We start from the raw sequence: 57671 nt of genomic DNA on the forward strand, positions 1-57671 counted from the left end.
TGTAAGTACATTGCCTGCACCGTCTTTAACGCTTACAGTCTGAAGTGCGGAATTAGCTGTATCTTGAGCGCCTTTGATAGAATCATTAAGATCTTTTTGTATGCCAAATAATTGACCGCCTGTTACAGCGTCAGTAGAACCTTCAGCCACAGCACCTTCACCAACATTAGATACTTTTTTGCCGCCTGCATCAATACCGGCTAAAGTTACGGACGGACCGCCGGCAACAGTCAAACCGTCTGCTGCAACAACTGTGTTTCCAAGGGCAAAACCACCGGCAGTTAAAGCGGCAGTGCCAACCACAATGCCATTAGCTCCAACTTTAGTTTCACCGGCTACCAAACCTGATTTGTCCAGTTTAGTATTACCTACAGTAACAGCCCCATCAGCACTGAGGTCAACTTTTTTATTCAAATCAACACTAAAGGATTTGCTACCATCAGCATTTTCACTTTCAGCGATTTTGATATTATCGCTGCCTGCAGTAAGATTCGTAGACCCTGTTTTAATGCCTTTTACCAAATCATTCAGCTTTTGTTCCCCTGCTTCAGACAAATTGCTGAGATCACGGTTAGCCATATTTTTTAATTCTTCAAGTGCGGTTGAAGAATTTGAGCTGGAATCATTAATCTTTTTGAGTGTTGCAGCGTCCAAACCTATTTTTAAAACTTGGTATTTATTTTCAATCTGAGCAGCACCAGGCTGAGATTTAGTCGATACTTTTTTATCGCCACCACTCATATAGCTACCCATTTTAACTTCTACGCCACCGTCAGTAGCACCTTGAACCAAGAGTTTATATTGAACGCCATTACCGGAGTCCCAACCAACTGCCTTATAAGCTTGACCAGTCTTGGTAAAATCTATTTCCATCTGTTTTGCATCAGTGGTAATCAAGCTGGCATCAGCTGTACTGAAACCGCCCACTAACATGGCTGCCAATAACCCGGACAACACTACGCCCTTAACTCGTTTGGATGTACCGTTCTGATGACTCTTTGCCAATTCAGAAACTACTACGTACATACCTTTTGTTTTACTCCACACTACCTTAAACACCTTATTCATGCTATATGCTCCTTTACGTCCCCACACATAATTACCCTTAAGCAATTTTAATATTGTTAAACCCAAACAACTTAAACAAACATGACTAAGAATACCTTGCGTACCCTTTATTTAATATTTAATTAAGATTTAATTATATTGAAAACATTCCAGAAAATTAAACCTTAGTACATCGGTTATTAATTCTCACCCCGATTAAGACATTTAACACCTAAACTATCTGTAAACACTCAACTTTTAACTAACACTAATTTATATCTGTACCGCCCCACTTTTTAAAAAGTTTAAAACCAAGTCTATATTTATGATGAAATATTTTAATCACTCAATAACCTGAGGTAAACTTTATTACTTCATCAAGTTAATATCCTAGTTTTTATGTATAATTAATAATATTGTATATATACACCCGCTTTCTACATACTTTAAAGCATTTTATAACGATCAATCAGTCAAATATAGGTCAATTATCATCTTTTTTACATATAATTCTAAGTCTCTAAAGATAAATAAGAGCCTCTTATCAAATCTAACCAAATGTGTCATGCTTTTCATCTGTTCATGATATGTTCATATTAATTCATAATTCATTCTATCACCTTTCATGCATATGTGCAATAGTATTAGACTTCATTATTTGATATATGAGCGACTTTCAAATCGTGTATTTTCTCCTCTTCCTAGTATAAAGCCTATGTTTTATCCGTAAATTATTCAGTTCGTGAATTTTCAGTTGCCTGTTTTTATGGTTTATAACAATCAACTCGCTTATTTTTATGTCTACTGTAAAAATACATCGTTTAAATCGACGTTAATCAGGATGAATATTTTTAAATGGCATTTTAATCAATTCATTAATTGCTCATCTTCTGTAATTGTAAAAATTTTACACATTCTTGATAATTGTATTCGCAATATCTTTTATCATTAAACAAATTTCTAAAATAATCTCTTTCGAATATTCATTGGAGATAAATTTGATTATTCTATTTCTTCATCTTGTATTCTTAATACCGCATTTTATTTTTATGCGTTATTTTTGTATTTTTAATCTATTCAAAATACTGTGTCAAAAAACATCTTTATTTTTCTCATGTTTTAATACTATATCATTTTTATATATATATGATTTTTAAACAAACCCTTCTTTTAGAAACATGTTTTGTACGCAATAGAAATAATCTACAATATAAAAGTTACATTTCCTACTCTCTTACTCACAGATTATGATTTTTAATTACCTTATTAGGTTAAAAAAATTAAGCCCTATCATACAATAGGGCTTAATTCATTATAGAAAGATATAAAACGCTGCTCACATTACCTTATAGATACATATTAGCAAATGAATTACATCTGTATCCAGCTATTTTCTTTATGGCTGCGATTAGATAAACGGCTTTTAAGTCATATGGCCATGTATAAACAATTAACAACCACCTAAACTTAGGCAACAAAAAACGGGCTCAAGATCAAATCTTGAACCCGTTTACAAGGCATATATTACATACACGCCTTTATGTATTCATCTTACGCTTCTACAGGATAAACGCTAACTTTACGGTTATAACGTCCATCGCGTTCGAAAGCAACTTTGCCAGGAACTAATGCGAACAAAGTATCATCTTTGCCGATACCTACATTAGTGCCAGGGTGGAAATGAGTACCACGTTGACGAACGATGATGTTACCGCTTTTTACAACGGAACCATCATGGCATTTAACGCCAAGACGTTTGGATTCGCTATCGCGACCATTACGTGTACTGGATACACCTTTCTTATGTGCAAATAATTGCAAATCAAAAGTAAACATTCCGTTCACCTCCTATGTTTCACTAAGTGATACAAAATCATCATACTGTTTAGCAATCTCTTGGAAACCAAGAATCATAGTAGCCAATATAGCTTGCCCGCTCTCGGTAATATTACCACTAAGTGTGATATTACATGATCCAGAGCTGTTTTCATATGTGCCTTCCTGTTTAGCAATTGACTGCAAGCCCAAAATGGCGGTGCAAGACAACGCAGAAACTGCGGCACACACAATATCATACCCATGCTCGTCATAGCCGGCATGTCCGCTAATTCGGCATCCTACTATTTGCTGCGCCTCATTGCGGTTTACTTGAATCTTAATCATGACTTATGCCTGAATGGATTCAATGCGAACTTTTGTGAACGGCTGACGATGACCTTGACGGCGACGATAGTTGGATTTTGCTTTGTATTTGAAAACTAAAATCTTCTTCGCTTTACCATGTTCAAGTACTTTACCTGTTACTTTTGCACCGTCCACAAGTGGAGCGCCTACTTTAACGTCACTGTCGTTAACTACAGTTAATACTTCGTCAAACGTTACAGTTTCTTCAGCAGCTGCTTCCAATTTTTCGATAGTAATTACATCGCCTTCAGCAACGCGATATTGTTTACCACCAGTTTTAATAATTGCGTACATTGTGACACCTCCTTGTTTTCGAACTCGCTGAATTCGGTATTCTCTCACACCGGATGGAATGAGTGAAATTTGGGAACCTCTCCATGCGGCTGCAATAGTTGGGCGTACCCAAACTATGACTAATTTATTTTACATGATATTTCGATTCTTGTCAATTTAAAGATATAAGAAAACCGGCTATTTTTCGCACATAGCCGGTTATATATATTAATAGAGTTTTAGTTGTAAAATCAATCGGATAGACTGTATAACTCTTAACCTGTGTAGAGTTCAGCCGATTTACCTGTGAGCCCCTTAGCAATTAAAACAAGGATGCTGTTATAATTCCCAAATGCTGTAATAAAATCTTTAAACCGATAAGGATGAGGACTACACCGCCCACCATTTCGGCACGGCCGGAGAGAATTTTCCCCAACTGCTGACCTAAGAACACACCGATTAGCGATATGGCAAAGGTGATGATACCGATTGTAGAAGTGGCTACCCATACATTTACCGAGAAGAACGCCAAGGTAATCCCGATTGCCAATGCATCAATACTGGTAGCGAAAGCCAGTACAAACATTTCACGCCATGTTACAAGGTGACAAATAATTTCGCCTTCATCATCAGGTTTAAAACTGTTGCGAATCATGTTAACACCCAAATAGCCCAGTAAAATAAAAATAATCCAGTGATCATAATTGTTAATTTTATCTGACAATTGTGCCCCGATAACCCAGCCGATTAGCGGCATTATCATCTGAAACAGCCCAAATAAAAAAGGCATCCCCACACGCTTCAAAGGTTCCCGGTAACTGATACACGGACCTTTAGCGATGGCGACTGCAAATGCATCCATGGCCAAACTTATTGCTACTAAAGCGATTTCCCACATTGACATGGCGTCTCATCCTCTCCTTGATGACCTTACAACTATCTATTTAACTCTTTATTTATGCTATCTGCATATATTGCACTCGCAAAATATAACCTAACTATTATATCGATATTTCTAGTTTTTGGCAATAGGAATTTTTATTTTTATTTTTATTTTTATTTTTATTTTTATTTTTTTCTTATTACTTTATGGGGCTTAAAAAAGAAGACCTAAATAACACTTAGGAGCACTTTAAAGTACTTACAAATACTTAAGAATGCTAAAGAGAAGTTTCCAGGGGATAAAAAAATGAGATGTGTTATACATCTCATTTTAAATGATTTCTTCTACGTTCGCATCTATATTTTTTACACGTTCATAACGTTATTTATTCATCCGCAACTACGTCTACACATCTGCGTCTTCGCTTAAAGCCAATAGCGAATATGCTTCGCGACTCATAGCCTGCGTAGTTTCAATACGAACTGTTTTCTTTATTTGTTTGCTCAAGTCTGACACGACGGATTTTGTGAAATATGCCGCCACTTCCGGATGCACTTCAATGAGCACATCAGTGCTGAGACGCCCCATGCGATACAATTCCCGGATACGTCGTAAAATCTGCAAATACACGGTTTCCGCCGATAACAATACGCCCGTACCGCCACATGCGGAGCAATCGTCAAAGAGCAAGGATGACAACCCTTTACGCTCTCTCTTACGCGTTAATTCCACCAATCCCAGCGATGTCATGCCGCACACCACCGTTTTAACACGGTCAGCATTAGTGAGTCGTACCAATTCTTCCAGCAGGGCTTCACGCTGCGATTTCTTCGGCATATCAATAAAGTCACAGATAATAATGCCTCCAATGTCGCGCAAGCGCAGCTGTTTGGCTATTACCTGAGCCGCTTCCTGATTCACCTGTACCGCCACTTCGCTGGCCGTACCGCTCTTGCCGGTATAATGGGCTGAATTCACGTCAATAACAGTTAACGCTTCCGTTGTATCGATTTGCAAATAACCTCCGGACGGCAAATCCACCCGGTTGGTCATAAGCGCATCGAGCTGCTCTTCAATAGGCCACTCTTTAAAAATCGGTTTCTTATCTTCATACAGAGACAGCGAAATTCGATCAGCCAATTTCGTCAATTGTAACAATTCTTGAAGTCGTTCAAATGCCGCATTGTCGTCGACGATAATTTCACTTACGTCGGCAAATGCATAGTCTCGTAACACGCGGAACCAAAAGTCCGCATCACTGTAGAGCTTCGTGCCGCCCTTGGCAACTTTAAACCGATTCTGAAGCTGCGTCCATGTATTCCACAAATACTCCATATCGGCCTGCAAATCGGAGGCTGAAGCCGTAGCTGCTGCAGTTCGCAGTATAAATCCGCACCCTTTCGCCTGGTAGGGAGCCGCCAAATCGGTCAACGTTTGACGTAACTTGTCATCGGTGATTCGTTTGGAGATATGAAGCCCTTCCGAATAGGGCAGAAGCACCATGAAACGGCCGGCCAAACTCACATCGGCACTAACGCGGGCACCTTTGCCGAGCATTTCTTCTTTTACCACTTGTACGAGAATCTGCTGTCCTACAAAGAGTTTTCCCATAGCCTTCGTCTGTTTCCCTTGACGCAGGTTCAGATAGGCATTTTGCTTTTCCCCGATGTCCACAAATGCGGCGGACATACCGGGCAGCACATTGCGCACAGTGCCTTTATATATGTGGTTAATAATTTCTTCCCGACTTTGACGGTGAATGGCAATATCGATGAGCTCATTAGCATCATCCACTACAACCAATCGCGTCTCTTCGGGCATCACATTAGCCAATATGCGTTTCATAGGCTCCTCCTTTCTTCGAAAGTATTTCGTTTATTTCTTCAATAGCATAATTAGAGCTGCCATCAATTCGTAACATAATTAGAACAGCAATCAATTAATACCATAATCAGCGCAGCAATTAATTGTGCAATTACATAGGCAAATCATTGTAAGTATTACAGTAAGTATTACACATCAAACGGTGTTTTCAGCACGCCCTGATCTTCAATCATGATGTCATGACGATGAATAGAGTATTCGTCATTGACAGGCCATCCGTACTTCTCCATACCGAGTTTCCATACTTCGCCCGGCTTCATGGTGCCTTCCGGATAGATGCCGATAGCCATGCGCAAAGTAACGCGACCGTCGTGAATCTTAGCCGTAATCGGCTCTTTTACGAAATGCTTCACATCAATAATACGAGTTTTCTTAGGTGTCACCTTTTCATACTCGATAAACTCTTCGTCATTGAAGCTTTTTAAAATCTCGGTCCACGCTGCTTCGTCGGAAGGCCCGTCCACAATCGGACCGGACACTTCATACACCGCGTAGTTACAAATCGCCATGAGCTTTTTCACTTTGTCAGGCATTTCGCGACCGTCAACCGGTTCGAGACCCGGAGGGGCTACTCGTTTTAAACGATCCACAATATTTTCCACAGATACATCTTCTAAAATATCCATGTCCACATATTCTACATCCGCTGTAATCCCCAACGCCAAGGCGGAGGAAAAGCTGATTTTCATATGCGGGTTAAACCCTTCGGAGTAGGCCATTTTAATTTCTGCACGACGAATCATGCGCTCCACGGCCTGAGCATAATCCAGATGGGATATAAAGCGCAGCGGCTCACCTTTACTTAATGCCAAACGTATTTTTTTCAACGCGTCCGCCCTCCTTATAGTCAATAATCGCTGTATCAAGTGCAGGACATACGTCACAGCCGTTACATGGTTGACGACGGCAGTCACGGGTTAATTCCGCTTTCACCGCACGATCCCATTCCAACTTCAAGTACGCCTTCGATACAGTGTCATCCAAGTGATCCCAAGGTAATGGTTCATCAAAGTCGCGGTCACGACGTGCATAATAATCAGGATCGATGCCTGTATTTTTAAATGCCTGTAACCAGCGATCCAAGGAGAAGAATTCGGTCCAGCCGTCGAACTTACAGCCTAATTTCCAAGCTTCCACCAAGGTTTTCGCCAAACGGCGGTCGCCGCGAGCAAATACCGCTTCCATATAACCGGTAGCCCCGTCATGGTAATGATAGGAAATGTTGCGGTTATTGATGAGCGTCTTTAAGTACTGCTGTTTACGATGAATTTCTTCTACATCCTGCTGGCCGTACCACTGATATGGGGAATGGCTCTTAGGTACGAAGAAGGATACGCTGACCGTAACCTTACCGTTCCGTTTGCCTGTGATTTCACGGTGCAAGTCCAATACTTTGTAAGCCAAATCTGCAATGCCGGCCACGTCTTCGTCCGTTTCCGTAGGCAAGCCCATCATAAAGTAGAGCTTAACCGTATTCCAACCGGATTTAAACGCATTTGTACAAGCGGCGATTAAGTCTTCTTCGCTAACGCCTTTATTGATTACGTCACGCATACGTTGGGAACCGGCTTCCGGAGCGAATGTTAAACCGCTCTTGCGCACTTGCTGTACCTTTTTCGCAATATCGATGGAGAATGCATCAATACGCAAGGACGGCAAGCTTACACTAACCTGTTTATCTTTAAATTCTTCCATGAGCATGTCAACTAATTCAGGCAGTTTAGAATAATCCGCCGAGCTGAGAGACATGAGGGAAATTTCGTTATAACCTGTATTGGCGATAATTTCCTTCGCCAACTGCACCAAGCGTTCCGGTGTACGTTCACGAACAGGTCTGTATAACATACCGGCCTGACAGAAACGGCAGCCGCGGGTACAACCGCGGAACAATTCGAGAACGGCGCGGTCATGTACTACGTCTAAGTAAGGTACTACCGGCTTCGTCGGATAGTGAACGTTTTCCATATCCTCAATAATACGTTTCTTTACTACGGCCGGCGCTTCCGGAGCCAACAATTTCATACCTTTGAAATCGCCGTTTTCCGTGTATTCCGGTTCGTATAAAGACGGCACATAGGTGCCCGGAATTAATGCGGCTTTACGAAGGAAACCTTCTTTCCCGTCAGGGAATCCGGCAGCCTTCTCCGCTTTATAAAGGTCGACTACTTCCACCATGGACTCTTCCGCTTCGCCAATATTGACTACGTCGAAAAAGTCTGCAATCGGCTCCATATTGTAGGCGCAAGGTCCGCCGGCAATAATAATCGGATACGATAAATCGCGATCCTTGCTGTAGAACGGAATACCGCCCAATTCGAGCATATTTAAAATATTGGAGTAGCTCATTTCATACTGTAATGTAAATCCGAGGAAATCGAAATCACGTACCGGTGTTTTTGTTTCCAAGGAATGAAGCGGAATATTGCGCTTGCGCATTTCCTCTTCCATATCATGCCACGGCGCACATACGCGTTCCGCCGCAATATCAGGGCGTTCATTTAAGATGGAATACAAAATCTTAATTCCCAAATGACTCATGCCCACTTCGTACACATCAGGAAACCCCAAACATACTGTTACATCAACCGCATTGTGATCCTTCACAACACTGTTCCATTCACCGCCCATATAACGGGCCGGCTTTTCCACATGTTGCAGCCAACTCGGCTCTAAATGCACCATAGGACCTCCTATTTTATTCTTAACTAGCTGGTAAAACTGTAAAATCTAAATTGTGAAAATCAAGTTCTTGCCATATTACGCTGCTAGAACATCAGTTTCTTGCGTCGCAAGGCAATATTAAGCAATAGCCCGACGCTAATCATATTCGTGGTTAAGGCACTGACACCGTAGCTGATAAATGGCAACGGAATCCCTGTAACCGGCATGATACCGGTGGTCATTCCCACATTAACCAATACTTCGAATACGAGCATGGAACCGATCCCCGTAGCCAGCAGCATGCCGAACACATCGTTCGCACTGCGTGCAATAACAAGGCTGCGGTAAATCAGTACAAAGAGCAACAGTAAGGCGATAACGCAACCTACGAAGCCCAATTCTTCCCCTACTACGGAGAAGATAAAGTCAGTGTGGTTTTCCGGCAGGAAGTTCAACTGACTTTGGGTACCTTCAAAAAGGCCCTTCCCTAAAATCATACCGGACCCGATAGCGATTTTGGACTGAATAATATGATAGCCCGCGCCGAACGGATCGATATTCGGATTTAAGAATACTAAAATACGCTGCTTCTGATATTCCTGCAGTACAAACCAGCCCAGCGGTGCCAATATAACGGCAACGCCTACAATGATTTGAACCAAGCGCATGCGAATGCCCCCAACGAAGAGCATGCCGCAAAGAATGGCCAAATAAACGAGGGATGTACCCAAGTCAGGCTGTTTAAATACGAGCAGGGTCGGAATACCGACGAACAGTACAATCGGCACCAAGGACTTAAACGTGTTTAACTTGTTTACACGGTTTTCCATCATGGCCGCCATACTGATAATCATAAGCAGTTTTGTAAATTCTGACGGCTGAATCGTAATTGGACCGATTTGAATCCAGCGCTGCGCCCCCAAAGCGGAGGTACCTACGAACATAACCGCCAGCAATAACACTAACGTAAGTACATACAGAGGTCTGGACCAGGCCCGCAATTTGCGGTAGTCAAACCACTGCATGCCGATTACAACGAATACATTAATAAAGAAAAAGAGTAATTGTTTACTCACTAAATCATCAAAGCTTAGACCTTCGCGATTAATGTGGGTTGCACTCCCGATAACTACAGTGCCTAAGGCGACGAGTGCAACTGTACATATAACCAGCGTCCAGTCCCAATCACGCCAAATTCTCTGCCACATATTTTCCTCCTATCGCATGCGGCTGCGTCTTGACCACAAGCTTGCCAGTTGGCGGCGCAATAAAGACGCCAGGCCGCCGCGTTTCTTCTTCGGTGCCGGTTCTTCGGCAGTATCAGAATCGGAACCTTGAGACTCTTTCCGAACGTCCTCAGCTGTTGTATCAGAAGCTTCAGCAGTTGCTTCGGAGCCCTCAGCAGTTTCATTAGAAGCCTCTTCCGATGTAGACGCGGTTTCGTTTTCTGTAGAAGTTTCACCTTCTGCAGCCACAGTTTCATCGTCTGCTGCAGCTTCATCTTTTGTAGCCGTTTCACCTTCTGCAACGGCTTCTTCCTTAGCTTCCGTCGAAACCTCAGCCTCTTCGCTGTTTGTATCTGCAGACTCTTCTACATCTTCAGCTGTTTCGCTTTCAGCAGAAGTCTCTTTTGCACCTTCAGCTTCTGCAGCCTCTATTGTTTCAGCGGTTTCATCAGAATCAGTTGTTTCAGCAGTCTCAGCTGTTGCAGTCTGTTCAGTTGTTTCAACGTTCTCAACAGTTTCAGTAGTTTCAACTGTTTCAACAGATTCTTCGTTTACAGTGCTCTCAGCACCTTCAACAACTTCAGTATTTTCAACAGTTTCATCGCTTGTAGCAACTTCAGCACTATCCGCATCAGCCTCAGTGTCTTTAACCGCCGCATATTTCACTCTTGCCGATTTCCATTGATCTAAAATGGTTTCTTCCGGCTCGTAATGGTCCGTAATCAACGCCTGCACCAGTGTATCCATCATTTCATCAAAGAACGGATCTACTTCTTCGTGAAGAATCCCTTCCTGTGACCAGTTTTGAATGTCTTCGCGATATGGCAAAATGGTGCCCAGCTGTTCAATTTGAAGTGCAGCCAAAGCGTCTTCTACAGACACTTCCGCACCGCTATGTCCTACGCCGTTCAATACGAGCGTGTAGTTTAACTGACGGATTTCACGGCACATCTGCACAACGCGCTGTACGGCGCGCATAGATACCCATAAGGGCTCAGCCACGAGAATAATCTGTTCCGCCGCCTTGAAAATAGCTTCGTTACCGCGTCCGATACCGGCCGGAGAGTCGATGATTACATAGTCATATTGCTCAGCCAGTTTACTAATCAGCTTCGCATAGCCTTTACGGCCTACATCTTCCCAGCGACGACTTTGGGTTGCAGGCAAAAAGTCAAATCCATCACCTAATGATAATATGGCATAGTCTGACGTACAGTTATCCTTCCAAATATCAACGGCGTCAAAGAAGATTTCATCTTCCTTCCCTACCACCAGATCAAGATCGCGCATACCAAAATCAGCGTCTGTAATTAATACACGTTTACCCGCCCGGTGAAGATCTCCGCCTAATGAAGCAGTCAAAGTAGTTTTACCTACCCCGCCTTTACCTGACATAATTGCTAAAATGCAGCCCATAGTCGCTCCTTTCTGTTACCAACAACGAACAATTACATTCCCTTTGGTCCCGTTACCGTATCATTCCCAGAATTTCCAACATTATTTGAATTTGTAGAGGTTGATGCGTTAGTATCCGAATCAGGCTCTCTACCTACATTGCCGGAGCTGCTTGTATTTGCGTTACCTGAAGCATTTGTTCCGGCATTATTCTTATTATCAGATTTTGAATCGTTTGTATTTAACTTAAAATACTCGGCTAAAACATCTCTTACAATCGGACCGGCCGACCCGGCACCGAAACTACCCTGTTCAACCAACGCAACTACAACAATACGAGGTTTATCATAAGGTGCATACGCTACGAACCAGCCATGATCTCGACCGGTCGCATTTTCCGCCGTACCGGTTTTACCGGCTACGGAAATAGGCCAACCTTTGAAGAGCTGACCGGCTGTACCGCCTTCAGACGTTACGTCGCGCAACGCATTACGAATCAGGTCCATAACAGATTTAGACACCTGGAGCACTCCGGCCTGACGAGGTCCGAAGATTTCCGCCGGCGTACCGTCACTGTTATCAATACGACTTACTACATATGGTTCATAACGAATCCCGCCGTTAGCCACTTCCGACATAAGCACCGCCATTTGAAGCGGCGTTACTAATGTATAGGACTGACCGATAGCGGCGTCGAACGTTTCCCCTAAGTACCAGTCTTGATCGAATACTTTTCGTTTATATTCAGGGCTGGCCAAGTTACCGCTTGCTTCGCCGTAAAGCTTAATGCCGGTTTTTTCACCGAGGCCGAAAATTTTCGCAAATTTGTCGATATTTTCAATACCTACGCGGTTACCCATTTCGTAGAAGTACACGTTATCCGATTTTGCCAGCGCCGTATTGAAGTCCAGCCATCCCAGCGCTTCGCCTTCCGCGTTTCGCTTATCGATGAGCCAGTGACGCCCGCTGTCGAAGATCATTTCGTTCGGCGTAACCTTCTTCAATTCCAATGCAGCTGCACCGGTAACAATTTTAAACGGTGATCCCGGAGGATATTCACCGGAAATTACTTTGTTATCAAACGGATGGTTTGGATCCGTATTGAGCATGTTCCACTGAGCCGACGTAATGCCGCGGGCAAACCAGTTAGGGTCGAAGCCCGGCGCACTTACCATGGCTAAAATGGCCCCTGTATTCGGGTCCATGGCCACTACAGCCGCACCGCGGGCAGGAATTCCCTGTGCGCGAAGAGCTGCAATCTGATCAGCTACGGCTTTTTCAGCCGCTTTCTGTAATTGTAAATCGATAGTGAGGTGAATATCGCGGCCTGGGATAGTATCTTTCCGTCCCACTTCGGCCACAGGACGCCCGGACGCGTCAACTTCCACCTGTTTACCGCCATCAGTACCGCGCAGTACATCATCATACATTTTTTCCAAACCTGAACGGCCCAGAATTGTACCCGGTCCTACCAATGTTTGCGGATTGTTTGCCTTAATATCATTTAACTCATCTTCACTCACTTCACCTACATACCCCAAAAGTTGCGATGCCATGGAGTTATTCGGATAGTAGCGAAGCGGTTCCACTTCAATCGTTACGCCCGGAAGTTCATGACGATGTTCCTCAATCATGGTTACGCGGTCCATCGTAATATCTGTAGCGAGACGAATCGGTTCATAACCGCCCTTGTGGGCCGCTATTTTTTCCTTAATCGTTTCCACTTTAATATTGAGCATGGACGCCAATCGTTCCAGTTCATCATCACTAATATCTTTACCGGACGGTACAATAGATACCGTATAAGCAGGACGGGACCCGGCAATAATCTGCCCGTTGCGGTCATACATAACACCGCGGGCCGCCGTCATCGTCACCATGCGAAGACGGTTACCTTCCGCCTTGGTGTGATAATACTCACCGTCCATAATTTGTAAGTAAAAAAGTCGTATTATTAAAATCAAGAAAATCAGGCTGACCACATACATGAATATGTCAAATCGCCCTTTTTTGTTCTTTTTATATAAAGCTTCTAACATATGGCCGCCTCCTTTCCCTTTCGAGAGTGACTCTTACCAAATATATTCATCTCTCTCTTCCATATTCCAAATGAGCTCGTGCAACACAATGCCGATGAGGCCGTTAAGCCACCATACCGGCCAAATGTGATGCCAGATATACGTGCCGATTAAAATGTCTTCACGGCCCAGCCAGAGCATGCCCATGCGCACAAACATGTCGAGGAATGTGGCGCCGCACACCCAGGCAAAGGTTACATACCACTGCTCTTCATAGACGCTGCGTGACCAAATACTTACAAAGTAGGCCACCACCATATAAGGGAAAAAATGCAAACCGAATGCGTTGGAAATGACAACGTCATGAATTACGCCGCCAATACTGGCCGCAGCCAAACCAACACGACGCCCTTTTAACAGAGAAAGCACTACAACCCATACTAAAATAAGGTTTGGCAGCCACTCATGTTTAAAGAGCATAGGCAATACATCGGCCTGTATCAAGAAGGTTAATATTCCCATGAGAACATATAATAAAATTCGCATTATTGTGCTCCTTTGACGCCCTCTACCTGGTCGCGTTGTGTTTGCGGTACCAATTTAGGCGTTAAGCTAGGTTTATCCAATTCCCCTTCACGAGAACGCATAATAACAAATACTTCTTCCACATTGCTCAGGTCGGCGGATAACTGCACCACTGCATTTTTAACGAAACCTTCCGCATCATTGTCAATGCGGGTTACATGACCTACCAAGAGGCCTTTTGGATAAATACCTCCATAACCGGACGTAATCAATGTATCGCCGGTCAGTACGTCGCCGTCGCGGGCCACGTTAACCAACAGCGGTTCGTTCGGATTACTGCCGTTGCCTTTTACGATGGATGCAACGCGGGATTCCGGACGTTGTACAATGACGCCGATGGACGTACGAGGATCCAAAATGGTCTGTACACGGGCGGAATTAGGGTATACGTCGCTGATAAAGCCCACTACACCGCCGGGAATCACGACCGGCATGTTAACAGCCAAACCGTCGTTGGAACCGCGGTCAATGGTAAAGGTATTTGTCCAAGAACCGAAGTCGCGCGTTACTACGGCGGCCGCCATCATATCAAATTGAGGATGTTTATTCTGAAACGCCACCAATTGGCGAAGGCGAATATTTTCCGCCACCACTTCATCATAGTTAACTACTTTTTGTTGAAGCTCCGCGTTTTCCATGCGAAGCTGATCTATTTCCTTCGTGCCGTTAATGGCATTATCTATAAGGGCAATGCCTGTGTTAAAGGAGCCCAACAAGCGTGACGTGCCGTAAGTAAACGGCGTCGTTACCTGCTCCATCCCTACAGTCACATAGGGAATGCTGGTGCGCTGTTTCCATGCGTAACCCAAAAGGGCCAGGAAAATACAGCACAATCCTACGAAGGCAATTAATTTTCTGTCTGACGAAAACATTACGCCCTTCCTTTCCGACTTTTCGATGCAATAATAAAGCGCTCCATACGCTCGAATTCTTTTGATGCCTGACCGAGCCCTACGGCAACGGCAAAGCCCGGATCCTTCGGTATCTGTACCGGAATCCCCAATTCGCCGCTAATGCGGGCACCCAGACCTTCCATTAAGGCCGTTGCACCGGTGAGAATCATACCGCGCTGTAAAATATCTGCAGCCAATTCAGGCGGCGTCTGTTCTACAACAGTTTTAATTTCATCTACCACATGCTGTAAAGGCACCTGCAGCACTTCATATATTTCTGACTTGTGAACCGCCACACGCTTCATAAGACCGTTAGCAATATCACGTCCTAAGAAGGATACTTCCAAGTCTTCTTCCGGCGGCAATGCCGTTCCCAAATCTAATTTAATCTGTTCAACCGTCTCTTCCGCCATCATAACGGAGTAGGTATTTTTAATGTAGCTTAAAATAGCCTGATTGAAATCATGACCGCCAATACGGGCTGTACGGGCCAACACTTTGCCGCCCAAAGACATTACGCCAATGTCGGTAGTACCGCCGCCGATATCCACAGCCATACTGCCCACCGGATCGAACACCGGTAAATTGCAGCCCAACGCGGCCGCCACCGGAGCTTCAATTAAATAGGCCTCACGGGCGCCGGCCTGAATAATCGCATCCGTCATGGCGCGACGTTCCACATCGGTAATTCCGCAAGGTACAGCCATAATGACGCGTGTACGGCCTACAGATCGGGATGCTTTGCCCATAAAATGGCGCAACATAGTGAGCATCACGCGGTAGTCCACGATGAAGCCGTCACGCAACGGACGGAGTTCATCCAGCATGTCCGGAGAGCGCAACAACAAGCGTTCCGCATCGGAACCAACGGCAACGATGCCTTCCTGCTTCGTATCAGTCGCCACTACAGACGGCTCAGAAAGAACCACGCCGCGGCCCTGCACATGAATATGTGTATTTACTGTTCCTATATCTATGCCTAAATCTCGTCCAAGGGACGAAAATAAACGAATCATATCCTTTATCTCCTTATTTTACTCATCATTTTATAATACCATTTCAAGGAGGTTTTGTATATTCCTGAAACGAAAAACGCTATGTATCACATAGCGTTTGACATACTTCTCTTCTATTTTACTACGGCGTGAAAATACTGACAACAGACTATATTTCAGTACTTACAACAGATTAACTTTCAGTACCTATAACAGATTAACTTTCGACACTTACAACAGACCGGTTTTCGCTCTTAGAACTGACCGGCGCCCGCTCTTACAGCTGTCCGTCTTTCCGTACCTACGAGTGACGCTCTTAGATTACCTACCAAAACCTCTCTTTCAGCCCTTATAAGAGCGACTCTTCGCAGAGGCTCAAGTAGATGCCGTCGCCGATGATAATATGATCCAGCACAGGGATTCCCATCACATCGCCGGCGTCTTTGAAAATGCGGGTAATGCGAATATCTTCATCGCTGGGATTCGGGTCCCCGGACGGATGATTGTGAATCAGAATAATGCGGGCCGCATTGGCTTCCAAAGCCCGGCGAAACACGCTGCGCTGTTCCGCCAAACTGCCCGTAAGACCACCGATGGAAATCGTCTCCAAACCGATAAGTTTGTTCTTGCAGTTTAAAAAGGCTGCACAGAAATGTTCCTGCCGCTCATGGCGCAGCCGTTCCATCACATAGGACGCTACGGCTTTCGGATGGCTGAAATCTTCGTACAAGTGCTTCACGCGAAGTTGCCCAAGGCGCCGCCCCAGCTCGATAGCGGCGCATATAGTGACCGCCTTATCGCGCCCGATGCCCTTCACCTTGCGAAGCTGGTCCACGGAAACACCATTCAACCCATAAGCGCCATCCACCACAGAATCTAAAACCTCCTTCGCCAGCTCCAGCACGGAACTCCCCTTCCGCCCGGTGCGCAGCAAAATCGCAATCAACTCCGTATTGGATAACCCCTCTGCACCAAGTGCTACAAACTTCTCTCTCGGACCTTCTCCTACACACCAACTGAGACTTTGATTCTCCATATGTACCTCCCCGTACACTCACATATAAGTAAATTATACGTAGAACCTCATTCATCGTCCATTTGCAGGATACCCGTTTAATCTATTACAATTCGGTTATTCTATTGCACTCTATTTATTCTGTTACAATTCCGTCTATTTGATTATGATTCGTTTAATCCGTTATTATGCGTTTATTCCATTATTGTGTATTTACTCCGTTATTGTGCATCTACTCCGTTATAGTTCGTTTAACTTTCGTAAAACCACTTCCACAGGCAGTCCCACTACATTTGTATAGGATCCTTCGATACCTTTCACTAAATAACCGCCCAAGCCTTGGATGCCGTACGCCCCGGCTTTATCGAGGCCTTCACCGGTAGCGGCGTAAGCCTTGATTTCCTCATCGCTAAGATCGTAGAAAATTACATCCGTCGTAACGCTGAAACTGATGCTCTTTTCGTCCCCGGTCTTGCGATTTACATGGCGCAAGCACATACCTGTAATAACCTGATGGGCCTGACCGGACAACTCCGTGAGCATGCGCACCGCATCAGCCTCATCAGCCGGTTTTCCCAACAACTCGCCATTCCAGGCCACGATAGTATCGGCGCCGAGGACGATGTATTCATCCGGTTCATTTTCGCCCATAATTACGTGAGCCGCCTTGCCGCGAGCCTGTGCTTCCACATAGGCAACCGGATCGGGCCACTGTTCATGAGACTCTTCAAAACTGCTTTTAGCTACAGTGAACTTAACACCAAAACGAGTGAGCAGCTCCTTGCGCCGCGGCGAAGTGGATGCTAACACGAATGGCATATCTTTATATTTCATCTCACAATCCTCCTTTCTATTCTATTTTCCAGACACTTATTTAGTTATTGCTTTAATCACTATTTAGTCTCTGTTCTATTCGTCTGCCTCTATTCGTCTGTCTTTATTCGTCTATCTTTATGTTGTTCTATGACTTCACCTGTCTTTACCCCGACAGGGTCTATAAACCACAACGCGCAGCACCCCAAAAGGTGCTGCGCATCTGTGCACTTGTACATAGTGATACTCACTATGACCAAGAATTAAGTTGTAGTTTTATTATTTTGCCAAACGTTGAGTATCGCGAGCAATCATGATTTCTTCGTTAGTAGGAACTACGAATAATTTTACTTTAGAACCTTCTACGCTGATTTCAGTGTCTTTACCGCGAACGTTGTTGCGTTCTTTGTCAAGAGCAGTGCCCAAGTATTCCAAACCTTCGCAGATAGCTTCACGGTTACCGATACCGTTTTCGCCGATACCTGCTGTGAATACGATAGCGTCAACGCCGCCCATAACAGCTGCGTATGCACCGATAGTAGCACGTACTTTGTAGTGGAACATGTTAAGAGCCAATTGAGCTTTTTCGTTACCAGCTTCAGCAGCTTCTTCAAGCACGCGGAAGTCGTTGGAAACGCCGGAAATACCAAGTACACCGGATTTTTTGTTCATTAATTCGTCAACTTCTTTAGTGGACAAGTTCATTTGATCCATCAAGAAAGGAACGATTGCAGGGTCGATATCGCCGCAACGAGTACCCATTACAAGACCTGCCAATGGAGTGAAGCCCATGGAAGTATCTACGGATTGACCGTTTTTAACAGCAGTTACGCTGGAACCGTTACCTAAGTGGCAAGAGATAATTTTCAATTCGCTTAATGGTTTGCCCATTAATTCAGCCACGCGGTCAGCTACATAGCGATGGCTTGTGCCGTGGAAGCCGTAACGACGAACGCCGTATTTTTCATATACATCATATGGAAGACCATATAAGTAAGCTTCAGGAGGCATGGATTGATGGAAAGCTGTATCGAATACTGCTACCTGTGGTACGTTAGGCATAATGGACTGGCAAGCTTCAATACCTTGGATATTTGGTGGGTTGTGTAAAGGTGCCATTTTAGAGCATTCTTCAAGAGTAGCCATTACTTCGTCATTGATCAATACAGACTTAGCAAACTTTTCAGCACCATGTACTACACGATGACCTACTGCATCAATTTCATCCATAGATGCAATTACACCATATTCTTTGTCCACTAAAATATCAAGTAAGATTTTAAGTGCTGCTTTGTGGTCTAAAACCGGTTGGATTTTTTTCAATTTGTCGCCTGTTGGGCGTTTGTGAGTGAAGATCGCATCTTCTGCACCGATTTTTTCAAATTGCCCTTTTGCCAATACGCTTTCATTTGTCATGTCCACTAATTGGTACTTTAAGGAAGAGCTGCCACAGTTTACTACTAAAACGTTCATTACTTATCCCTCTTTCTTAGTAATTTGAATTTTTCCTACCACCATGTCAGAAATCTGAGCTCCCATTGTACTGTCAATAGGATACTGGTAGGTAATATTCCACAATACACCTTTGTCTACAAATGTGTATTGGAAGAAATGAATTTTTGCCTGGTCCGCCATCAACGATGCGTCAGCTTTTACGCCCGGTACGCCGTCAATAGTCGTGGCACTTGCTTGCCAAGTCAATTTAGTTCCGAAATTCTTTTCATAAAAACTCTGTGTTTCCTTCGCATAAGCTTCTGCCGTAGGCAAGGCCTGACCGGCTTTCGGCTGAATCGCTTCAATGGAAACGAGGAAGTTTTTATCGGCTCCTAAATAAGTCGTTACAGGATAACCAAGTGCATTTTCCTTCGTATTTGCTTGTACACCAATATCGAAAGGCAGCGCAAAAGTTACCTCAGAATTACCACTTTTTATGACTTTATGACCAAAGCTGTAATTATCTATGGCATTATCACTGCCACAGCCGCTTACAAAAACTAATAGAATCCCCATACAGAGGATAGTCAGCCATTTTCTCATACAATTCCTCGATTCATATCTTTTGCATTCACGTATACATGCATTCTCATTATAACACTTTGTCTGATATATTAGCCACCCTATTTTAGCAAAATCCAGCATAAAATTAATACATACATGCCATACGTCAAATTAATACATGCCCTTTTCAAATATTTTGATGTCTTTTATACTCTTCTTTTTTCAACTGTTAAAATCCCATGACGAGCAGTAAATGATAATACGCCAACATTAATCCTGTAAACACAATGACTACGGGAATGGTTTTGCGAATGAGTTCGCCCAGCGTAATATTGAAGTAGTCTGCAGCCACTACAATACATACATGAGTTGGCGATATTTGGCTCGCTCCATGGGCCACACACATGAGCAACACCATGAAAGGCATCCCGCCTTGTACCGTAGCAAAAGCAATCGGCGCCCCCATGGCAATAATCCCGTTTGACCCGCTCACAATCCCGCCAATTAAAAACAAAATAGCGAAAACTAAGTAGTCCGGTATAGGTAAGGTGGAGAGTGTTTGCGGCAACGTGGTCAGCATGCCGGAAAACACGATAAATTCTTTTAACACCAGCACGAGGAATGTATTCAAGAGCAACTTTACCTCGAAGGCACTGCGGCTCATAGGTACTAACTCGTCTACACGGAAGCGGTATACGAAAATCGCCAATCCAATTACGATAGCCACGGCAGGCACAACGGATAATTTAAACACTAGAATTAACACTAAAATAAGTATCAGTGTCCATAAATGTCGAAACAAATTGAGCAAATCTTTTTTTCTATTTTTACTGCGCGGCGTGCCGGGATCTTTTGGCACTCGCATCAGATAGGGAAACACGCCTAACAGACTCAGTACAATCATGGGAATTATCATGCCCAAAATAAACTGACCCAAGGGAACGCCGGAAATACTTGCCATAAGCAGCACGCCTGCATAGGTAGGCAGCGTACTTTCCGGAATATGACGAAACCAGCTTGTTACAAAAGCCTGCTCCTTCGGCTTTAAATATCCTTCAGTAGCTCCCTTTACGATGTCTCCACAAAGAATCATCGCTGCCGCTGAAGGTAGCAATCCGATAAATAAGGCGGACCCTACCGCCGTAATTCGGCGATTATGAAACAATCCGTCCAAGTCTTGTTGAGCTAATTTAATCTGACTGCGCGATTCCAACATACGCTGCAAATAAGTAATTAAATACAAAGAAACCAGTATGGAAAATGAGTTCCAATCTATAAACACATTAGCGACCAGTGCCGGCCATTCCCCAGGTCCGATCTGATACGCTGCGGCCATCACAACCAAACCGGCTAACACAGCCTGCCAAAGAGGCCTCTTCATCCATAGTACCAATATAATGACGGCAAACAATATAACTAACTTCAATAAATCCATGATAGTCCCCAACCTCCAACAAGTATTCTTCCACCCAAACACATACACTTGTAAAAACATTGACAGGTGTATTAGTTTTGAATATTATTATAGTTAGAGATAAATTTGAAGTCAATCGATGGCACATAAGTCATTCACACTGGTAAATGTGTCAAATTTTATGTTAAAAGCTCATACGCATCTGAAGATATATTGAATATAATCCCAAGGAGGTACTCTATGTATACAGGTACAAATCCATCGGCCCTACGATCCCGCAACGAAATCGTTCCGGCCTTTTTTAATCTCTTATCTGACTATTCCTTTGAAGAAATTACTATAAAGCAGATTATGGACGCCACCGGTCTATCCCGTCAGACCTTTTATCAAATTTTCACCGACAAAGAAGAAATTTTAGAATACTATTTGGACACTTTGTTCGGTGAATTCATGACTCATGTAAAACAGTATGAAGTAAAAAACTTGTGCCACGCGGCCAAAATATTTTTTGCGTTCTTCCAAGAGTATAAGGAAATTTTCAGTCTTATTATAAAAAACGGAAAGAGCGGTGTACTGCAACGAAAATGTAGCGAGTATTTGCAAAAAAGCGAGTATATTCGGTATGATCTGCACGGAGTTGAATCGGATTGGGATAGAGAGTACGCCACCACCTTCGTAATCAGCGGCATGGTCTCCATGTTAGAGAAATGGATACTCTCCCCTGAGTCGGAAAAACAAGGTGCTACTGAACTGGCTAAACTCGTTTGCCGCATAACGGGAACCGACTAAGCGCTGTGGTATAATGATGTAAATGCTGCAGAGATTATGAAGGAGATTATTATGAATTGTATCGGAATTATTGCCGAATATAACCCGTTTCACATAGGCCATGCTCACCAGCTTGAAATGGTAAAAACTAAATACCCTGACGCCCTCATTGTAGTGGCTATGAGCGGTTCCTTTGTGCAACGCGGCGAGCCGGCTCTTTTCGATAAATTCTCCCGCGCTCGCTGGGCCTTGCTCAACGGAGCTCATGCGGTGGTGGAATTACCGACCGTATACGCCACGGCCAATGCGGAACGCTTTGCAGCCGGCGGCGTTCGCCTGTTAGCTAAGCTGGGCGTCACTACCCTTGCGTTCGGTTCCGAAAATGATAATGCCGAAGTTCTTTGGCAAATGGCATCTCTAAGCCGTTCTGAAGAAGTGCAATCTGCCTGCCGCACCTATTTACAGGAAGGCCTATCATACGGCTCCGCTTTGCGCCGCGCCTTACATGACATCATGCCTGATGCGGTTCATAACGGACCTAATACGCTGTTGGCCTTAGAATATATTAAAGCAATTCAAGCGTACAAGCTCTCCATGGATATTCTTCCTATTAAGCGCACTTCATCCCATCATGCAACAGATGTGGATGTGACAGCCCCTTCCGGTTCCGCATTGCGCCAAGCCATTTCAACGCCGGTCACTCCTACAGCGGACTCCCTTAAGGCGGACTCCCCTACGGCAGGCTCCACTACAGCAGGCTCCCCTACGGCGAATTCCCCTATCGAAAGATTCCAACACATTCAACCGGCCTTTCCTCCTTCTATTCGCAGTGAAGTTAAGGATTTGCTGTCAGGGCAAAACGTAACGGACTATGCATTATACGAAAGCTTATGTCATTTCGAAAGTCGTCGTCAACATTCGGACGACCTCCTGAAGTATCCGGATTTTTCAGAAGGCCTGCATACACTTTGGACCAAGGCCGGTGCCGCTACTGATTGGTCAGCCGCCGTGGAAATGATTAAATCGAAACGCTATACCTATGCACGCTTGCGCCGCATGGGCTCTTATACGGTACTTAATCTCACGAAAGGCCTGCAAGATCAGGCTCATTCGGAGGGACCGCTCTATGGCCGCCTCTTAGGATTTACCGATGAAGCCCGGCATTGGCTGAAATCTCAATCAAGCCAATTTCCAATTGTCCAAAAATGGAGCCCTTTCGTGCAAACTGCAACAGGTTTGGCGAAAAACATGGCACTCCTCGATACAAGAGCCACCGATATTCGCGCCCTCTGCGAAAAAAATCCCGAATTACGTAAAGGACATATGGATTATATGCAGTCCCCTTTATATGTCCCAACGAAAGAGCAATAATAAATTAGACTCTCTACACAAGAAGACTATAAACAAATCACAGCAAACATAAATTTGCAACTTGAATAGCAACCTCAACACAAAAAGCGTCTCAGAGAACCTGCTTCTCCAAGACGCTTTATTTTTATTGCAAAGTTATGAAATTGTTACGCTGTCCACGCCGTCCTGTTCGACTACGTTAACGCGTACTTTTTCAGAATGAGATGTAGGAATGTTTTTTCCCACGTAGTCCGCTCTGATTGGCAATTCACGATGGCCCCGGTCAACGAGTACGGCCAATTGGATGGCACGTGGACGGCCGGCCTGCATCAATGCGTTCAGCGCCGCACGAATGGTGCGTCCTGTATAAAGCACATCGTCTACGAGGATAACCAGCTTACCGGTCGTATCCAAGGTAAATGGCGGTCCTTCTTTCACCTGTGTGCTGCGGTCATCACGATAGAGCGCCACATTAATTGTGGTCACATCAATGGACGTACCTTCGATAGCTTCAATCTGCTTCTGCAAGCGATATGCCAGATGAACACCGCGCCGTTCAATCCCTACGATAAGTGCATTATCCAGCCCTTTATTGCGTTCCAGGATTTCATGACTGATGCGGCGCACAGCTCGCATCATAGCCTGTTCATCCATAAGAATGCGTTTGTCATGTGTGGTTTCTTTTATTTTTTCAGGCATCTTACCCTCCCGGCCAATCTGCTCCTAAGATTCCATATCCCCTATACACGCTGAAGTTACATCAACAACTCGAAATGCCAAGCTTACGCTCTTAATATGTCTCAAGCGTCTCAACCTCAAGTGTCTCAATACTATTAAACGGTTTCAACAATTCTAACGATTATGTTCCTTCGCAAATTCAATGCACGCTTTAAAATCATCAGGTAATGGGGCTTCAAAATAAAGTTCTCCCTTCGTAATCGGATGTTTTACGCGCAAGCTGTGTGAATGAAGTGCCTGCCCTTCAATAGGAAAGTCCATTTTTCGGTAGCCGTAGAACGGATCGTTAACTACAGGGTGACCAATATGGGCAAAGTGAACGCGAATCTGGTGTGTACGACCTGTTTCCAGACGGCATTCCACCAATGTATGCTTGCCATAGCGTTCCAAAACGGTAAAATGAGTGACCGCCTCTTTGCTGTTTTCAAAAACAACGGCCATTTTCATGCGGTCCTTCGGATGACGTCCGATAGGCGCGCGAATGACACCGCGGTCTTCCACAATATTGCCCTGAACCAGCGCATAATATGTACGCTGCGCCGTATGCGCTTTTACCTGTTCCGCCAAGCCGATATGAGCCGCATCATTTTTAGCCGCCATCATAACGCCGGACGTATCCTTATCAAGGCGATGTACAATGCCCGGGCGGATTTCACCATTAATACCGGACAAGTCTTTGCAATGATACAACAAGGCATTTACCAGGGTACCGCTATAGTTGCCCACGGCCGGATGCACTACCATGCCGCGTGCTTTATTGATGATAATAATATCATGATCTTCAAATAAAATATCCAACGGAATATTATCAGGCTTAACTTCTACGGACTGAGGCGCCGGAATTGACACGTGTACCGTAAGCCCGGCAGACAATTTCATATTGCTCTTGCCTGTTTTTTCGCCTACTTTTACATGGCCGTCTTTCACCAATTGCTGCACATAACTGCGAGAACCTTCCAACAGGCCTGTTAAAAATACGTCCAAACGCTGCCCTTCTCCATCTTCAGGCACTGTAAATGTCTTTACTTCCTCAATCTCCGTACCTTCAGTAAGCTCATCTGATTCATTCAACGAATCCAGCATTTCATCATCTCCAAGAAAAAGCGATTCTTTCATTTATTTATCTCCTTTCTCTGAATGTTGCCACACATGCCAGATTAGCGCAACTACGCCTAAACAAATTCCAATGTCAGCCACATTAAAAATCGGCCACACTCTAAAGTCAAAAAAATCTACTACTGCATGCAAATGGAATCGATCCCATGCATTGCCCAAGGCGCCGCTCACCAATAAAGCCGTTCCCAGCTTTAAAGCTACAGATCCGTTCGCAATGTATTTGCGAAGGAAAAATAGAGCGACCAGCAAAACGAATACGATAGCTAAGAAAAAGAAACGCTGCTCACTTAAAATACCAAAAGCAGCCCCTTTATTTAAAATATAGGTGATATGGAACACATCGGGAATCACCGGTATGCTCTCACCTAATGCCATATGTGTTTGTACCCAAAACTTTGTGAACTGATCGGCAATCAGCCAAATAATGCCAAGTATTATGTATAAAATCATTGTGTTCTTACTCATCCTTCTATTAGTCTATTATTTTATTATAAAGGCAAATAGACGGTTAAGGCAAATGGAAAGGTGATTTTGGGCAATAAAAAAAGCCCTCATCTGAGGGCTTTTACATCCAAATTATTCAGCTGGATGAATTGTACCAACTGGGCAAACGGATTCGCAAGAACCGCAGTCGATGCAAGTGTCATTGATTTCGTATTTAAGTTCGCCTTCGCTAATAGCGCCTACTGGGCATACGGAAGCACAAGAACCACATTTAATACATTCATCACCGATAACTCTCATAATTGGACACCTCCAAAAAATATACTAGGATAATTTCTGATTATCAATTCGTTAAGGAACTTACCTTAAATTTATATTCTCATTATGCCATGTTTTTTTCTGAATGTCAAACTTATGGAGAATGATTTCTTATTATTTTTTAGCAAGTGCCTAAAACTATTTTGCATAGAAGAATCGCTCAACCACGATATTTGATATGTATTTTCAATTGAAATCAACCTATATACTTAAGGAGTATTGGAATTACTTAATTCTCATTTAATTTTACATCTTTTGATTTCTAATTGGGTTTCGTTCTCAATTAGTCTTGACCTTCTTTTTCAGGAAATGCGGCAACTAATACTTTAGTAGCTATAATAAACCCGCAAATAACCATGAACATAACCGGTAAAGCTATAATCATCTGTAAGGTAGCCGCTTCAACATCAGTCATTTTGATTCCTCCCTTAACAATAATTCTTAAGTACATCACTCAACGGACACTCAATTAATGTGCCAACAGCTGTCCCAATGCAGGAATAAGAGCCAATACTAAACCGCCGGCCACAACGGAAGCAATCTGCCCCGCTACGTTAACGCCGATAGCATGTTGAATGATGAAGTTTGTATTATCTTCTTTAAGAGCCATTTTAGCTACTACACGACCGGACATTGGGAATGCGGAGATACCGCACGCGCCGATCATAGGATTAATTTTCTTCTTCGCAAAGAGATTATACAATTTCGCAAAGGCAATGCCGCCCACTGTATCGAATACGAAGGCTACCGCACCTAAGCAGAGAATTTTAAATACGTCAAAGGTTAAGAAGTTGGCTGCTGTCATTGTGGAACCGATAGTAATACCTAAGAGAAGCGTTACCAAGTTGGATAACTCATTTTGCGCCGCCTGGGATAAAGACTCGGTTACACCGGATTCTTTTAACAAGTTACCAAACATGAGGGCCCCGATAAGAGCTACAGAGATAGGTGCCACGATGCCGGCAATAATTGTAATCATAATAGGGAATAAAATTTTAGCAATCTTGGATACCGGTTTTTCTTCTACGAAGTCCATGCGAATACGACGTTCTTTCTGAGTCGTAATGGCTTTAATAACCGGTGGCTGGATAACCGGTACTAAGGACATGTAGCAATAAGCGGCCACGGACAAAGGTCCCAACATATCTTGCGCATAACGGGAAGCTACGTAAATAGTCGTAGGGCCGTCAGCAGCACCGATAATGGCGATAGCCGCCGCATGAATGTAATCGAAGCCGAGGAATGCGGCGCCGATAGCTGTTGCGAAAATACCGAATTGAGCCGCTGCGGCGAAGAGCATTACGGACGGTCTGCGCATAAGCGGTGTAAAGTCACACATAGCGCCAATGGCAATAAAAATAAGTACCGGAAATAACTCATTGGCGATACCCGACTGATACAACGTAATAAGAAAACCAATCGCGCCCGCTTCTTCTGATACAGCGGAGGAAAATGGAATGTTGGCCAAAATACAGCCAAAACCCATAGGTAATAACAGAACCGGCTCATAATCGTAACGAGCGGCCAAATAAATCAACAGACCGCCAATACAAATCATAATTAAATGGCCGATCCCAAACCCCATAAAACCCATTAACAACTCATTTAGCCACGGATATTGTGCTATTAGCGAACTCATAATAAGCCCTCCCAGTCAGTTTTTTGTACTTGCAACTTAATCCCCCGTTAAGCCGACCTCTACGACAAAAACTTAAATACACTTAATAAGGTCTATAATTTATTTTGCTATCTAATTGTAAAAAAAGGGAAATTACTCAACGGAGTAATTTCCCTCGTTTTAAACTTAAAACGTAACGTCCCAGTCCATACCGACGTAAATTACTCGATTACAACAAGAACTTCGTGAGCCTTAACCGACTGGTTAGCTGCGATGCGAACATCAGCTACTACGCCGTCCTTTTGTGCCACGATTTCGTTCTGCATTTTCATGGCTTCAAGAATACATACTACGGTATTGGCTGTTACAGTATCTCCAGGTTTTACTGCTACGGAGATGATTTTGCCCGGCATTGGAGATTCTACAGTGAATGCGCCGGCCGCTACAGGTTTAGCCGGAGCCGGTGCTGCTGCCGGAGCAGGAGCTGCTGCAGGTTTTGCTACCGGTGTAGGAGCCGGAGCCGGTGCAGCCGGACGTACAGGCGCTGCCGGAGCAGCCGGTGCTGCACTACCCACTTCATTAACTTCTACATCATATGCTGTACCATTGACAGTAATAACAAACTTTTTCATCCTTATATCCTCCTCGATTATCCTTGACGTCTGCCGCTCAGGCGAGCTTCCAATGTCCAATTTCTTAATTTTGCCGGTCTGATTGAAGCAATCTGATGGGAATCGTAACCCATAGCCGCAACGGCTGCAGCGATAACTGCAATTACTTCTTCCGGAACATTAGCATTTGCTGCATTTGGAGTCATGCGTTCCTCCTCAATTGATGTCTTCGGTTCGGCTGCCACCGTTGCCGCTGTATCAGTAGCTTCAGCTGTTGCAGCGGAAGTCTGACTTTCGGCGGTTGAAGCCGCAGTACTTTCTGTTGCCGTTTCCGAGGACTTATTGCGCTTCAACAGTTTTACAACTATGAAAAGTACAATCAGCCCCGCTACAGCAATCAGCATATTTTGAGTGTCCATACCTTACATCCCTTCTACACTAGTTAACACAGAATACCTATTATAATGGAATATTACCATGTTTTTTAGGTGGTCTGGTTTCACGTTTACTTGCCAGCATAGCCAAGGCGCGAATGATAGTAGGACGTGTTTCCTTCGGTTCAATTACAGTGTCAATATAGCCGCGTTCAGCCGCTTTATAAGGAGTTGCGAATTCTTCAACATATTTAGCTGCTTTCGCATCGCGGTCTTCGTCGCGTTTGAAGATAATATTAGCTGCACCGGCAGGGCCCATTACAGCGATTTCAGCTGTTGGCCATGCATATACCTGATCGGCGCCCAAATGTTGGGAACACATTGCGATATACGCGCCGCCGTACGCTTTACGAGTGATAACGGTAACTTTTGGCACAGTCGCTTCGGAGTATGCATAAAGCATTTTAGCACCGTGGCGAATGATGCCGCCCCATTCCTGGTCAGTACCAGGCAAGAAGCCGGGTACGTCTACGAACGTTACCAACGGAATGTTGAACGCATCACAGAAACGGATGAAACGAGCACATTTGTCGGATGCGTTAATGTCTAAGCAACCGGCCATAACTTTTGGCTGGCTCGCAATAATACCTACGCTCTGGCCGTCGAAGCGGGCGAAGCAGGTAATAATATTTTGTGCGTAGTATGGCTGTACTTCATAGTATTCGCCATTATCCACCACATTGGCAATGATGTCGAGCATGTTGTACGCCATGTTGCTGTTGTCAGGGAGCATTGTGTTCAATGCTTCGTCTGCACGAGTTGGGCTGTCGCCTGTTTCAACAAGTGGAGCGTCTTCCATGTTGTTGCTTGGAAGGAATGTTAACAAGTAACGAATCTGTTCCATGCAGTCGTCTTCATTTTCAGCCGCGAAGTGAGCTACACCGGATACACTGTTGTGTGCCATAGCGCCGCCCAAGTCTTCAGCAGATACTTCTTCCGCCGTAACGGATTTAATAACGGCCGGACCGGTGATGAACATCTGAGATGTATTTTTAACCATGTAAATGAAGTCGGTAATAGCCGGAGAATAAACGGCACCGCCTGCGCATGGCCCCATGATTACGGAAATCTGAGGAATTACACCGGATGCTGCTGTATTCTGGAAGAAGATTTTACCGAAGCCGCTCAATGCGTCAACGCCTTCCTGAATACGCGCTCCGCCGGAATCGTTGATACCGATAATAGGTGCGCCCATTTTCATAGCCATCTGCTGTACTTTTACGATTTTAGCCGCATGCATTTCGCCAAGGGAACCACCTTCAACGGTGAAGTCCTGTGCAAACGCATAAACGAGACGGCCGTCGATTGTACCATAGCCGGTTACAACGCCTTCGCCAGGAAGCTCTTTCTTTTCCATGCCGAAGTTTACGCAGCGATGTTTTACGAATTGGTCGATTTCTACGAAGCTGTTAGTGTCAAAAAGTTTTTCCAAGCGTTCGCGAGCTGTCAATTTACCTTTGCTGTGTTGGGAAGCAATGCGCTTTTCGCCGCCGCCCTGTTTAATAGTCTCAAGTTTTTTATGTAATAACGCAATCGTTTCTTGGACTGTTGCCATTACTGTACCTCCATGTTTCAGTTAATATTGTTACTGTATATACTATAACCTATATTGGCGCCACAGCCTGTGTAAGCACTCTGACTTCTATAAGTACCATAGCCTTTATACGCCCTGCCGCCTCAGTGAGAGTCCGCAGTGTTGCCAACTATTTCATTCGTTGACAAAGTTCAAGCAAAATGCCGCCTGTCGCTTTCGGATGAACGAAGGCGATCATGGATCCGCCGGCGCCATAACGAGGTTTTTCGTCGATCATGCGCACGCCTTTTTCCATTAGGTCTGAAATGGCATTTTCAATGTTGTCCACGCGCAATGCAATGTGCTGAATGCCGTTGCGGCCGCCGTTCTTTTCAATGTAACGGCCAATCGGTCCGTCCGGTTCCGTAGTTTCCAAGAATTCCAACTCTGCGTCGCCGCAAGGGAAGAAACTTACTTTTACCTTCTGTTCTTCTACAACTTCATCTTCAGGCAAATGCTCCATGCCGAGAGTTTCTTTGTAAAACGCTTTCGTCGCTTCCAAATCTGCTACGGCAATACCAATGTGGTCAACTTGCAATACTTTAAAAGCCATTATGACACACTCCTTATTTTTATTAGTTACTAATCTATGTAATCCTAACTGTTTCAGTCATATAAAACATGCAAATTACATATTATATACTACTATAATACCATTAAGTAGGCATTTAGTGGAAACTTTTCAAAAAACTATAGAATGTAGAATGGACCTACAGTTTTTTCGGAAACAGGGAAGTTACGATTGTATTTACCAGGCTGTATGGATCATTATCACGCGTTTCCACTTCGTGAAGGTGACGTTTAAACTCTTCATCCTGTCCGACCACACGATTTACATATCGTGCAATTTGCTCTTCCAACATGCCTAAAATCTCGGAACGTGTACGTTCCTGACGGCGTGTTTCCAATTCGCCGGTCTCTTTTAAATGTTTAAAATGAGCTTCCAGGGATTCAATAAGTTCCGCCACGCCTTCGTCGCGACTGGCCACAGTGCGTTCAATCGGCGGTCTCCAGCTTCGTGGGCGCCCGTCCAAATCAAGCATCATTTCAATTTCCACGTTTAATTTATCGCAGCCGTCCCGATCCGCCTTATTGATGGCAAACACGTCGCCGATTTCCAAGATCCCCGCCTTGATGGCCTGGATGTCGTCACCCAGCCCCGGTACCAATACAACCAGCGTTGTGTCCGCGCTCTTCACAATATCTACTTCCGACTGGCCTACGCCTACGGTTTCAATAATGATTAAATCCATGCCGAATGCATCCATCAGCTTGGCCACATCGGAGGTTTTGCGGGATAAGCCGCCTAAGCTGCCGCGGGTCCCCATGCTTCGAATAAAGACATTTTCATTCAATGTCAAATCGTTCATGCGGATGCGGTCGCCCAAAATAGCGCCGCCGGAAAACGGACTGGTCGGATCCACCGCAATGATACCGATTTTCTTGCCTTGTCGCAAATAGTGTTTTACCAGCTTGTCGGTCAAAGTACTTTTGCCGGCCCCGGGAGCACCGGTGATGCCTAAGATCTGCGCCCGCCCCGTTTTAGGGTAAATAGCCTTCATGATCTCTCCGGCATTGTCATATTCACTTTCTACCGCTGTAATAGCTCTCGCCAATGCTAACCGCGAGCCTTTAAAAAGCTCGGTGATTATATCCATACGTTCACCGCCTTAATACACTAAGGCTCGAACGAAACATTCGAGCCTATATGTCTTATACATGTTTTTATACATGCGCCTTTACGAAGTCGATAATATCCCCTGTAGGTGTGCCCGGAGTAAATACTTCCGCTACACCGGCTTCTTTCAAGCCCGGAATATCAGCATCAGGAATAACGCCGCCGCCAATAACGAGGACGTCGCCCATGCCTTTTTCTCTCAGTAAATTCACAATTTTGGGAAATAATGTATTATGTGCCCCTGATAACAAGCTCAAGGCCACTACGTTAACGTCTTCAGACAAAGCAGCTTCCACGATTTGTTCAGGAGTCTGACGGAGACCTGTGTAAATAACTTCAAAGCCTGCATCACGAAGCGCACGCGCTACTACTTTTGCACCGCGGTCATGTCCGTCCAGGCCCGGTTTTGCTACTAATACACGAATTCGTTTTTCTGTCATGATTGTCCCTCCAAATTATAATGTGGAATGCGCCTGATATTCGCCAAACACTTCGCGAAGCACATTACAAATTTCACCTAATGTTGCATAGGTATGTACTGCATCCAGAATAAGCGGCATCAAGTTAACGGATTCATCCTGTGCCCCTGCTTTCAAAGCGGCCAATGCTTTTGTTACTGCTTCATTGTCGCGTTCTTCACGCACTTTCTGCGTTTTCAGGGACTGGTTCTTACCTACGGATGCGTCAACGCGCATTAAACCTTCCACCGGTTTTTCTTCAACTTGGAATTTATTTACCCCTACGATAGTACGTAAGCCGGATTCAACTTCCATCTGCCATTTATAGGCGGATTCCTGAATTTCCTTCTGAATGTAGCCTTGTTCAATCGCTTCAACAGCGCCGCCCATTTCGTCAATTTTACGAATGTATTCGAGCGCTTCGTCGTAGATAGCATTGGTCATAGCTTCTACATAGTAGGAGCCGCCCAATGGATCGACTACGTCAGCCAAGCCGGATTCATAGGCCACAATCTGCTGCGTACGAAGAGCGATTTGTACAGATTCTTCTGTAGGCAATGCCAAGGCTTCGTCGCGGGAGTTAGTATGTAAGGACTGAGTGCCGCCCATAACAGCAGCCGCTGTCTGCAACGCTACGCGGACAATGTTGTTATCCACTTGTTGTGCCGTAAGCATGGAGCCTGCAGTCTGTGTATGAACGCGGAGCATCATGGATTTTGCTTTCTTAGCGCCGAAACGTTCTTTCATAATGTGGGCCCACAAGCGACGGGATGCACGGAACTTAGCCACTTCTTCAAGCACATTGTTATGGGCGTTCCAGAAGAAGGAGAGACGGCCTGCGAAGGCGTCTACGTCAAGGCCTGCAGCCAAGGCTGCTTCAACATAAGCGATACCGTCCGCAATAGTGAATGCGATTTCCTGTGCCGCAGTAGAACCTGCTTCACGGATATGGTAACCGGAGATGGAAATGGTATTCCATTTCGGTACGTTTTGTGAACAATATTCGAAAATATTAGTGATTAAACGCATAGAAGGTTTTGGTGGGAAAATGTACGTGCCGCGGGCCGCGTATTCTTTAAGAATATCGTTCTGAATTGTCCCTTTCAGTTCGCTGGCAGGTACGCCCTGTTTTTCTGCTACTGCGATGTACATAGCCAATAATACGGCTGCCGGTGCGTTGATAGTCATGGACGTGGATACTTTGCCCAAGTCGATGCCGTCAAACAAGATTTCCATGTCCTTTAAGGAGTCAATGGCTACACCAACCTTACCAACTTCCCCTTCCGCCATAGCATCATCGGAGTCATAACCAATCTGCGTTGGCAAGTCGAACGCACAGCTCAGGCCGGTAGCGCCGGACTCAATGAGATAGCGATAACGTTTGTTTGATTCTTCCGCCGTAGCGAAACCCGCATACATACGCATGGTCCAGAAACGACCGCGATACATGGTAGGTTGTACGCCGCGAGTGTAAGGGAACTCACCCGGGAATCCCAAGTCCTTTTCGTAGTCGAACCCTTCCACATCAAGCGGAGTGTACAAGCGGTTAAACGTTAAGTTTTTACGCTCCGGGAACTTTGCCGTTACTTTTTCACAAGCCGCATCATAGGCCGCCTGTTTGGCTCTTAAATCATCAGTAGACATTTTACCTATCCTCCTAATCGTGCTGCAATTTCATGGTTCCTGTTTCTTTATAACGCTTATGCCAGGAGAGTGCTTCGTCCAGAAGAATCGGGGTATGGGCGTTCTTCGTTTCCGCAATAGCACGCTCTAAGTAATCTTCCAGCATGTCTTTATAATCAGGATGCGCACAATTCTTAATAATAAGACGCGCTCTTTCGATTGGTGCCAACCCTCTCACGTCGGCTATACCCTGCTCCGTGCAAAATACCATTACATCGTGTTCCGTATGGTCAATGTGTGAACAGAACGGAACGATGGAACTGATATCTCCATTTTTTGCAACAGAACTGGTACAGAAAATCGAAATGTACGCATTGCGTGCGAAGTCGCCGGACCCTCCAATGCCGTTCATCATACGGCTCCCCATAATATGAGTGGAGTTTACATTGCCGAAAATATCGAACTCGATGGCCGTATTCATGGCAATAACGCCCAGACGACGGGCAATCTCAGGATTGTTGGATACTTCCTGAGGTCTTAAAATAATTTTTTTAGAATACTCATCTATATTTTCATAGAAGCGCTTCAAGCCGGCCGGTGATGGCGATAAGGAAGTACCTGAGCAAACCTCAACCTTCCCTTCATCAATCAGGTCCAACATACCGTCTTGAATAACTTCCGTATAGATTGACAAGTTAGTAAAGGAGCTGTGTGCCAACCCGCTGATAACCGCATTGGCTACAGAACCTACGCCGGATTGTAACGGCAATAAGTTCTTAGGCAGGCGACCTGCCTCAATTTCTCCTTCGAAGAAATGAATCAAATGCTGACTCATGGCCCGTGCATCGTCATCGATAGGCGCTAAATCGCGCGTTCCGTCAGGAATATCGGAATACACAATGGCTACAATTTTTTCCGGATCGCATGGAATATATGGTGTACCGATGCGATTGCCCGCTGCATAGATCGGAATCGGTTGACGATGTGGCGGATCCTGCAGTTCATAAATATCGTGCATGCCCATGAGTTTCATGTCCTGCACTTCGTTAATTTCAACAATTACTTTCTTTGCATGGCTTACATAGGTCGTCGAGTTACCTACGGCTGTAGTCGGTACGATACCGCCATCTTCGCGAACGCAAACCGCCTCAATAATCGCTACGTCGCATTCACCTAAGAAACCATAGCGCACTTGCTGCGCCATATGGCTCAAATGAAAATCGCTGTACAGTACTTTGCCCGAGTTAATCGCATTACGCAAATCGTTATGTGTTTGATACGGATAACGGCGGTGAAGACCGTCAACGCGGGTTAACGCACCGTCAATCTCATCGCCCAGTGATGCACCGGACCAAACGTCGATCTTAAATGGTTCCTTTTCCATACGTTTTGCCAATGCCAATGGAACAACTTTAGGATAACCTGATGGCGTAAACCCACTAACACCAACTCTGTCATTAGGGTTGATAAGCAAAGCGGCCTCGTCAGCACTCATAATTTTCGACTTCAAAAACTCACTTTGTACACGCTCGTGGATATTGGTCATCGTTTAAATCCTCCTTTAAATGTTACGAACTAACGTTATAACTATAACTAAGTTGATGATTATACTTTCTATATCTATTTGTAAAACTTTATTTCAAAAAATTCGTAGTTTCACACATAGACATATACATTACAATTAATTCGACAAATAATGGAAAAATCCTCTTTTATATTAACCTTTACCTATGCTTATAACTTATAAGTAACGCCTTGACAAAAGGCATTTTATTAATTACGAGCCTCCAACTTCTCATGTTCTCGCACTTCTTTTTCATCCGTACTCACCTTATCAAACTTATAAGCGTAGAGTACCGCTGAAGCCCAGCCGAGAATCTGCCAGAAAATAACCGACATCTGATGGCTGTACAAGTCGTGATCGGAGAAGCCGCTTACAGTAACGCCCACAACAACGGCGCAAATACCGTATTTTACAATATTGCTGATTGTGGCGCGCGGCAAGCGCAAGGCGTGTACGGCATGGCCATAAATGGCCGCAAAAAAGAATAATGCACCGGGTATACCGATTTCCGCCAACACGTTGAGGAACATGTTGTGCGCGTGATAAATAATCACGTGCGGTGCCTGAATGTAGTAATTATAATGGGGATACTCAAACTTAAACGCATCCCAGCCGATGCCGAGGATTGGGAAATCTGCAATCATGTAGGTCGTACTGTCCCACAAGGCCCAGCGCAAACTGGCCGATGTGTCAGTCCCGTTAAACAGGGACCACAAGCGGGACGCCACCTCTCCATGATAGCCGAACAGAATGATGGGAACGACCAGCAATGACAATAAGAGTCTGCGGTCTACCGCAATCCCCCAATAAATGATTACGGCCATAAAACTGAGCCAAATACCTCGTGAATAAGTCAGTGTCATGCAAACTAAGAATAGCAGACAGGCCGGCACCATCCAGGCCAGAAGTCGCCAACGCTTCTCCCGAAGCCCCTGAAACACACCGGTGCCTCCCACCGATAAAACAATCAGCAAGTACTGCCCCAATAAATTCGGATTTTGCAAGGTGGAAAACATGCGTCGTTTCAACAGCGGAAAATGTTCCGCATCCACCCACTGACTTAATAATTCCATCGTAATGGTCATATATTGATATATGCCCACTACGCAAACCAGAACGGCCGCCACCATGAGTAGTCGTAAAAAGATGCGCCACTGATGGGGCTCCCTCAAATAACGATACGTAAGAAAATAAACAGCACCGTACATCCCCACGTTATAGAGCCAGCTGAGCGAACTCATTAGCGGCTCCGACGATGCTAAAGACGATAATAAGCTCCAGCCCATAAATCCCAGCACACACCACTGTAACCAGGAGACAGGCTTTGACAAAGGAGCAAATCGTACAGTATCCACCACACTCAAAATAAGTGCGGCCACCACCAATATATCGCCGCCCAAGGGATATAAAGGCATAACAAGAACAATCGCATAGAGCAGCTTAGTAATAAGCTGTCTAAGTCCCTCTCTCTTGTTATTAATGATTACATCCGTCATAAAATATATCCTTTACTGCACATTGTGAAGCGCTGTCTTCAACCAGGCTTTCGCTTCACCTAATATATACAAGGAACCTGCTACTGCAATTATATCATTATGACCTGTAACTTTCATAGCTTCAGACAATCCGTCCCCTACAGACTGCATCGGTATACCTCGTCCAATTGCCCGGGCCAGCTCTTCCGGCTCACTGCTGCGCGGTGTTGGCGCAGGCACAGTAAACACAGTGTCGTCAGATTTTACCAAGTAGCCGATCATGCTGTCCACTTCTTTATCCTTTAAAATGGCCATTACCATCGTCTTAGGCGTTGTACCGTACCACGCACGATAGGTCTCATCAAAGGCTTCTGCGCCGTCGCGATTATGTGCTCCGTCAAAGATAAAGATACGGTCCAAAGCCTGTACCACTTCAAAGCGCCCCGGCCAAACAGTCTTGCGAATACCTTCGTAAACTGCTTCATCCGTAATGGCACTATCTGTTTCCTGCAACACTTTCAGAGCCCCCAAGGCACACACCAGATTGGCACTTTGATATACGCCGCGCAAGGCCGTAATAAACGGACGATCATAGCCGGCAACGGTAATAGATTGTCCCGCATCAGTATGACTAACCTCTTTAATCACGGACGGCACATCGATAATACGAATCGGGGATTTCTTAGATTCCGCCGTTTTCGTAATCACATCCAGCGCTTCACCGGTGGCTGTAGTTACAACCGGACGGCCCGGCTTAATAATCCCTGCCTTATGCGTGGCAATTTCCGGGATAGTGCGGCCGCAATAGGCCTGATGGTCAATGGTTACATTCGTAATCACCGCCACTTCCGGCATAACCACATTCGTAGAGTCCAATAAACCGCCCAGGCCTACTTCCACTACGGCATAATCAACGCCGGCCTCTTTAAAGCAAAGGAATCCCATAGCCGTCAACAATTCGAATTGAGTCGGACTTTCCATACCGGTGGCCACCAACTTGGCTACTGCGGGCTGAATCGTCTCCACCAGCTTAATGAATGTGTCATCGCATATATCTGCACCGTCAATGCAAAAACGTTCCGTATAACGCGCCAAGTGAGGCGATGTAAATCGCCCCACTCTGTATCCGCTTTCAGTCAATGCGCTTGCTATAAAGGAGGTAACGGAGCCCTTGCCGTTTGTGCCCGTTACATGCACAATTTTGTAGGCTTTTTCAGGATTACCCAGCGCCTGAAGAAGACGCTCAATGCGCTCCAGGCCCGGTTTAATTCCGAAAGAAGCACTCTGTTCCAAATAGGCTATCGCCTCTTCATAAGTCATGAACAGTCCTCCCTTACACTCTCTTATAAAGTTTTAAGGAACTCTTCGCGTTCCGCTACTGCCTGTTGTTTCTGTTTATATTCAGCCAATTTAGCCTGTTCTTTTTCCACAACGGCCGCAGGTGCTTTCGCAACGAAGCCCGGATTGTTTAATTTACCTTCCAAGCGGGCTACTTCTTTAGCCAAAGTTTCTTTTTCTTTGGTCAAACGTTCGCGTTCTTTCGTTACGTCGATCAAGTCTTTGAGCAATAAGTAGGCTTCCAGACCGTTCACTACAGTTACAGTAGCGTTTTCAGGTTTTGCCGCATCTGCATCCAAAATAGTTACATCGTCAGCCCAGCAGAGAGTCTTGAAGTAATCCTGGTGTTCAGCTACAACCGGACGCAAGGATTCGTCGGTTACTGCAAGGATAACCGGACTCTTCTTGCCCATAGCTACGTTCATTTCCGCACGCATGTTACGGATACCTTTAATGGCATCCATCATTACAGTCATCTGAGCGGCAGCTGCGCTTTGATCGCCGAATGGCAATGCTTCAGGCCATGGAGCCACTACGATGCTTTCCCCTTCATGAGGCAAGTGCTGCCAAATGTGTTCTGTTACGAACGGCATGAATGGATGTAACAATTCCAACATCTGACGAAGAATGGTTACCAATACATACTGTGCTACTGCACGGTCACGGCCGCCTTCTTTGTTGTACAAACGTGGCTTAGCCAATTCGATGTACCAGTCGCAATAGCTGTTCCAGATGAAGTCGTATACGCCGGCAGCCGCTTCGCCCAATTCGAATTTATCAAGATTTGCTGTAATCGTGCTTACCGCTTTATTGTAGCTTTCGATAATCCAGCGGTCAGCCAATGTTAATTCAGCTTCTTCAGGAACGAATGCAGGATCGTAATTATCCAAGTTCATAAGTACGAATTTTGCCGCATTCCAAATTTTATTGGCAAAGTTGCGGTTCGCTTCCACACGTTCCATGTAGAAACGCATGTCGTTACCAGGCGTGTTGCCTGTTACCAAAGTGAAGCGCAATGCGTCGGCACCGTATTCGTTGATTACATCAAGAGGGTTGATACCGTTGCCCAAGGATTTACTCATCTTACGGCCCTGGCTATCGCGAACGAGGCCATGAATAAATACATGTTTGAATGGAATTTCTTTTTCAAATTCGAGACCCATGAAAATCATGCGGGCTACCCAGAAGAAAATAATGTCATAACCGGTTACCATTACGCTGGTTGGGTACCATTGTTCTAATTCCTTGGTCTGTTCAGGCCAGCCCATAGTGGCAAATGGCCATAAAGCGGAGCTGAACCAAGTATCAAGAACGTCTTCTTCCTGATGTACATGGCCGCCGCATTTAGGACATACAGTAACATCTTCTTTGGATACGATAACTTCTCCACAATCATCGCAATACCAGGCAGGGATACGATGGCCCCACCAGAGCTGACGGGAAATACACCAGTCGCGAATATTTTCCAACCAGTTTGTATAGGTCTTAGTGAAGCGTTCCGGTACAAACTCGATGTCTTTATCTTTAACAACCTCTAATGCCGGTTTAGCAAGAGGTTCCATTTTTACGAACCACTGTTTCGATACGAGCGGTTCTACGATAGTGTTACAGCGGGAGCAGTGACCTACGCTGTGATCATGTTCTTCGATTTTTTCAAGGAGGCCCTGTTCTTTAAGTTCTGCCACTACTTGTTTACGAGCTGCTTCGCGAGTCATACCTTCGAAATGACCGGCTTCTCCGTTCATGGTAGCGTCAAGATTCATAACTACGATAGATTCCAAGTTATGACGCTGTCCCATTTCAAAGTCGTTAGGGTCATGAGCCGGTGTAATTTTTACGCAGCCTGTACCGAATTCAGGGTCTACATATTCATCGGCAATAACAGGAATTTCGCGGTTTACGAATGGCAACAATAATGTCTTGCCGATAATATCTTTATAACGATCATCTTCAGGGTTTACCGCTACGGCCACGTCGCCGAACATTGTTTCCGGACGAGTTGTAGCAACCGTTACAAAGCGGCCTTCTTCGCCCACTACCGGATATTTGATGAACCATAAGTGACCTGCTTCATCGCTATGTTCTACTTCAATATCGCTCAGTACTGTATGACAGCTTGGACACCAGTTGGCAATGCGTTCGCCGCGATAGATAAGACCTTTTTCATAAAGGCTTACGAATACTTCGCGAACAGCTTTATAGTAACCTTCGTCCAAAGTAAAACGTTCGCGGGTCCAGTCGCAGGATGCGCCTAAGCTGCGAATCTGTTTTACGATGGTGCTGCCGTATTCTTCTTTCCATTTCCAAACGCGTTTTACGAACTCTTCACGGCCCAAATCATAACGAGTTTTGCCTTCTGTTTCTTTCAGATTCTGTTCAACTTTTACTTGTGTAGCAATCCCTGCATGGTCAGTGCCCGGCATCCACAATACATTGTATCCCTGCATGCGTTTAAAACGGATGAGAATATCCTGTAAAGTGTTGTCCAACGCATGGCCCATGTGAAGCTGGCCGGTTACGTTAGGTGGTGGCAATACAATACTGAAAGGCTTTTTACTTTTATCTACTTCTTCATGGAAGTAACCTTGTTTTTCCCAAAATTCATACCAATGTTGTTCAATCTCGCCGGGGTTATAAGTCGTTAAGTTTTCAAATTCACTCATTTTGACGTCCTCCTCTAAACATATAAAAAAGCCCTCTCGTCCATTAGGACGAAAGGGCTCAACTTCCGCGGTACCACCTAGATTATTGCCGGTGCAATCACTCATTACCTTTAACGGAGTTAACCGGAATCAACTACTATGAGTTCATCGATTCAGCTCAGAGGCTACCCTTCTCGTATTCCGTGTACCGCTCTCACCTTACCGGTACTCTCTGCAACGTGTTCGGAGAATTTTTCCTCGTCCTTGCTTTTCTTCTATATTGTATATGATAGCTAAACCGATAGATTCTGTCAATTAAGTTTTTATTATTACCGATCACGCCGTACATACCATGCGTTCCGTAATTTTCATTAACAATCGCTACCTGCTATCAATTCAATTTTACTTTTTCATGACTACCCGCACAAGGAATAAGCTGATCTCATAAAGGAGCATCATCGGCAAGGCAATCATGGTCTGTGAAAATGCATCCGGTGTAGGAGAAATGAAGCCCCCTACAACGAAGGCGATAAATATAAAGAACTTGCGCTTTGTCTTCAGGAACTTCGAGCTGATCAAGTTAAACTTGGCCAAGATAATCATGGCGATAGGCAGCTCGAAAATGAAGCCGAAAGGCAGCACAAAGGCAATAACAAAATCTAAATACTGACCGATGGAGAACAGTGGTTGTAATTCATCGGTAGCGAAGCCGATAAAGAATTTTATGGCTACCGGCAACACCAGGAAATAGGAAAACATAATACCTACGAGAAATAGAAATATAGATAATGGCAAAAACCAATTGGTAATACGTTTTTCCTTTGATGTCAGTGCCGGGATGACGAAGGCCCACAATTCATAGAGCCATACGGGACTGGCCAATATAATGCCGGCCACGAAAGCTACCTTCATATACGTAAAGAAAGCTTCTGTAGGTCGCATATAATATAAAGTTCCTGCCGGTGCTACTAAAACGGCGAGAATCTCATCTACATAGTAATAGGCCCCACAAAAACCAACTAAAATAGCGACAACACTTATGATAATTCGCTTGCGCAGCTCACTTAAATGGCCCACCAGCGACATAGCTTTGCTTTCTTCCATAATTTGCGCTTCCAGAGGAGTATAGTTAGCCTCCACCGTCGTTGTACTTACTTCCGCCGGCACATTGGTACCGGAATTTTCAGCATCGTTTAGCGATTCGGATGCATCTTGACTGTTGCCGCCGTCCGCCGGATTCTGTTGCTCACGACGGGCCGCTTCCAGCCGCTTCTTATGAGCAATCACACTATTTAAAGAAGGTTTTCGTTTCGGGTCATTAAAATTTCTTACCTGAAACGATTGCATAGATTATACCTTTCTATGAGCCAAGGAGTTTAATACATCATACAACATGCCCTTACCGTCAAACTCAGGCAAAGCATCCAGTGCTTCGCCGGCCTGCTTGCGATACGTCGCCTCCAATTCAAGAGTGCGCGCTACGCCGCCATGCTCCACAACATATTGAATCAATTCGTCCTGTGCAGCCCCATTGGCAATCTCGTGCACAGACTTAATCAGCTGTTCTTTATTCTCATCAGTAACTACCGATAATAAAGGATAGGTTATCAACCCTTCCCGCAAATCCTTGCCTACAGGTTTCCCGGTTGTGTCCGATGTGGCACTGTAATCCATAATATCATCAGTAATTTGGAATACCATCCCCAGGCCATGTCCATAGCGTTTCAACAACGCAATGTCATCTGCCTGCCAATGGCCTAAAATACCGCCCAGTTCCATACAGGCTTCAATGAAATCGGCAGTTTTTTTCTGCGTTTTCGCCAAATAGCGGTCAATCCCCTGATCGACTTTAAACACATCTTCCATCTGCATAAATTCCCCTTCTACCAGGGACGTTATGATAAAGGAAAATGCCTTTAAGCATGCCACGTTGCCCACATCAGCTACAATGTCAAAGGCTTTGGCAAACAGATAGTCACCGCTCAGGATGGCTACTTTGTTCCCCTTACTGCAATGAATGGCCGGTACGCCGCGGCGCACTGCCGCCTGGTCCAACACATCATCGTGAATCAATGTGGCTAAATGAAGCATTTCTATGGCCGCCGCAATCGGGATGCGCTCGTGGCGCTCCGACTTGCCGGCAATGGCAATCAACAAGGCCAGACGGGCCCGGAGGCGTTTGCCCCCGGCCGCCGACAATGGCCGAATTAACTCATTGAAATCATCTGAACCGGTCTGTAAGGACTTTGCCAAATATGTTTCCACCTCTACGAGGTCGGTCATCACTTGTGCAAGAATTTGCTCATCTCTTTCCAAACTCATTCATCTTCTCCCAAAATTACCTGATTAATACGGGCCAATAACAATTCACGCCCCGTATGCTTTAAAGAACTGTAAAAGATAGGCGGATTTTCCGTAGAAAACTGCTCTTTAATCTGCTTTAAGCTCTGCTGGCGCTCTTTATTATTCAGCTTATCCGTTTTAGTTACAACAATTTGTAGCGGCACGCCTGCGTCCCTTAACCAATTAAAGGCTTCCTGATCAATAGGCAGGTCAGGATGACGAGCATCTACTAATAAACATAGTAACATAAGACGGTCAGATTTTAAAATATAATCTGCAATAAAAGATGACCAAATGTTGCGGTTCCCCTTATCAGTCTTCGCGAATCCATAACCGGGTAAGTCCACCAAAAACCATTCATAACGGCGTTCTTCCTCTTCACTGATGTCCTCTTTGGACGTAATGTTGAAGAAGTTGATTGTCTTCGTTTTACCCGGCTGCCCGCTCACCAAAGCCAGCCCTCTGTGATTGCACAGGGAGTTGATCAACGATGATTTGCCCACATTGGAGCGTCCCAGGAATGCGATTTCCACCGTATCCCCTTCAGGATATTGGTCGGCACGCACCGCCGAAGCGACGTACTGAGAGGCAATAATGCGAGGACCCTTAGGCTCTTTACGCGTATAATTCGGTTTTGGCTGTCTTTGTGTCTGCTTCTTTTTCATCATTTTACAAACGCTCTTGCTAACACTTCGTCCATAGTTTTTACCGGAGTAATAATCAAGCCTTCCGTTACGGAAGTTGGCAATTCTTCAATATCCTTAATGTTGCCGTGAGGAATGAAGACTTCCTTAATGCCGTAGCGCAATGCGGCGAGAAGTTTTTCTTTCAAACCGCCGATTGGAAGCACTCGGCCGCGCAATGTAATTTCACCGGTCATAGCCAAATCGGAGCGAACCTTGCGATTCGTTAAGGCCGATACGATAGCCAATGTCATAGTAATACCTGCCGACGGACCGTCCTTAGGTGTAGCACCTTCCGGTAAATGTACATGAATATCCAAGGTCTTGTGGAAATCTTCAGCAATGCCCAATTCTTTCGCATTGTGGCGAATGTAGGACATGGCCGCCTGACCGGATTCCTGCATGACTTTGCCCAAGCTGCCGGTTAAGGACAACTTACCGGTACCTGCCATAGTGGTTGTTTCACAAGGAAGTACAACACCCCCTACGGAGGTCCATGCTAAACCGCATACAAGACCGACTTGTGCCGCTTTTTCACGTTCCTGTTCCAAATAGATTGGAGCGCCCAGGTAATGGGACAAGTTGCGTACGGTCACCTTAGGTGTAGTTTCTGCACCGCCAACCACTTCGAATGCCACCTTGCGGAGGATTTTAGCGATTGTTTTTTCTAAGGTACGAACGCCCGCTTCGCGAGTGTATTCGGAAATTACTTTGCGGAGCACCGCATCGGATAATTTTACCCCTTTGCCGGTTAAACCGTTTTTCTTAATTTGTTTCGGCACTAAGTAGCGCTTCGCAATTTCCAGTTTCTCGTCTTCCATGTAGCTGGACAGTTCAATCACTTCCATACGGTCCATAAGTGGTCCCGGAATGTTGCCCGGTACGTTGGCCGTAGTAATCCAGAATACATCGGAAAAGTCGAACGGCAATTCAATGAAGTGATCACTGAAGGATTTATTTTGTTCCGGATCCAATACTTCCAACAAAGCGGAAGACGGATCACCTTTATAATCGGATGCTAATTTGTCAATTTCGTCCAATAGGAATACAGGATTTCGTGTACCTGCATTCTTAAGTCCCTGAATCATGCGGCCTGGCAATGCACCGATGTAGGTACGACGATGACCGCGAATTTCAGCTTCATCGCGTACGCCGCCCAAGGAGGCGCGGATGAACTTACGATTCATGGATTTCGCAATGGATGTGGCCAAGGATGTTTTACCAACCCCCGGAGGTCCTACGAGACAAAGAATAGAACCGCTTTGGGCATCGGACAGTTTGCGCACTGCCAAGAATTCCAAAATACGTTCCTTAACTTTCTTAAGTCCGTAATGATCTTCATCTAAAATGCGAGCCGCTTCGTTAATGTCGAGGCGGTCTTCGGTTTCCTCGCTCCAAGGCAAGCTCAATACCCAGTCCAGATAGTTGCGCAGAATGTTAGCTTCCGGCATCATGGACGGCATGCGGCTGTAGCGGGAAATTTCCTTGTCGATGCGCTCGCGAATTTCGTCGGACACATCGAGCTTGCGCAATTGTTCGCGCAATTCCTGTGCTTCTTCATCAGGATCAGATTTGTCGCCCAATTCGTTGTGAATTACGCGGATTTTTTCACGAAGGAAGTATTCCTTCTGTGCCTTTTCCATCTGCTGACGCACTTGGTTGTTAATGGAGTTCTCCAAATCGGAAATTTGAAGTTCCATGTTTAATGCACCTACTACCATGTTCAAACGGCGCAGTACATTGAGTTCGCTAAGGAAACTCTGGCGCGTTACCATTTCAGTCTGCAAGAACTGCACGATCTGGTCCGCTGTTTCCGACGGATCGGTACGCTCCATAACGCGACGAATTTCGTCGTCAGTTACTAATTTAGTTTCTTCCGCCCATTTAATAAAGTTGGATTGTGCCAAGCGGCGATACGCTTCGGTTTCCACTTTATCGTCATATACAGGGACTAATGTTTCCATAGTCGCTTCGTAGTATACCGGCCCCTCTTCGATACGCACCACTTTAGCGCGGGTAATCCCTTCTACTAAAATGCGCACCAATCCGCCCGGCAGGCGAAGCATCTGTTTTATTTTAACGATTGTACCTACTTCGGCGATTTCGTCCTTTGTAGGGTTCTCGATTTCATCGTCAATCTGCGCGGAGACTGCTAACAAGCGATCATTCGCCATAGCCTCTTCCACGGCCCTAATTGATTTGTCACGTCCGATTTCCAGACGCACTTCTACTATTGGAAATACTACCATACCGCGTAGGGGCACTAAGGGTAGGCAAAATGTGGTCTCACTCATATAGACTCCTTTCCCAAATTTATATTTATAAAAAGAAACTCATTCCCGAAGAAATGAGTTTCTTAAACTTACAATTAATTCGTGCCTTTAAGGGCTCACTCATTCTTGAGTAACGGCTCTGCTGTGCCCTTCACAGCAGCACGGGTAATTATACATGTTTTAATGTCTTCTTGCGAAGGTATATCGTACATAACCCGCTTCATAACTTTCTCAATAATCGAGCGAAGTCCGCGGGCACCGGTGTTGCGTTTCATCGCCAACGTAGCAATTTCGTCCAACGCTTCATCTTCGAATACGAGGTTAACGTCTTCGAGGGAGAGCATCTTCTGATATTGTTTTACCAGCGCATTGCGAGGCTCGGTCAAAATCTTAATCAAACCGTCTTTATCCAGCGGATCAAGCGTTACCATAACCGGTAAACGACCGATGAATTCAGGGATTAAGCCGAACTTTTGCAAATCTTCCGGCACTACTTCTTTCAAAATAGCGGATATATCTTTTTCTTCCTGCTTCTGAATGTCTGCGCCGAAACCTAATGTTTTCTTTGCAGTACGTTTGGAAATTACTTTTTCCAAGCCGTCAAAAGCACCGCCGCAGATGAACAGAATGTTGGTCGTATCAATCTGAATGAGTTCCTGGTGCGGATGCTTACGTCCACCTTGTGGTGGCACCGATGCCACAGTACCTTCTAAAATCTTTAAAAGGGCCTGCTGCACACCTTCACCGGATACGTCGCGCGTAATGGAAGGGTTTTCCGATTTACGGGCAATTTTATCGATCTCATCGATATAGATAATACCGCGTTCCGCCTTTTCTACATCATAGTCGGCAGCCTGGATAAGTTTTAAGAGAATGTTTTCCACATCCTCGCCTACATAGCCGGCTTCAGTCAAACTGGTGGCATCAGCCATGGCAAACGGTACTTCCAAGTACTTCGCCAATGTCTGCGCCAATAAAGTTTTACCGCTGCCTGTAGGGCCAATGAACAATACGTTGGCTTTCTGGAGTTCCACATCGTCAACCGTATTATTCACCTGCAGTCGTTTATAGTGATTATAAACGGCTACGGCCAAGGAAATCTTGGCTTCATCCTGTCCAATTACATATTCATCCAAATATGCTTTTATTTCATGAGGCGTAGGCACATGGGACAGGGCAAAGCCACTGTCCCCACTGTTGCCTAATTCTTCCTCAATAATATTCTGGCAAACTTCGATACATTCATCACAAATATATACGTTCGGACCTGCTACTAATTTTCGAACTTCATCGCTCGTACGTCCGCAGAAACTGCAACGCAACGTTTCTTTTTCGTCTTTTTTCAAGCCTAGTCCTCCTAGTTATCATTATTTACTAATTGATAACGGCCGTTCTAGCACTTCATCAATTAAACCATATGCTACGGCATCTTGTGCACTCATGAAGTTGTCACGATCAGTGTCCGCTTTGATGCGTTCAATGTCTTGACCGCTGTGAGAAGCGATGATGCCATTTAATTCTTCACGCATACGTAAAATTTCACGGGCATGAATTTCAATTTCCGTAGCCTGACCTTGTACACCGCCCAATGGTTGGTGAATCATAACGCGCGCATGTGGAAGGGCATAACGTTTGCCTTTCGCACCGGCAGTTAAGAGCACGGCACCCATACTTGCGGCGGAGCCGACACAGATGGTGGACACATCAGGTTTGATGTACTGCATTGTATCATAAATAGCCATACCTGCAGTTACAACACCGCCGGGACTATTAATGTATAAATGAATGTCTTTGTCAGGATCTTCGGCCTCTAAGAATAACAACTGGGCAATAACGAGATTGGCCACTTCGTCATTAATAGGACCGCCTAAAAATACGATTCTATCTTTTAATAAACGGGAATAAATATCATAGGAGCGCTCGCCGCGTCCACTTTGTTCTACCACGATTGGTACGTACATATCATACACCTCATGTCCATGTACCATGATGGCTCTTCCCTTTATATGTAGCTATAATTATTCAGCTTTAGGAGCTTCGTTACCTTTAGCGTTTGCAACGATGAAACCGGCAGCTTTTTTACGTGCTACAGAGTTAGCCAACATAGACACACGGCCTTCTTTAGCAATAACGTTCCAAACTTCTTTTGGATCTGCGCCGAATTGGTTAGCCATTGTGAATACTTCCATGTTGAGGTCGTCAGGGGTAACTTCGATGTTTTCCGCCTTAGCGATAGCTTCTAACACGAGATCAGTACGCACGTTTTTAGCGGCACTTTCTTTGTATTCAGCTTTAAGACCGTCTAAAGTCTGGTTAGAGAATTTGAAATATTGGTCTAAGCTTAAACCGCGGCTTTCCATGTTCATGGAGAGTTCCTGGATCATTTGTTCCACACGTTCATCTACCATGATTTCAGGGATGTCTACAGTAGAAGCTTCTACAGCCTTCTGAACGAGTTCAGTAGCATAAGCGTCCATTACACGACGGTTTTTGTCTACTTCCATCTGTTTGCGAAGGTCTGCTTTTAATTCTTCGATTGTGTCATAGGAACTTGCTTCTTTAGCAAATTCGTCGTTTAATTCAGGAAGTTCTTTGCGTTTAATATCGTTGATATGAACTTTGAAGATTGCTTCCTTACCGGCTAATTCAGTGGCATGATATTCTTCAGGGAATGTCACTTTCACTTCTACGTCTTCACCGGCTGCATGACCGATTAACTGGTCTTCGAAGCCAGGGATGAAGTTACCGGAACCGATTTCCAATGGATAGGATTTAGCGGAACCGCCGGCAAAAGGTTTTTCGTCAACGAAACCATCATAGTCGATAACTGCGAAGTCGCCTTTTTCTACTTTAGCGCCTTCAGGAGCTACAACCATTTTAGCCTGTTGGTTACGGATATTGTCTAATTGTTCCTGAATTTCTTCTTCGGAAACAGTCATATCGCCTTTTTCGGCTTCTAAACCTTTGTATTCGCCAAGAGTTACTTCAGGGCGTTTTACAAAAGTAGCTTTGAATACTAAATCACTGCCTTCTGCAAATGTTACCTTTTCAATTTCAGGTTCGCTTACCGGAGTAAGTTCATTAGCACGAAGTGCTTCTTGGTATGCACGGCCTGCGATTGTTTCAAATGCTTCGTCAAGAATTGCTTCTTTACCGAAGTTCATTTCTAAAATACGGCGAGGTGCTTTACCTTTACGGAAACCAGGGATGTTAACTTGACCGGCAATACGTTTTACCGCCTGGTCAATGCCTTTTTTTACGTCCTTTGCAGGAACTTCAATTGTTAATGTTACCTTATGTTGATCAACAGGGGTTACAGTTGCATTCATGAAAATATGTCCTCCTTGAGGGCGATAGCCCAAAATCTGTTTTATTATATTGCATTCCTAATCTTATCATAAAATTTCATTGATTGCAATTTTCTACCGGAATTTACTAAATTTGTTAAAATTTCAATCAATTTATATAGTATGAAAATCATTTTTGCCGTGTTTTAACAGCGAATATGGGCTTGCCGAGTATATTTGGCAAACCCATATGTTTTATGTCAGTGTTCGTTTATTTATAAACCTGTTTGATTACTCAAACCTATCTTAAACTCACGTCTGTTCTATTCTTTACCTTCTCTACATTCTTTGGCAATAAGTTCTACTACGTCCTGACGACTGAAAACGCCGGTGACTACATTATTAGCGTCTACAACAGGCACTGTTTTCAAGTGTTTTTCCAGCATAGTGGCAACTACAACTTCCACCTCTTCGTCTCCGTGGCAGGTAATGACATCTTTCGTCATAAGTTCTTCTACGCGAACAGCCAGGAGTTTCTTGAAGGAAGCATTGTATTCGCCGATACCGCTGTAATAGATACTGGCCCCCAGTACGTTTACATAATGTGGAGCGTGAGGTCTTACTTTCTTATAGAGCAAGTCGCCTTCCGTAATAATGCCGATTAATTTGTCTTCGCCGTCCACTACGGTGATGGCATTGATTTTATACTTAACCATCAATTGAGCCGCTTCATTAATTGTAGTGTCTTTTGTAATTGTAATAGGATATTTATTCATAACTTCAGAAATTAACATATAATCTCCCCCTTCCGAAGTGAGTCAGCGTTAAATATCGGCTACAAACAATAATCAATGTATAGCTGCGACTTATAATTAGTATATAGGCAGTCCTAATAACTACCTATATATGTATAGTTAGACACGAGATATCAAATCTCCTTCTAAATTTTTTAAATTTTTCAAGAAATTTTTTAACTTTCGCTTCAGCTTTTTCCAACGCGGTTTTCTTCACTACATTACTTGCGTGGCGCTCTTAATTCTAACGGGCACCCTTCAGGAAAATGTACACAATGATGCCGATTAAAACGATGCCCAGCAAAATAGCGCTTACCATAATGCCTCGCTTGTTGCCGCCCTGGCCACCTTCTACGGTTTCCACCAAGTTGCCCTCTTCATCGTAATGATGACGATACTGGCCTTCCAAGTCTTCGTAATCCTTTACATCTTCTATGGTTTTCTTATACCTCTGTTCGGCAATGGCTCTGCGTCGATCCGCCGCCTGCTGTTCCATTTGATGGACCTGCAAATTCGTAACATCCACCTTCAACGCCCGAAGAAGACCTTCAATGAAAATGAGGCGTTTTTCCAACACGCTGTTCACTTCAAAGGTACGTTGCAGCCAGGACTGATAAATTGCCAGCTGTTCCCCATGTGCCGCCTGTTTCTGTGCTTCCCGCCGTAAAACCTCTTCCTCAGACAGTTCCGCATCAGTGCTGCCATCGGCCTGACTTCCGTCAGACGCAACTACATCACCGTTAGCCGCTACCGCTCCATCGCCGTCATTCGACGGGGCACCATTTTGGCCCATGCCCAATTCAGCGACTAAGGTTTCAATGATAACCTGCATATATTGGCTCAATGTAGTGAGCAACAAGTTGAACTCACCATTTTGTTTAATCAGTTCAATTTTTCGCTGATTAATATAGTTCGCTACGAAGCCGCCCTTTTCCAAGGTTTCAATCATATGCGATGCATCACCATAAGCGCCCAGAGCGGACAGCACGATGCGGTTGGAGTTCGCAATATCGCTTACACCGCGCTCAATCATATCCTTGCGCTCCGCCGCCAATTCCGACAATTCTTCAGAACTGTGCAGCGCATCGTATTTCGCCTTCAACTCCTCAATATACGCACCGTTTTCTTTAAATACATCTTGAGCCGTCTTAATCGAGCTGTTATATAATTCGTAAAACGCCTCCGAGCCTTTCAGTTGCTGTGTCTGCATTAAACGCTCCGGCAACGGCAATCCGAAAAAATCATTTTGATTCTCCAAACAAGTCATCCTCCTTACCAATGATATGGTTCGTTTTTATTTATTTTGCAAGCCCGATAAATTTGTTCCACTAACAATAATCGAACCATTTGATGTGTGAATGTCATAGGGCTGAACGAAAGTGCCAAGTCCGCCCGCTGACGCAAGTCCCGGGACACGCCGAAGGCTCCGCCGATGACGAAGGTCATCTCACTGATGCCGCTCACTTCCAGCTCGCTGATCTTAGCGGCCAGTTGTTCTGACGAAAGCATCTTACCCTTAACATCGAGAAGCACCACATAGGATTTATTGGTGAGCAGCTTTAAAATGCGGCCCCCTTCTTCCTCTACAATCGCTTCCCGTTGAGAGGCGCCTTGACTGCTCTGCTTACTTTCACTCACTTCCACGATGGTGGCACCGCCATAAACGGACAGGCGTTTCACAAATTCCGCCACACCGTCGCGTAAATAGGCAGTCTTAAGCTTGCCCACTGTAATTATCGTAAACTTCATGGCCTACTCCTTGTCAGGCATTGTGCCGAGAACAAGACTTACGCGGCGTTCCGTACCATTGCTTACAATCGTCAACTCCAATGTTTCCCCCGGTTTGTGGCTGTCGATGATTTGCTTCAATTCCACCAGGTTTGTCACCTGTTTTTCGCCGATAGCAATGATTACGTCCCCTTCGTTAATGTCCACGTTAGCCGCCGGACCGTCACCATATACCTTCGCTACAAGAAGTCCGTTCTGTTTTAAGTTAAAACCGTATTTAGCAGCCCCCACTTTGTCCAAGAGCCCCAAGCCTAAATAAGGTCGTACCACTTTGCCCTTTTCAATTAATTCTTTTACAATCGGCTTCACTTCGTTGATTGGAATGGAGAACCCCATACCTTCAATACCGGTCTGCGCAATCTTTTCACTGTTAATACCGATAACATCGCCATCCGCATTAACAAGAGCACCGCCGGAGTTGCCCGGATTGATAGCCGCATCAGTCTGAATGAGTGGGAAACGCTGTGTTTCCATATCTATCATGCGATGTAATGCACTGACTACGCCGGCCGTTACAGTACCTTGGAATTCAAGGCCCAGCGGATTGCCGATAGCAATAGCCGGTTCACCGACCTGCAAGCTGTCCGAGTCGCCTAAGGTAGCTACAGGTAAATCCCCTTTAGGTTCAATCTTAACAACAGCCAAGTCAGTGAGCGAATCCACGCCTACAATCGTACCCTGTTGCGATGTACCGTCAGACAGGGAAACGATAACTGAATTGTTAGTAGCCGGAGCCACTACATGATAGTTAGTAACGATATAGCCCTTTTTATCAATGATTACGCCGGAGCCTACGCCTTCACCAACTAAAACTTGTTGATTGAAGAAATCACGTTGGTATACCTTTGTCGTAATGCCTACAATGGAAGGGCCGGCCTTTTTAACCGCTTCTACAATGGCTGTATCGCGATTAGCTGTAAGCGGCACGTCCTTTTTGCCCCCTACGGACACAGTCTCCTGCGTCGTCTTCTGCGTAGCATTGAAAAAGTCTCTGGAAATGTAACCGCCTACACCACCTACAACAATGAGAATAATGGCAATAACTGCAATAATGTATCGTTTGTTTGAATTCATAATAAACCTCCATTCGTACTACGATAACATCAGTCTTGACGAATACTTACAATGTCTTTCGGTTGTCCGTGATAAACCTGCAAATCAGTCCCTACAGAAAGGCCTTCCTGTTCAAGTAACTTATTCAGTGTATGATTAACTACCGGTTCCGCATTATTCTTTTCCGACCGGTGTGCCATAACAACCTTCAGGTCTCGAGGGCGCTTCATCATCACCAACGCCCGTGCCGCACATTCATTACTCAAATGGCCTTCGTTACCGGCTACGCGGCGTTTCAACTCCGCCGGATAAGGTCCGTAACGAAGCATCTGCGGATCATAGTTTGCTTCCAGCACAAGTAAGTTGCTGTCATCCATATGTTTCAACATAGATTCCGACACAAAGCCTGTATCGGTCATAAATGTCACTTTACTATCGCCGCCGTAACAGCTGAGCCCGATAGGATCGATGGCGTCATGGCTGATTTTAAAAATATCCACCGCCAAATCGCCGATCGACAAGCTATTGCGGGTCAACTCGGTAAACTGTTTACTGTTCACCCCTTTGCGGCGAACAATTTCGCGCATAGTCCCGGTCTTCGTGTACACCGGCACATCGTACTGTTTCACCAGCTGCGCCAGGCCGTTCATGTGGTCCGTATGCTCATGAGTAATACAAATCCCGGTTAACTGCTCCGGTGTAAGGCCTACAGAACGGATTCCCTGCACAATACGGCGCGCACTAATTCCCGCGTCTACCAAGAGAACCGTGTTTTTATATACAATCAATGTGGCATTACCTTTACTGCCACTGGCCAGTACATGGACCGCCATTTTATTCAATGAATCTTCCACAATAACTCCAACTCTTTATCTATAACTTCTTTATCTATAACTTCTTTATCTAATAATTGCTCTTTTTATATGCGTAATCTTGTACAGCCGTGATGCCACGCATCTTCAATATAGCCGGCAGGTCTTACTACTTTGCCTCAACTGTGCGGTTCAGATTACCGCTCTTAAATGGGGCCAAGTCAATGCTTACATAGGTAAAGCCAAGTTTGCTGAAATACTCATTAACCTGTGCTCTGAACTGCGGTTCTGCAAATAACGCAAAGGCTTCTTCACTCACTTCCAAACGGGCCAATCCTTCGTGATAACGTACGCGAAGAGGCGTGGAAATGTAATTGTGAAGATAGGCCTCGCCGGCCTCAATCATAGACAAGGCTTCGCCCGTAATCACATGATCGTACGGAACGCGGGTAGCCAAACATGGGGAGCTCGGTTTATCCCAAACTTCCAACCCCCACTCTTTAGCAACCGCACGAATATCTGCCTTGGTAAAATTATTTTCCAACAGCGGGCTTCTGACAACCTTCAATTCTTCCAAAGCGCGCATGCCCGGACGATAGTCTTTCGTATCGTCCAAGTTACCGCCGTCAAGCACTTCCTGCACACCATTGGCCGCCGCCCAGTCGATTAACTTCTGGAAGCGGTTTTTCTTACAGTAATAGCAGCGGTCTTTATCATTGCGTACAAAGTCAGGAAGCTGTAATTCATCAATTTCCACCACCGTATGCTTTAACCCGATAGTCTTGGCAAAACGGATGGCATCGTTGATTTCCGCTTCCGGCAAGGTAGGTGATTTTACTGTAAAGGCCTGCGCCTTATCGCCTAACGCCTTGTGAGCCGCCGCGCCTAAAAACGTGCTGTCCACACCGCCTGAAAAGGCAATAACTGCACTGCCCATAGCCGCCAAATCGGCCAATAAACTATCTACCTTTTGTTGTAATACTTCATTCATTCTCTATCGTCTCTCTTTATTCATACTTATGTGACGCCAGTATTTCTACAAACGCCTTCGTGTTCTCCTGTAAATCATGACCGCGACGGAACATGTCGCCTCCTACAAGGAACATCGTGTCTTTTCCATACGCATCCAACAGTTCCGGAAGTCGCGCCTCCGTCACGCCGCCCCCGGGCGCCGCACAGGCCGCTTTTAAGCCGTCTACCGGCTTATTACAATATTGATGGATACGCTGACACGCTTCTTTCGAAAATGTAAAGCGTCCGCCATAGGATACAAATATGTTCATATCGGATCCGAACAAGCGCGGCCAGTAGGCCATCCATAAATAGTCTGCTATACCTGACACACCGGGAAGGACAAAACCGCCCATAAAGGCCGGATGCGAAATAATCGGCAAGCCCAGGTTTTCATCATTGGCCAAACGTTGTAGCCAGCTGTAGCCCACCAGTGCCGGCGCAATCATCAATGCCGTAGCACCTGCCTTTTTCGCCGCATAAGCACGCTCCAATACAGCGTCCCCGTCGGCGGACACATTGGCCGCATACAAGGTATGACGTCCACTTTGCTCATTGGCTTCGCGCACCGCATCAGCACAGCGCTGTACACGCTCTTTAAACGGCGCAAACGGCTGATTGGTAATGCCGTGATCATCTTTAATCACGTCCGCACCGCCCAGCACATATTGACGGCACATATCCGCCAAGGTATGAACAGACAGGCCCATAGGCTTTACCACGGCCTGTAAAAAAGCGCGGTCATGAGTGCCTGTCAACCGGCGAAGTCCCTCCACGCCAAACCGCGGGCCGCCATAATGTGCAATCATGGACGGCGGAAGGTCTATGTCCACTACCCAAATATGAGGTTGCAACGACGAGTTGCCGAAGATAACATTGAGCAGCTGCGTTACCTCAAAAGCAGTCGTCTCCACGCCATAGGAAATACGCGCTTCGTACACGCCGGATGCCACTTCGTCGAGCGACTCCAATCGTCCCGGAATATCTCGCTTAATGTCTTCGTCCCAAAGAAAAACATAAGGAAATTCAATAGTCTGCTCCACCTGAACCGACCAGGCTACCGCCTTAGCCTCTTCATAGGTAGGCGCTTCAATTCTATATGTAACAGTAAATCGCTCTGTGCATAACTGTGTCATACAAACTCCTTTACGCTGAAACGTCATAAGCCGGCACAATTTTTCAACTTGTACGCGGCTCATATCGTTCTCTCTTATAAGTACATCTATCGTATCTATTTTACAAGACTTACGCATAAAATTCCACCGGTAGACGAAAATATTCCCCTAATCTGAGGTGTTATTTATATAGATGCTCCCAATTAGCCTGTCTGTCCTCACATATTTATGTTACACTAAATACAGGTAAAAACGATTGTATTTTTCTAATAGACTATACACCCCGTTTTGATATAATTGCTATAGAGAAGAAAGGAGTGTTAGCAATGAATTGGGATTCATATATTTCCAACACCGCTAAACAATTACCCCCTTCGGGGATTCGAAAAATATGGGAAATGGCATTGACCATGGACAATGTGCTGTCCCTCGGCGTGGGCGAACCGGATTATGCGCCACCTGAAAAGGTGTTAGATGCGTGTATTGCCAGCTTGCAGCGCAAGGAAACAGGCTATACGAGCAATGCGGGCCTCTTCGAACTGCGCACGGCCATTCGCAAATGGTATTACAATCGCTACCACGTAGATTACACGGAAGATGAAATTATGCTCACCATCGGCGCCAGCGAAGGTATCGACCTGTCTATGCGCGTGCTCGTCGACGAAGGCGATGAAGTACTCATTCCGGATCCATGCTATGTAGCCTATCCGGCGGAAGTAAAACTGGCCGGCGGCGTACCCGTAATGGTGCCGACTACCTTGGAAGACGGCTTTAAAATTACGCCGGAAGCCATTGAAAAAGCAATTACGCCTCGTACCAAGGTATTGCTCATGGGCTACCCAAGCAATCCGACCGGTGCCATTCTAAGTAAAGAAGAACTGGAAAAAATTGCTGCCGTCGCAATCAAGCACGATCTGATTGTGGTTAGCGATGAAATCTATTCCGAACTTACCTACGGCCGCAAACACACCAGTATTGCGTCCTTACCGTATATGAAAGAGCGTACAGTTACACTAAACGGTTTCTCCAAAGCTTACGCCATGACAGGCCTTCGCATCGGTTTCATGTGCGCTCCGAAAGAAGTGATTCAACAGGCCTTGAAAATTCATCAATACAGCATCGTCGCACCGGCCACACCGGTTCAACACGGAGCCATCGTAGCGTTAAACGAATGTGATGATGCTATTGAAGCGATGCGCGAAGAATACCATGCACGACGCGACCTCATCGTGAGCGGCTTCCAGCGCATGGGCCTTCCAATTGCTGTGCCGGATGGCGCATTCTACGTATTCCCTAATATTTCACAATGCGCGGACAATGACATGGACTTTGCCGTTAATCTGCTTCAAAGCGAACATGTAGCCCTCGTTCCGGGTTCCGCCTTCGGTGCCTGCGGCCGCGGTCACATCCGTTGCTCCTATGCGTCCTCTCGGGAAACGATCAAGGAAGCATTAGAGCGTATCGAACGATTCATTAATAG

The 57671-nt window shown here is 45.2% G+C and carries 53 protein-coding genes and 1 other annotated feature (1 of these 54 running past the window's edge); of the genes, 3 read left to right on the forward strand and 50 right to left on the reverse strand.

Annotation, left to right across the window (positions count from 1 at the left end):
- From KHZ77_RS08045 to KHZ77_RS08135, 19 genes are all read right to left on the reverse strand, one after another.
- On the reverse strand, nt 1-1068 hold a 1068-nt coding region (locus KHZ77_RS08045), incomplete at its 3' end, for an ESPR-type extended signal peptide-containing protein (RefSeq protein ID WP_295197672.1).
- 1530 nt (nt 1069-2598) lie between these two features.
- Complete coding sequence (gene rpmA, locus KHZ77_RS08050; RefSeq protein WP_295197673.1) at nt 2599-2883, reverse strand: 50S ribosomal protein L27; 285 nt, start codon at nt 2881-2883, stop codon at nt 2599-2601.
- Between the two features lie 12 nt (nt 2884-2895).
- The gene (locus KHZ77_RS08055) at nt 2896-3210 is read right to left on the reverse strand and encodes a ribosomal-processing cysteine protease Prp (RefSeq protein ID WP_295197676.1); all 315 of its coding nucleotides are present in this window, start codon (nt 3208-3210) and stop codon (nt 2896-2898) included.
- Nucleotides 3211-3213: 3 nt separating this feature from the next.
- A complete protein-coding gene (rplU, locus tag KHZ77_RS08060) occupies nt 3214-3525 on the reverse strand; it encodes a 50S ribosomal protein L21 (protein ID WP_295197679.1) in 312 nt (103 codons plus the stop codon).
- Between the two features lie 301 nt (nt 3526-3826).
- A complete protein-coding gene (locus KHZ77_RS08065; protein WP_295197681.1) occupies nt 3827-4408 on the reverse strand; it encodes a manganese efflux pump MntP family protein in 582 nt (193 codons plus the stop codon).
- A gap of 384 nt (nt 4409-4792) precedes the next feature.
- Complete coding sequence (locus KHZ77_RS08070) at nt 4793-6232, reverse strand: Rne/Rng family ribonuclease (protein WP_295197683.1); 1440 nt, start codon at nt 6230-6232, stop codon at nt 4793-4795.
- Between the two features lie 167 nt (nt 6233-6399).
- Nucleotides 6400-7098 carry a TIGR03936 family radical SAM-associated protein gene (locus KHZ77_RS08075; RefSeq protein ID WP_295197685.1) on the reverse strand — a complete coding sequence of 233 codons (699 nt, stop codon included), beginning with the start codon at nt 7096-7098 and terminating at the stop codon, nt 6400-6402.
- Nucleotides 7070-8953: a TIGR03960 family B12-binding radical SAM protein gene (locus KHZ77_RS08080; RefSeq protein WP_295197686.1), complete on the reverse strand. Its 1884-nt coding sequence runs from the start codon at nt 8951-8953 to the stop codon at nt 7070-7072. The genes KHZ77_RS08075 and KHZ77_RS08080 overlap by 29 nt, the downstream gene beginning before the upstream one ends.
- Before the next feature lie 83 nt (nt 8954-9036).
- A complete protein-coding gene (gene rodA, locus KHZ77_RS08085; RefSeq protein ID WP_295197688.1) occupies nt 9037-10140 on the reverse strand; it encodes a rod shape-determining protein RodA in 1104 nt (367 codons plus the stop codon).
- 9 nt (nt 10141-10149) lie between these two features.
- A complete protein-coding gene (locus KHZ77_RS08090) occupies nt 10150-11553 on the reverse strand; it encodes a P-loop NTPase (protein WP_295197689.1) in 1404 nt (467 codons plus the stop codon).
- Nucleotides 11554-11606: 53 nt separating this feature from the next.
- Nucleotides 11607-13592, reverse strand: a complete 1986-nt coding sequence (gene mrdA, locus KHZ77_RS08095; RefSeq protein ID WP_295197692.1) for a penicillin-binding protein 2 — start codon at nt 13590-13592, stop codon at nt 11607-11609.
- A gap of 33 nt (nt 13593-13625) precedes the next feature.
- Entirely contained in the window at nt 13626-14117 is a 492-nt protein-coding gene (gene mreD, locus KHZ77_RS08100) for a rod shape-determining protein MreD (protein WP_295197694.1), read from the reverse strand.
- Complete coding sequence (mreC, locus tag KHZ77_RS08105; RefSeq protein ID WP_295197697.1) at nt 14117-15028, reverse strand: rod shape-determining protein MreC; 912 nt, start codon at nt 15026-15028, stop codon at nt 14117-14119. Before mreC ends, mreD begins: the two co-directional genes overlap by 1 nt.
- Entirely contained in the window at nt 15028-16065 is a 1038-nt protein-coding gene (locus KHZ77_RS08110; RefSeq protein WP_295197700.1) for a rod shape-determining protein, read from the reverse strand. The genes mreC and KHZ77_RS08110 overlap by 1 nt, the downstream gene beginning before the upstream one ends.
- Nucleotides 16066-16393: 328 nt before the next feature.
- Nucleotides 16394-17080, reverse strand: a complete 687-nt coding sequence (gene radC / locus KHZ77_RS08115; RefSeq protein WP_295197701.1) for a DNA repair protein RadC — start codon at nt 17078-17080, stop codon at nt 16394-16396.
- Between the two features lie 219 nt (nt 17081-17299).
- Complete coding sequence (locus KHZ77_RS08120; RefSeq protein WP_295197704.1) at nt 17300-17893, reverse strand: Maf family protein; 594 nt, start codon at nt 17891-17893, stop codon at nt 17300-17302.
- Between the two features lie 258 nt (nt 17894-18151).
- Nucleotides 18152-19345, reverse strand: a complete 1194-nt coding sequence (locus KHZ77_RS08125) for an acetate kinase (RefSeq protein WP_295197706.1) — start codon at nt 19343-19345, stop codon at nt 18152-18154.
- Between the two features lie 3 nt (nt 19346-19348).
- Nucleotides 19349-19909: a hypothetical protein gene (locus KHZ77_RS08130; RefSeq protein ID WP_295197708.1), complete on the reverse strand. Its 561-nt coding sequence runs from the start codon at nt 19907-19909 to the stop codon at nt 19349-19351.
- Between the two features lie 190 nt (nt 19910-20099).
- On the reverse strand, nt 20100-21305 hold the full coding sequence (locus KHZ77_RS08135; RefSeq protein ID WP_295197709.1) for a DUF401 family protein: 1206 nt from the start codon (nt 21303-21305) through the stop codon (nt 20100-20102).
- Nucleotides 21306-21524: 219 nt separating this feature from the next.
- Here KHZ77_RS08135 and KHZ77_RS08140 point away from each other — a divergent pair, with 219 nt between their 5' ends.
- Both KHZ77_RS08140 and KHZ77_RS08145 read left to right on the forward strand, forming a co-directional pair.
- Nucleotides 21525-22073 carry a TetR/AcrR family transcriptional regulator gene (locus KHZ77_RS08140; protein WP_295197711.1) on the forward strand — a complete coding sequence of 183 codons (549 nt, stop codon included), beginning with the start codon at nt 21525-21527 and terminating at the stop codon, nt 22071-22073.
- 51 nt (nt 22074-22124) lie between these two features.
- A complete protein-coding gene (locus KHZ77_RS08145) occupies nt 22125-23423 on the forward strand; it encodes a nucleotidyltransferase family protein (RefSeq protein ID WP_295197712.1) in 1299 nt (432 codons plus the stop codon).
- A 135-nt stretch (nt 23424-23558) separates the two neighbouring features.
- Here the strand turns inward: KHZ77_RS08145 and pyrR are convergent, their stop codons facing one another.
- From pyrR to KHZ77_RS08300, 31 genes are all read right to left on the reverse strand, one after another.
- A complete protein-coding gene (pyrR, locus tag KHZ77_RS08150; protein WP_295197714.1) occupies nt 23559-24101 on the reverse strand; it encodes a bifunctional pyr operon transcriptional regulator/uracil phosphoribosyltransferase PyrR in 543 nt (180 codons plus the stop codon).
- Between the two features lie 153 nt (nt 24102-24254).
- Nucleotides 24255-25256, reverse strand: coding sequence for an RluA family pseudouridine synthase (locus KHZ77_RS08155; RefSeq protein WP_295197716.1), 1002 nt, complete (start codon nt 25254-25256; stop codon nt 24255-24257).
- Entirely contained in the window at nt 25257-25706 is a 450-nt protein-coding gene (gene lspA / locus KHZ77_RS08160) for a signal peptidase II (protein ID WP_295197719.1), read from the reverse strand.
- Between the two features lie 126 nt (nt 25707-25832).
- Nucleotides 25833-26000: a 4Fe-4S binding protein gene (locus KHZ77_RS08165; RefSeq protein ID WP_295197722.1), complete on the reverse strand. Its 168-nt coding sequence runs from the start codon at nt 25998-26000 to the stop codon at nt 25833-25835.
- 301 nt (nt 26001-26301) lie between these two features.
- The gene (locus KHZ77_RS08170) at nt 26302-26433 is read right to left on the reverse strand and encodes a hypothetical protein (RefSeq protein ID WP_295197723.1); all 132 of its coding nucleotides are present in this window, start codon (nt 26431-26433) and stop codon (nt 26302-26304) included.
- A 54-nt stretch (nt 26434-26487) separates the two neighbouring features.
- Nucleotides 26488-27657 carry a sodium ion-translocating decarboxylase subunit beta gene (locus KHZ77_RS08175; protein WP_295197726.1) on the reverse strand — a complete coding sequence of 390 codons (1170 nt, stop codon included), beginning with the start codon at nt 27655-27657 and terminating at the stop codon, nt 26488-26490.
- Between the two features lie 200 nt (nt 27658-27857).
- On the reverse strand, nt 27858-28268 hold the full coding sequence (locus KHZ77_RS08180; RefSeq protein ID WP_295197729.1) for a biotin/lipoyl-containing protein: 411 nt from the start codon (nt 28266-28268) through the stop codon (nt 27858-27860).
- A 17-nt stretch (nt 28269-28285) separates the two neighbouring features.
- Complete coding sequence (locus KHZ77_RS08185; RefSeq protein ID WP_295197731.1) at nt 28286-28666, reverse strand: hypothetical protein; 381 nt, start codon at nt 28664-28666, stop codon at nt 28286-28288.
- Nucleotides 28667-28706: 40 nt separating this feature from the next.
- Complete coding sequence (locus KHZ77_RS08190) at nt 28707-30236, reverse strand: carboxyl transferase domain-containing protein (RefSeq protein ID WP_295197734.1); 1530 nt, start codon at nt 30234-30236, stop codon at nt 28707-28709.
- Between the two features lie 148 nt (nt 30237-30384).
- Entirely contained in the window at nt 30385-30807 is a 423-nt protein-coding gene (mce, locus tag KHZ77_RS08195; RefSeq protein ID WP_295197736.1) for a methylmalonyl-CoA epimerase, read from the reverse strand.
- Between the two features lie 157 nt (nt 30808-30964).
- The gene (meaB, locus tag KHZ77_RS08200) at nt 30965-31912 is read right to left on the reverse strand and encodes a methylmalonyl Co-A mutase-associated GTPase MeaB (protein WP_295197737.1); all 948 of its coding nucleotides are present in this window, start codon (nt 31910-31912) and stop codon (nt 30965-30967) included.
- Between the two features lie 67 nt (nt 31913-31979).
- Nucleotides 31980-32372, reverse strand: a complete 393-nt coding sequence (locus KHZ77_RS08205; protein WP_295197739.1) for a cobalamin B12-binding domain-containing protein — start codon at nt 32370-32372, stop codon at nt 31980-31982.
- Between the two features lie 15 nt (nt 32373-32387).
- Complete coding sequence (locus tag KHZ77_RS08210) at nt 32388-34034, reverse strand: methylmalonyl-CoA mutase family protein (RefSeq protein WP_295197742.1); 1647 nt, start codon at nt 34032-34034, stop codon at nt 32388-32390.
- A 13-nt stretch (nt 34035-34047) separates the two neighbouring features.
- Nucleotides 34048-35559, reverse strand: a complete 1512-nt coding sequence (locus KHZ77_RS08215; protein ID WP_295197744.1) for an acetyl-CoA hydrolase/transferase family protein — start codon at nt 35557-35559, stop codon at nt 34048-34050.
- Between the two features lie 227 nt (nt 35560-35786).
- A complete protein-coding gene (locus KHZ77_RS08220) occupies nt 35787-37073 on the reverse strand; it encodes an O-antigen ligase family protein (protein WP_295197746.1) in 1287 nt (428 codons plus the stop codon).
- A 12-nt stretch (nt 37074-37085) separates the two neighbouring features.
- Entirely contained in the window at nt 37086-38372 is a 1287-nt protein-coding gene (locus KHZ77_RS08225) for a folylpolyglutamate synthase/dihydrofolate synthase family protein (protein ID WP_295197748.1), read from the reverse strand.
- 23 nt (nt 38373-38395) lie between these two features.
- Nucleotides 38396-41053, reverse strand: coding sequence for a valine--tRNA ligase (locus tag KHZ77_RS08230; RefSeq protein ID WP_295197750.1), 2658 nt, complete (start codon nt 41051-41053; stop codon nt 38396-38398).
- A 41-nt stretch (nt 41054-41094) separates the two neighbouring features.
- Nucleotides 41095-41306: a binding site (T-box leader), on the reverse strand.
- A gap of 128 nt (nt 41307-41434) precedes the next feature.
- A complete protein-coding gene (tatC, locus tag KHZ77_RS08235; protein WP_366664946.1) occupies nt 41435-42379 on the reverse strand; it encodes a twin-arginine translocase subunit TatC in 945 nt (314 codons plus the stop codon).
- A 3-nt stretch (nt 42380-42382) separates the two neighbouring features.
- A complete protein-coding gene (locus KHZ77_RS08240) occupies nt 42383-43354 on the reverse strand; it encodes a polyprenyl synthetase family protein (protein WP_295197754.1) in 972 nt (323 codons plus the stop codon).
- Complete coding sequence (gene yihA, locus KHZ77_RS08245; protein ID WP_295197757.1) at nt 43351-44043, reverse strand: ribosome biogenesis GTP-binding protein YihA/YsxC; 693 nt, start codon at nt 44041-44043, stop codon at nt 43351-43353. The genes KHZ77_RS08240 and yihA overlap by 4 nt, the downstream gene beginning before the upstream one ends.
- Nucleotides 44040-46352 carry an endopeptidase La gene (lon, locus tag KHZ77_RS08250; RefSeq protein ID WP_295197760.1) on the reverse strand — a complete coding sequence of 771 codons (2313 nt, stop codon included), beginning with the start codon at nt 46350-46352 and terminating at the stop codon, nt 44040-44042. Before lon ends, yihA begins: the two co-directional genes overlap by 4 nt.
- Before the next feature lie 95 nt (nt 46353-46447).
- Nucleotides 46448-47677, reverse strand: a complete 1230-nt coding sequence (gene clpX, locus KHZ77_RS08255) for an ATP-dependent protease ATP-binding subunit ClpX (RefSeq protein WP_295197764.1) — start codon at nt 47675-47677, stop codon at nt 46448-46450.
- A 21-nt stretch (nt 47678-47698) separates the two neighbouring features.
- A complete protein-coding gene (gene clpP / locus KHZ77_RS08260) occupies nt 47699-48292 on the reverse strand; it encodes an ATP-dependent Clp endopeptidase proteolytic subunit ClpP (RefSeq protein WP_295197843.1) in 594 nt (197 codons plus the stop codon).
- 57 nt (nt 48293-48349) lie between these two features.
- Nucleotides 48350-49660, reverse strand: a complete 1311-nt coding sequence (gene tig, locus KHZ77_RS08265) for a trigger factor (RefSeq protein ID WP_295197766.1) — start codon at nt 49658-49660, stop codon at nt 48350-48352.
- Between the two features lie 281 nt (nt 49661-49941).
- Nucleotides 49942-50412: a CBS domain-containing protein gene (locus tag KHZ77_RS08270; RefSeq protein WP_295197769.1), complete on the reverse strand. Its 471-nt coding sequence runs from the start codon at nt 50410-50412 to the stop codon at nt 49942-49944.
- Nucleotides 50413-50656: 244 nt separating this feature from the next.
- The gene (locus KHZ77_RS08275; RefSeq protein ID WP_295197772.1) at nt 50657-51670 is read right to left on the reverse strand and encodes a hypothetical protein; all 1014 of its coding nucleotides are present in this window, start codon (nt 51668-51670) and stop codon (nt 50657-50659) included.
- A gap of 14 nt (nt 51671-51684) precedes the next feature.
- Nucleotides 51685-52161, reverse strand: a complete 477-nt coding sequence (gene rlmH / locus KHZ77_RS08280) for a 23S rRNA (pseudouridine(1915)-N(3))-methyltransferase RlmH (RefSeq protein WP_295197775.1) — start codon at nt 52159-52161, stop codon at nt 51685-51687.
- Nucleotides 52162-52164: 3 nt separating this feature from the next.
- Nucleotides 52165-53274: a trypsin-like peptidase domain-containing protein gene (locus tag KHZ77_RS08285; protein WP_295197777.1), complete on the reverse strand. Its 1110-nt coding sequence runs from the start codon at nt 53272-53274 to the stop codon at nt 52165-52167.
- A 29-nt stretch (nt 53275-53303) separates the two neighbouring features.
- Complete coding sequence (locus tag KHZ77_RS08290) at nt 53304-54107, reverse strand: MBL fold metallo-hydrolase (RefSeq protein ID WP_295197780.1); 804 nt, start codon at nt 54105-54107, stop codon at nt 53304-53306.
- A 127-nt stretch (nt 54108-54234) separates the two neighbouring features.
- The gene (gene larE / locus KHZ77_RS08295; protein ID WP_295197782.1) at nt 54235-55056 is read right to left on the reverse strand and encodes an ATP-dependent sacrificial sulfur transferase LarE; all 822 of its coding nucleotides are present in this window, start codon (nt 55054-55056) and stop codon (nt 54235-54237) included.
- Nucleotides 55057-55072: 16 nt separating this feature from the next.
- The gene (locus KHZ77_RS08300) at nt 55073-56212 is read right to left on the reverse strand and encodes a RuBisCO large subunit C-terminal-like domain-containing protein (RefSeq protein ID WP_295197784.1); all 1140 of its coding nucleotides are present in this window, start codon (nt 56210-56212) and stop codon (nt 55073-55075) included.
- Between the two features lie 305 nt (nt 56213-56517).
- Between KHZ77_RS08300 and KHZ77_RS08305 the strand changes: the two genes are divergently transcribed.
- Nucleotides 56518-57671 carry the 5' portion of a pyridoxal phosphate-dependent aminotransferase gene (locus KHZ77_RS08305; RefSeq protein ID WP_295197787.1) on the forward strand. It continues 16 nt past the right edge of the window, so 1154 of the gene's 1170 nt are visible here — the first part of the coding sequence; the start codon lies at nt 56518-56520; its stop codon lies beyond the right edge, outside the window.

The organism is Veillonella sp., assembly GCF_018364065.1.
Lineage (GTDB): Bacteria > Bacillota > Negativicutes > Veillonellales > Veillonellaceae > Veillonella_A.

What these genes read in the sequence shown, in the direction of transcription:
- rpmA (WP_295197673.1), bottom strand. Translation starts at nt 2,883, where the DNA reads ATGTTTACTTTTGATTTGCAATTATTTGCACATAAGAAAGGTGTATCC.
- KHZ77_RS08055 (WP_295197676.1), bottom strand. Translation starts at nt 3,210, where the DNA reads ATGATTAAGATTCAAGTAAACCGCAATGAGGCGCAGCAAATAGTAGGA.
- rplU (WP_295197679.1), bottom strand. Translation starts at nt 3,525, where the DNA reads ATGTACGCAATTATTAAAACTGGTGGTAAACAATATCGCGTTGCTGAA.
- KHZ77_RS08065 (WP_295197681.1), bottom strand. Translation starts at nt 4,408, where the DNA reads ATGTCAATGTGGGAAATCGCTTTAGTAGCAATAAGTTTGGCCATGGAT.
- KHZ77_RS08070 (WP_295197683.1), bottom strand. Translation starts at nt 6,232, where the DNA reads ATGAAACGCATATTGGCTAATGTGATGCCCGAAGAGACGCGATTGGTT.
- KHZ77_RS08080 (WP_295197686.1), bottom strand. Translation starts at nt 8,953, where the DNA reads ATGGTGCATTTAGAGCCGAGTTGGCTGCAACATGTGGAAAAGCCGGCC.
- rodA (WP_295197688.1), bottom strand. Translation starts at nt 10,140, where the DNA reads ATGTGGCAGAGAATTTGGCGTGATTGGGACTGGACGCTGGTTATATGT.
- KHZ77_RS08090 (WP_295197689.1), bottom strand. Translation starts at nt 11,553, where the DNA reads ATGTCAGGTAAAGGCGGGGTAGGTAAAACTACTTTGACTGCTTCATTA.
- mrdA (WP_295197692.1), bottom strand. Translation starts at nt 13,592, where the DNA reads ATGTTAGAAGCTTTATATAAAAAGAACAAAAAAGGGCGATTTGACATA.
- mreD (WP_295197694.1), bottom strand. Translation starts at nt 14,117, where the DNA reads ATGCGAATTTTATTATATGTTCTCATGGGAATATTAACCTTCTTGATA.
- mreC (WP_295197697.1), bottom strand. Translation starts at nt 15,028, where the DNA reads ATGTTTTCGTCAGACAGAAAATTAATTGCCTTCGTAGGATTGTGCTGT.
- KHZ77_RS08110 (WP_295197700.1), bottom strand. Translation starts at nt 16,065, where the DNA reads ATGATTCGTTTATTTTCGTCCCTTGGACGAGATTTAGGCATAGATATA.
- radC (WP_295197701.1), bottom strand. Translation starts at nt 17,080, where the DNA reads ATGGAGAATCAAAGTCTCAGTTGGTGTGTAGGAGAAGGTCCGAGAGAG.
- KHZ77_RS08120 (WP_295197704.1), bottom strand. Translation starts at nt 17,893, where the DNA reads ATGAAATATAAAGATATGCCATTCGTGTTAGCATCCACTTCGCCGCGG.
- KHZ77_RS08125 (WP_295197706.1), bottom strand. Translation starts at nt 19,345, where the DNA reads ATGAACGTTTTAGTAGTAAACTGTGGCAGCTCTTCCTTAAAGTACCAA.
- KHZ77_RS08130 (WP_295197708.1), bottom strand. Translation starts at nt 19,909, where the DNA reads ATGAGAAAATGGCTGACTATCCTCTGTATGGGGATTCTATTAGTTTTT.
- KHZ77_RS08135 (WP_295197709.1), bottom strand. Translation starts at nt 21,305, where the DNA reads ATGGATTTATTGAAGTTAGTTATATTGTTTGCCGTCATTATATTGGTA.
- KHZ77_RS08140 (WP_295197711.1), top strand. Translation starts at nt 21,525, where the DNA reads ATGTATACAGGTACAAATCCATCGGCCCTACGATCCCGCAACGAAATC.
- KHZ77_RS08145 (WP_295197712.1), top strand. Translation starts at nt 22,125, where the DNA reads ATGAATTGTATCGGAATTATTGCCGAATATAACCCGTTTCACATAGGC.
- pyrR (WP_295197714.1), bottom strand. Translation starts at nt 24,101, where the DNA reads ATGCCTGAAAAAATAAAAGAAACCACACATGACAAACGCATTCTTATG.
- KHZ77_RS08155 (WP_295197716.1), bottom strand. Translation starts at nt 25,256, where the DNA reads ATGAAAGAATCGCTTTTTCTTGGAGATGATGAAATGCTGGATTCGTTG.
- lspA (WP_295197719.1), bottom strand. Translation starts at nt 25,706, where the DNA reads ATGATTTTATACATAATACTTGGCATTATTTGGCTGATTGCCGATCAG.
- KHZ77_RS08165 (WP_295197722.1), bottom strand. Translation starts at nt 26,000, where the DNA reads ATGAGAGTTATCGGTGATGAATGTATTAAATGTGGTTCTTGTGCTTCC.
- KHZ77_RS08170 (WP_295197723.1), bottom strand. Translation starts at nt 26,433, where the DNA reads ATGACTGATGTTGAAGCGGCTACCTTACAGATGATTATAGCTTTACCG.
- KHZ77_RS08175 (WP_295197726.1), bottom strand. Translation starts at nt 27,657, where the DNA reads ATGAGTTCGCTAATAGCACAATATCCGTGGCTAAATGAGTTGTTAATG.
- KHZ77_RS08180 (WP_295197729.1), bottom strand. Translation starts at nt 28,268, where the DNA reads ATGAAAAAGTTTGTTATTACTGTCAATGGTACAGCATATGATGTAGAA.
- KHZ77_RS08185 (WP_295197731.1), bottom strand. Translation starts at nt 28,666, where the DNA reads ATGGACACTCAAAATATGCTGATTGCTGTAGCGGGGCTGATTGTACTT.
- KHZ77_RS08190 (WP_295197734.1), bottom strand. Translation starts at nt 30,236, where the DNA reads ATGGCAACAGTCCAAGAAACGATTGCGTTATTACATAAAAAACTTGAG.
- mce (WP_295197736.1), bottom strand. Translation starts at nt 30,807, where the DNA reads ATGGCTTTTAAAGTATTGCAAGTTGACCACATTGGTATTGCCGTAGCA.
- meaB (WP_295197737.1), bottom strand. Translation starts at nt 31,912, where the DNA reads ATGGATATAATCACCGAGCTTTTTAAAGGCTCGCGGTTAGCATTGGCG.
- KHZ77_RS08205 (WP_295197739.1), bottom strand. Translation starts at nt 32,372, where the DNA reads ATGACAGAAAAACGAATTCGTGTATTAGTAGCAAAACCGGGCCTGGAC.
- KHZ77_RS08210 (WP_295197742.1), bottom strand. Translation starts at nt 34,034, where the DNA reads ATGTCTACTGATGATTTAAGAGCCAAACAGGCGGCCTATGATGCGGCT.
- KHZ77_RS08215 (WP_295197744.1), bottom strand. Translation starts at nt 35,559, where the DNA reads ATGACCAATATCCACGAGCGTGTACAAAGTGAGTTTTTGAAGTCGAAA.
- KHZ77_RS08220 (WP_295197746.1), bottom strand. Translation starts at nt 37,073, where the DNA reads ATGACGGATGTAATCATTAATAACAAGAGAGAGGGACTTAGACAGCTT.
- KHZ77_RS08225 (WP_295197748.1), bottom strand. Translation starts at nt 38,372, where the DNA reads ATGACTTATGAAGAGGCGATAGCCTATTTGGAACAGAGTGCTTCTTTC.
- KHZ77_RS08230 (WP_295197750.1), bottom strand. Translation starts at nt 41,053, where the DNA reads ATGAGTGAATTTGAAAACTTAACGACTTATAACCCCGGCGAGATTGAA.
- tatC (WP_366664946.1), bottom strand. Translation starts at nt 42,379, where the DNA reads ATGCAATCGTTTCAGGTAAGAAATTTTAATGACCCGAAACGAAAACCT.
- KHZ77_RS08240 (WP_295197754.1), bottom strand. Translation starts at nt 43,354, where the DNA reads ATGAGTTTGGAAAGAGATGAGCAAATTCTTGCACAAGTGATGACCGAC.
- yihA (WP_295197757.1), bottom strand. Translation starts at nt 44,043, where the DNA reads ATGATGAAAAAGAAGCAGACACAAAGACAGCCAAAACCGAATTATACG.
- lon (WP_295197760.1), bottom strand. Translation starts at nt 46,352, where the DNA reads ATGAGTGAGACCACATTTTGCCTACCCTTAGTGCCCCTACGCGGTATG.
- clpP (WP_295197843.1), bottom strand. Translation starts at nt 48,292, where the DNA reads ATGTACGTACCAATCGTGGTAGAACAAAGTGGACGCGGCGAGCGCTCC.
- tig (WP_295197766.1), bottom strand. Translation starts at nt 49,660, where the DNA reads ATGAATGCAACTGTAACCCCTGTTGATCAACATAAGGTAACATTAACA.
- KHZ77_RS08270 (WP_295197769.1), bottom strand. Translation starts at nt 50,412, where the DNA reads ATGTTAATTTCTGAAGTTATGAATAAATATCCTATTACAATTACAAAA.
- rlmH (WP_295197775.1), bottom strand. Translation starts at nt 52,161, where the DNA reads ATGAAGTTTACGATAATTACAGTGGGCAAGCTTAAGACTGCCTATTTA.
- KHZ77_RS08285 (WP_295197777.1), bottom strand. Translation starts at nt 53,274, where the DNA reads ATGAATTCAAACAAACGATACATTATTGCAGTTATTGCCATTATTCTC.
- larE (WP_295197782.1), bottom strand. Translation starts at nt 55,056, where the DNA reads ATGAATGAAGTATTACAACAAAAGGTAGATAGTTTATTGGCCGATTTG.
- KHZ77_RS08300 (WP_295197784.1), bottom strand. Translation starts at nt 56,212, where the DNA reads ATGACACAGTTATGCACAGAGCGATTTACTGTTACATATAGAATTGAA.